55 protein-coding genes (1 of these 55 running past the window's edge) are annotated in these 55,562 nt (G+C 70.6%); 33 read left to right on the plus strand and 22 right to left on the minus strand.

Annotated features, from left to right (window positions below):
• Positions 1–420 precede the first annotated feature (420 nt).
• Genes ASD25_RS10335 through ASD25_RS10350 form a run of 4 tightly spaced genes read left to right on the plus strand, consistent with a single transcriptional unit; the run spans position 421 to position 3,654 of the window.
• Positions 421–1,443, plus strand: a complete 1,023-nt coding sequence (locus ASD25_RS10335) for a UbiA family prenyltransferase (RefSeq protein WP_055827701.1) — start codon at positions 421–423, stop codon at positions 1,441–1,443.
• Complete coding sequence (locus tag ASD25_RS10340) at positions 1,440–2,261, plus strand: RsiV family protein (protein WP_055827697.1); 822 nt, start codon at positions 1,440–1,442, stop codon at positions 2,259–2,261. The genes ASD25_RS10335 and ASD25_RS10340 overlap by 4 nt, the downstream gene beginning before the upstream one ends.
• Positions 2,262–2,284: 23 nt before the next feature.
• The gene (locus ASD25_RS10345) at positions 2,285–3,154 is read left to right on the plus strand and encodes a DUF3298 and DUF4163 domain-containing protein (protein ID WP_055829633.1); all 870 of its coding nucleotides are present in this window, start codon (positions 2,285–2,287) and stop codon (positions 3,152–3,154) included.
• A complete protein-coding gene (locus tag ASD25_RS10350; RefSeq protein WP_055827693.1) occupies positions 3,151–3,654 on the plus strand; it encodes a hypothetical protein in 504 nt (167 codons plus the stop codon). Before ASD25_RS10345 ends, ASD25_RS10350 begins: the two co-directional genes overlap by 4 nt.
• Here the strand turns inward: ASD25_RS10350 and ASD25_RS10355 are convergent.
• From ASD25_RS10355 to ASD25_RS10365, 3 genes are read right to left on the minus strand one after another with little or no spacing between them, the layout of a single operon-like run.
• A complete protein-coding gene (locus ASD25_RS10355) occupies positions 3,630–4,574 on the minus strand; it encodes an alpha/beta fold hydrolase (protein WP_235561695.1) in 945 nt (314 codons plus the stop codon). The genes ASD25_RS10350 and ASD25_RS10355 overlap by 25 nt on opposite strands.
• Positions 4,575–4,606: 32 nt before the next feature.
• Positions 4,607–4,804, minus strand: coding sequence for a helix-turn-helix transcriptional regulator (locus tag ASD25_RS10360; protein ID WP_055827690.1), 198 nt, complete (start codon positions 4,802–4,804; stop codon positions 4,607–4,609).
• Positions 4,804–5,208 carry a hypothetical protein gene (locus ASD25_RS10365; RefSeq protein ID WP_055827687.1) on the minus strand — a complete coding sequence of 135 codons (405 nt, stop codon included), beginning with the start codon at positions 5,206–5,208 and terminating at the stop codon, positions 4,804–4,806. Before ASD25_RS10365 ends, ASD25_RS10360 begins: the two co-directional genes overlap by 1 nt.
• Positions 5,209–5,344: 136 nt before the next feature.
• Between ASD25_RS10365 and ASD25_RS10370 the strand changes: the two genes are divergently transcribed.
• The 4 genes from ASD25_RS10370 (at position 5,345) to ASD25_RS10385 (ending at position 8,340) form a co-directional block, all read left to right on the plus strand.
• Positions 5,345–6,286, plus strand: a complete 942-nt coding sequence (locus tag ASD25_RS10370) for a fatty acid desaturase family protein (protein ID WP_055827685.1) — start codon at positions 5,345–5,347, stop codon at positions 6,284–6,286.
• A gap of 79 nt (positions 6,287–6,365) precedes the next feature.
• A complete protein-coding gene (locus tag ASD25_RS10375) occupies positions 6,366–6,971 on the plus strand; it encodes a methyltransferase (RefSeq protein WP_235561694.1) in 606 nt (201 codons plus the stop codon).
• 56 nt (positions 6,972–7,027) lie between these two features.
• Complete coding sequence (locus tag ASD25_RS10380) at positions 7,028–7,420, plus strand: hypothetical protein (protein ID WP_055827682.1); 393 nt, start codon at positions 7,028–7,030, stop codon at positions 7,418–7,420.
• A 71-nt stretch (positions 7,421–7,491) separates the two neighbouring features.
• Complete coding sequence (locus tag ASD25_RS10385; protein WP_056617234.1) at positions 7,492–8,340, plus strand: neutral zinc metallopeptidase; 849 nt, start codon at positions 7,492–7,494, stop codon at positions 8,338–8,340.
• Here ASD25_RS10385 and ASD25_RS10390 read toward each other — a convergent pair.
• Positions 8,337–9,284, minus strand: coding sequence for an aspartyl protease family protein (locus ASD25_RS10390; RefSeq protein WP_055827675.1), 948 nt, complete (start codon positions 9,282–9,284; stop codon positions 8,337–8,339). The genes ASD25_RS10385 and ASD25_RS10390 overlap by 4 nt on opposite strands.
• Positions 9,285–9,518: 234 nt before the next feature.
• Positions 9,519–10,340 (minus strand): LD-carboxypeptidase, encoded by an 822-nt coding sequence (locus tag ASD25_RS10395; protein WP_055827671.1) that lies wholly within the window; start codon positions 10,338–10,340, stop codon positions 9,519–9,521.
• 299 nt (positions 10,341–10,639) lie between these two features.
• Between ASD25_RS10395 and ASD25_RS10400 the strand changes: the two genes are divergently transcribed.
• The 8 genes from ASD25_RS10400 to ASD25_RS10435 all read left to right on the plus strand — a co-directional run bounded on the left by ASD25_RS10400 (position 10,640) and on the right by ASD25_RS10435 (position 20,257).
• A complete protein-coding gene (locus tag ASD25_RS10400; protein WP_055827669.1) occupies positions 10,640–12,049 on the plus strand; it encodes a Mur ligase family protein in 1,410 nt (469 codons plus the stop codon).
• Positions 12,050–12,139: 90 nt separating this feature from the next.
• Positions 12,140–13,753 (plus strand): response regulator, encoded by a 1,614-nt coding sequence (locus tag ASD25_RS10405; RefSeq protein ID WP_055827666.1) that lies wholly within the window; start codon positions 12,140–12,142, stop codon positions 13,751–13,753.
• Positions 13,754–13,787: 34 nt separating this feature from the next.
• Complete coding sequence (locus ASD25_RS10410) at positions 13,788–15,800, plus strand: TonB-dependent receptor (RefSeq protein WP_055827662.1); 2,013 nt, start codon at positions 13,788–13,790, stop codon at positions 15,798–15,800.
• Between the two features lie 53 nt (positions 15,801–15,853).
• Entirely contained in the window at positions 15,854–16,504 is a 651-nt protein-coding gene (locus ASD25_RS10415; RefSeq protein WP_055827659.1) for a PepSY-associated TM helix domain-containing protein, read from the plus strand.
• 8 nt (positions 16,505–16,512) lie between these two features.
• Positions 16,513–17,019: a DUF2271 domain-containing protein gene (locus ASD25_RS10420; RefSeq protein ID WP_055827656.1), complete on the plus strand. Its 507-nt coding sequence runs from the start codon at positions 16,513–16,515 to the stop codon at positions 17,017–17,019.
• 12 nt (positions 17,020–17,031) lie between these two features.
• Complete coding sequence (locus tag ASD25_RS10425) at positions 17,032–17,826, plus strand: DUF4198 domain-containing protein (protein WP_055827654.1); 795 nt, start codon at positions 17,032–17,034, stop codon at positions 17,824–17,826.
• 152 nt (positions 17,827–17,978) lie between these two features.
• Positions 17,979–18,893 (plus strand): FAD:protein FMN transferase, encoded by a 915-nt coding sequence (locus ASD25_RS10430; protein WP_235561693.1) that lies wholly within the window; start codon positions 17,979–17,981, stop codon positions 18,891–18,893.
• The gene (locus ASD25_RS10435) at positions 18,890–20,257 is read left to right on the plus strand and encodes a sulfite reductase subunit alpha (RefSeq protein ID WP_055827648.1); all 1,368 of its coding nucleotides are present in this window, start codon (positions 18,890–18,892) and stop codon (positions 20,255–20,257) included. Before ASD25_RS10430 ends, ASD25_RS10435 begins: the two co-directional genes overlap by 4 nt.
• A gap of 3 nt (positions 20,258–20,260) precedes the next feature.
• Here ASD25_RS10435 and ASD25_RS10440 read toward each other — a convergent pair whose 3' ends face one another.
• Both ASD25_RS10440 and ASD25_RS10445 read right to left on the minus strand, forming a co-directional pair.
• Complete coding sequence (locus ASD25_RS10440) at positions 20,261–20,938, minus strand: Fe2+-dependent dioxygenase (RefSeq protein WP_055827646.1); 678 nt, start codon at positions 20,936–20,938, stop codon at positions 20,261–20,263.
• A 7-nt stretch (positions 20,939–20,945) separates the two neighbouring features.
• Positions 20,946–23,255: a TonB-dependent siderophore receptor gene (locus tag ASD25_RS10445; RefSeq protein WP_055827641.1), complete on the minus strand. Its 2,310-nt coding sequence runs from the start codon at positions 23,253–23,255 to the stop codon at positions 20,946–20,948.
• A 339-nt stretch (positions 23,256–23,594) separates the two neighbouring features.
• Here ASD25_RS10445 and ASD25_RS10450 point away from each other — a divergent pair, with 339 nt between their 5' ends.
• Positions 23,595–25,871, plus strand: coding sequence for a bifunctional diguanylate cyclase/phosphodiesterase (locus tag ASD25_RS10450; RefSeq protein ID WP_055827638.1), 2,277 nt, complete (start codon positions 23,595–23,597; stop codon positions 25,869–25,871).
• On the opposite strand, the gene ASD25_RS10455 is transcribed toward ASD25_RS10450, so the two are convergent.
• Positions 25,868–27,091 (minus strand): NAD(P)/FAD-dependent oxidoreductase, encoded by a 1,224-nt coding sequence (locus tag ASD25_RS10455; RefSeq protein ID WP_055827634.1) that lies wholly within the window; start codon positions 27,089–27,091, stop codon positions 25,868–25,870. The genes ASD25_RS10450 and ASD25_RS10455 overlap by 4 nt on opposite strands.
• Positions 27,092–27,253: 162 nt before the next feature.
• On the opposite strand from ASD25_RS10455, the gene ASD25_RS30355 reads away from it, so the two are divergent.
• The 14 genes from ASD25_RS30355 (at position 27,254) to ASD25_RS10520 (ending at position 39,749) form a co-directional block, all read left to right on the plus strand.
• Complete coding sequence (locus ASD25_RS30355) at positions 27,254–27,439, plus strand: hypothetical protein (protein WP_156376894.1); 186 nt, start codon at positions 27,254–27,256, stop codon at positions 27,437–27,439.
• Positions 27,440–27,479: 40 nt separating this feature from the next.
• Entirely contained in the window at positions 27,480–27,794 is a 315-nt protein-coding gene (locus tag ASD25_RS10460; RefSeq protein WP_055827631.1) for a YerC/YecD family TrpR-related protein, read from the plus strand.
• Positions 27,795–27,804: 10 nt separating this feature from the next.
• Entirely contained in the window at positions 27,805–28,686 is an 882-nt protein-coding gene (hisG, locus tag ASD25_RS10465; protein WP_055827628.1) for an ATP phosphoribosyltransferase, read from the plus strand.
• Positions 28,686–29,993 (plus strand): histidinol dehydrogenase, encoded by a 1,308-nt coding sequence (gene hisD / locus ASD25_RS10470; RefSeq protein WP_055827625.1) that lies wholly within the window; start codon positions 28,686–28,688, stop codon positions 29,991–29,993. Before hisG ends, hisD begins: the two co-directional genes overlap by 1 nt.
• Positions 29,990–31,426, plus strand: a complete 1,437-nt coding sequence (gene hisB / locus ASD25_RS10475; protein ID WP_055827622.1) for an imidazoleglycerol-phosphate dehydratase HisB — start codon at positions 29,990–29,992, stop codon at positions 31,424–31,426. Before hisD ends, hisB begins: the two co-directional genes overlap by 4 nt.
• The gene (gene hisH, locus ASD25_RS10480; protein ID WP_055827610.1) at positions 31,423–32,025 is read left to right on the plus strand and encodes an imidazole glycerol phosphate synthase subunit HisH; all 603 of its coding nucleotides are present in this window, start codon (positions 31,423–31,425) and stop codon (positions 32,023–32,025) included. Before hisB ends, hisH begins: the two co-directional genes overlap by 4 nt.
• Complete coding sequence (hisA, locus tag ASD25_RS10485) at positions 32,022–32,753, plus strand: 1-(5-phosphoribosyl)-5-[(5-phosphoribosylamino)methylideneamino]imidazole-4-carboxamide isomerase (protein WP_055827606.1); 732 nt, start codon at positions 32,022–32,024, stop codon at positions 32,751–32,753. Before hisH ends, hisA begins: the two co-directional genes overlap by 4 nt.
• Positions 32,750–33,517 (plus strand): imidazole glycerol phosphate synthase subunit HisF, encoded by a 768-nt coding sequence (hisF, locus tag ASD25_RS10490; protein ID WP_055827602.1) that lies wholly within the window; start codon positions 32,750–32,752, stop codon positions 33,515–33,517. Before hisA ends, hisF begins: the two co-directional genes overlap by 4 nt.
• Complete coding sequence (hisIE, locus tag ASD25_RS10495) at positions 33,514–34,152, plus strand: bifunctional phosphoribosyl-AMP cyclohydrolase/phosphoribosyl-ATP diphosphatase HisIE (protein WP_055827601.1); 639 nt, start codon at positions 33,514–33,516, stop codon at positions 34,150–34,152. Before hisF ends, hisIE begins: the two co-directional genes overlap by 4 nt.
• 14 nt (positions 34,153–34,166) lie before the next feature.
• Positions 34,167–35,624: a glucose-6-phosphate dehydrogenase gene (gene zwf, locus ASD25_RS10500; RefSeq protein ID WP_055827596.1), complete on the plus strand. Its 1,458-nt coding sequence runs from the start codon at positions 34,167–34,169 to the stop codon at positions 35,622–35,624.
• Positions 35,625–35,771: 147 nt separating this feature from the next.
• Entirely contained in the window at positions 35,772–36,485 is a 714-nt protein-coding gene (gene pgl / locus ASD25_RS10505) for a 6-phosphogluconolactonase (protein ID WP_055827594.1), read from the plus strand.
• Positions 36,485–38,377: a phosphogluconate dehydratase gene (edd, locus tag ASD25_RS10510; protein WP_055827590.1), complete on the plus strand. Its 1,893-nt coding sequence runs from the start codon at positions 36,485–36,487 to the stop codon at positions 38,375–38,377. The genes pgl and edd overlap by 1 nt, the downstream gene beginning before the upstream one ends.
• Positions 38,378–38,426: 49 nt before the next feature.
• Complete coding sequence (gene glk, locus ASD25_RS10515) at positions 38,427–39,404, plus strand: glucokinase (protein WP_055827587.1); 978 nt, start codon at positions 38,427–38,429, stop codon at positions 39,402–39,404.
• 84 nt (positions 39,405–39,488) lie between these two features.
• Entirely contained in the window at positions 39,489–39,749 is a 261-nt protein-coding gene (locus tag ASD25_RS10520; RefSeq protein WP_055827584.1) for a hypothetical protein, read from the plus strand.
• 124 nt (positions 39,750–39,873) lie between these two features.
• Here ASD25_RS10520 and ASD25_RS30360 read toward each other — a convergent pair whose 3' ends face one another.
• From ASD25_RS30360 to ASD25_RS10550, 7 genes are all read right to left on the minus strand, one after another.
• Positions 39,874–40,740 carry a hypothetical protein gene (locus ASD25_RS30360; protein ID WP_156376893.1) on the minus strand — a complete coding sequence of 289 codons (867 nt, stop codon included), beginning with the start codon at positions 40,738–40,740 and terminating at the stop codon, positions 39,874–39,876.
• A gap of 125 nt (positions 40,741–40,865) precedes the next feature.
• Positions 40,866–41,669, minus strand: a complete 804-nt coding sequence (locus tag ASD25_RS10525; RefSeq protein WP_055827579.1) for a DUF1295 domain-containing protein — start codon at positions 41,667–41,669, stop codon at positions 40,866–40,868.
• Between the two features lie 38 nt (positions 41,670–41,707).
• Positions 41,708–42,091, minus strand: a complete 384-nt coding sequence (locus ASD25_RS10530) for a hypothetical protein (protein WP_055827571.1) — start codon at positions 42,089–42,091, stop codon at positions 41,708–41,710.
• A complete protein-coding gene (gene hmgA, locus ASD25_RS10535; protein ID WP_200943596.1) occupies positions 42,088–43,386 on the minus strand; it encodes a homogentisate 1,2-dioxygenase in 1,299 nt (432 codons plus the stop codon). The genes ASD25_RS10530 and hmgA overlap by 4 nt, the downstream gene beginning before the upstream one ends.
• Positions 43,387–43,468: 82 nt before the next feature.
• Positions 43,469–44,614: an acyl-CoA dehydrogenase family protein gene (locus ASD25_RS10540; RefSeq protein WP_235562703.1), complete on the minus strand. Its 1,146-nt coding sequence runs from the start codon at positions 44,612–44,614 to the stop codon at positions 43,469–43,471.
• A gap of 140 nt (positions 44,615–44,754) precedes the next feature.
• Positions 44,755–45,939, minus strand: coding sequence for an acyl-CoA dehydrogenase family protein (locus ASD25_RS10545; RefSeq protein ID WP_055827563.1), 1,185 nt, complete (start codon positions 45,937–45,939; stop codon positions 44,755–44,757).
• Between the two features lie 63 nt (positions 45,940–46,002).
• A complete protein-coding gene (locus tag ASD25_RS10550; RefSeq protein ID WP_055827560.1) occupies positions 46,003–46,260 on the minus strand; it encodes an Lrp/AsnC family transcriptional regulator in 258 nt (85 codons plus the stop codon).
• A 46-nt stretch (positions 46,261–46,306) separates the two neighbouring features.
• Between ASD25_RS10550 and ASD25_RS10555 the strand changes: the two genes are divergently transcribed.
• Positions 46,307–47,125: an alpha/beta hydrolase gene (locus tag ASD25_RS10555; RefSeq protein WP_055829628.1), complete on the plus strand. Its 819-nt coding sequence runs from the start codon at positions 46,307–46,309 to the stop codon at positions 47,123–47,125.
• A 16-nt stretch (positions 47,126–47,141) separates the two neighbouring features.
• Here the strand turns inward: ASD25_RS10555 and ASD25_RS10560 are convergent, their stop codons facing one another.
• On the minus strand, positions 47,142–47,693 hold the full coding sequence (locus tag ASD25_RS10560; RefSeq protein WP_200943597.1) for a hypothetical protein: 552 nt from the start codon (positions 47,691–47,693) through the stop codon (positions 47,142–47,144).
• Positions 47,690–48,058: a hypothetical protein gene (locus ASD25_RS30365; protein ID WP_156389276.1), complete on the minus strand. Its 369-nt coding sequence runs from the start codon at positions 48,056–48,058 to the stop codon at positions 47,690–47,692. Before ASD25_RS30365 ends, ASD25_RS10560 begins: the two co-directional genes overlap by 4 nt.
• Positions 48,059–48,476: 418 nt before the next feature.
• On the opposite strand from ASD25_RS30365, the gene ASD25_RS10565 reads away from it, so the two are divergent.
• On the plus strand, positions 48,477–49,148 hold the full coding sequence (locus ASD25_RS10565) for a bifunctional 4-hydroxy-2-oxoglutarate aldolase/2-dehydro-3-deoxy-phosphogluconate aldolase (protein WP_055827558.1): 672 nt from the start codon (positions 48,477–48,479) through the stop codon (positions 49,146–49,148).
• A gap of 47 nt (positions 49,149–49,195) precedes the next feature.
• Here ASD25_RS10565 and ASD25_RS10570 read toward each other — a convergent pair whose 3' ends face one another.
• From ASD25_RS10570 to ASD25_RS10590, 5 genes are all read right to left on the minus strand, one after another.
• Positions 49,196–52,042, minus strand: coding sequence for a pitrilysin family protein (locus ASD25_RS10570; protein ID WP_055827554.1), 2,847 nt, complete (start codon positions 52,040–52,042; stop codon positions 49,196–49,198).
• Positions 52,043–52,109: 67 nt separating this feature from the next.
• Positions 52,110–52,958, minus strand: a complete 849-nt coding sequence (locus ASD25_RS10575; protein ID WP_055827552.1) for a ribokinase — start codon at positions 52,956–52,958, stop codon at positions 52,110–52,112.
• Positions 52,955–53,887: a nucleoside hydrolase gene (locus ASD25_RS10580; RefSeq protein ID WP_082560071.1), complete on the minus strand. Its 933-nt coding sequence runs from the start codon at positions 53,885–53,887 to the stop codon at positions 52,955–52,957. The genes ASD25_RS10575 and ASD25_RS10580 overlap by 4 nt, the downstream gene beginning before the upstream one ends.
• Before the next feature lie 47 nt (positions 53,888–53,934).
• On the minus strand, positions 53,935–54,597 hold the full coding sequence (locus ASD25_RS10585; protein WP_055827549.1) for an aspartate/glutamate racemase family protein: 663 nt from the start codon (positions 54,595–54,597) through the stop codon (positions 53,935–53,937).
• A protein-coding gene (locus ASD25_RS10590; protein WP_055827546.1) for a D-cysteine desulfhydrase crosses the window boundary here: on the minus strand, positions 54,597–55,562 show its 3' portion. Its footprint extends 33 nt past the window's final position; the window shows 966 of its 999 coding nt (coding positions 34–999); its start codon lies off the right edge, out of view — the gene reads right to left on this strand; its stop codon occupies positions 54,597–54,599. The genes ASD25_RS10585 and ASD25_RS10590 overlap by 1 nt, the downstream gene beginning before the upstream one ends.

A 55,562-nucleotide genomic window follows, 5' to 3' on the forward strand; every position in this document is an offset into this window, starting at 1 on the left:
GGTCCCCGTAACGCGAAAGCAGGGGGCCACATATCGGTTCCGGGCTAGCCGCCCGCGCTCCGCGGGTCCCCGTAACGCGAAAGCAGGGGGCCACATATCGGTTCCGGGCTAGCCGCCCGCGCTCCGCGACCTCCCCGTCCCTTTCCGGCGGAAACGCCGGCGAGCGCTTCAGCCTGCCCGGTCTTTGAAAATGGCGATGGATTCCGTGCATCCCGGCGAAAGCCGGGACCCGGTTCTTTCGCGGCGCACGCTGCATGGGACTGGCGGACGAAGATCACCGGAGCCGCCGGATCACCCAAAGCACTGGGTCCCGGCTTTCGCCGGGATGAGCGGACTGGAAGCTGGCCCGCCGACATCCCCCACTTCGGGGGAGGACACCGAACCCTTCTCCCCCCTCCTCCGACAGGCTATCTCCAACCGATGATCTCCGCCCCGCTTCCCGACGCCGGTTCGAACTGGGTGGACCGCCACGCGCCGGAGCCCCTCAAACCGTGGCTCAAGCTCGGCCGCTTCGACCGCCCCGTCGGCATCTGGCTGCTGCTCATTCCCGGCTGGCAGGGCATCGCCCTTGGGCTGGCGTCGAACCCGGAGCTTTTCGCGACCCCGCGCATGGCGGTCGAACACGCCCTTGTCCTCGCCGTCCTGTTCGGTCTCGGCGCCTGCCTGATGCGCGCCGCCGGCTGCGCCTTCAACGACATCATCGATCGCAAGATCGACCGGCAGGTGGCCCGCACCGCATCCCGCCCCGTCGCCTCCGGCCAGATCAGCGCCAGCCACGCCGGCATCTTCGTCGTCGTCTGCAGCTTCATCAGCCTGCAGATCCTGCTGGCGATGAACTGGACCACCGTCATGCTCGGGATCGGGTCGCTGGCCCTGGTGGCCGCCTACCCCTTCATGAAGCGCATCACCTGGTGGCCCCAGGCCTGGCTCGGCCTGACCTTCAACTGGGGCGCCCTGATGGGCTTCGCCGCCTTCACCAGCGCCTTCCCCTGGTCCGGCATGCCCGCCTTCTGGCGCACCGGCGTCGCGGTGTTCCACGCCCACGCCGGCCTGCCTGGTCACCTGACCTGGGCCGCCCTCCTGCTCTACCTCGGCGGAGTCTTCTGGACCCTCGGCTACGACACCATCTACGCCCTGCAGGACATCGAGGACGACGCCATGGTCGGGGTGAAATCCTCGGCCCGCCGCCTCGGTGAGAAGGTGCCGCGCGGCGTCGCCGTCTTCTACGCCCTCGCCGTCGCCTGCGCCGCCGCCGCCGGCTGGATGGCCCACCTCGGCCCGCTGTTCTGGCTTGGCCTCGCCGGCTACGCCCTGCATCTCGCCCGGCAGGCCCGCCGGGTCCGCACCGACGACCCCGCCCTCGCCCTGCGCCTGTTCAAGTCCAACCGCGACGCCGGCCTGATCCTGCTGGCCGCCATCGGTCTCGGAGCCCTGACCCTGTGACCGCCCCGTCCGCTCTTCCCCGCATCCTGATGGCGGCGGTGTGGCTGCTGGCCACCGCCTGCGCCTCCGCACCCCAGACCGCGAGCCCCGAACCCCAGCCCGTCGCCTACAGGCTGCAGGACGGGCGAATGACCACCGCCCTCACCCTCGACCCGGCCCTGCGCGCCCATCCCGAACTCCGGGCCCGCCTTTACGACGACGGCATGACCGCCATCCGCGAGTTTGAGGCCGAGGTCCGCGACGCTCGCGTCGAGCAAGGCGGCGAGCTCGACGCCAACATGGACCTGACCCTGCGCTGGGACGCGCCGGTCGAGACCGCCCGGCTGGTCAGCTCGGACGGACTGTTCTGGTCCTTCACCGGCGGCGCCCACGGCAATCCGGGCTTCCACGCCATCCTTTGGGACCGCGCCGCCCTTCGCGAGGTCGCCCCCGCCGACCTGTTCCGCGCCGACGCCGATCTTTCGAAACTCGACCACGCCCTGTGCGATGCGATCAACGCCGCCAAGGCCGCGCGCGGCGGCGACCAGGCCTGGGACCCCGCGCCGTATCGCGGCGAACAGGGCGAAGACCTCTGGGCCTGCCCGGCGGCGCTGGAGACACCCTTCTCCCTCGCCCCCGGCGACACGGCGGGCAAGGCCGGGGGCCTGGTCTTCCTGATCGGCCCCTACATCGTCGGCCCCTATGCCGAAGGCGTCTACACCGCCGTGGTGCCGGCGGCCGCCTTCTCCGCCCTGCTCTCGCCCGAATGGGCCGATCAGTTCGGGGGCGCGCCGGCGCCGGAATTCCTTGACCGGCTTCGCGCCGAAACAGCACGATGACCGCGACGCATCAGGAGACGCCCATGCCCTCGATCGCCCCGCCTTGCCTTCGCGCCCTGCTCCTGACCGCCGTCGCCGCCGCGGCCCTGTCCGCCTGTAACCGCGACCGCGAACCGGCCGCGCCCGAGCCGGCCGCCCCCGGCGCCGCCGCCGTCGTGACTCCGGCCGACGCCGCCGCGCCCATGAGCTTCGAGAGCAAGACCCCCTGGGCCGACGTCCGCCTGACCCTGCCCGACGGCCTCAAGGCCCAGACCGACCTGCACGCCCGTCTCTACGCCGAGGAGGTGCGCCGCCTGCGCCAGTTCACCGAGGGCGCACAGGGCGAACTGACCGAGGCCGGGGCCGACACCGACCGGCCCAAATACGAAAAGACCATCGCCATCACCGTCGCCGCCGAGACCGCCAAACTGCTCAGCCTCAAGCGCGTCGATTTCGACTATTCCGGCGGCGCCCACCCCAACACCCTCACCGACGGCCTGCTGTGGGACAAGGCCTTGAAGCGCCGGGTCGGGATCGCCGACCTGTTCGGCAAGGGCGTGGACCTGACGATCCTGGACCAGGCCCTGTGCTCCGCGGTCAACGCCGCCAAACGCGCCCGCGTGCCCGACGGCGCCAGCGTCACCCTCGGCGGCAAGGACTTCTCCTGTCCCCGCGCCGTCGACACGCCTTTCATCCTGACGCCGGGCGACACGCCGGGCAAGGCGGCGGGCCTGACCTTCCTGATCGGGCCGTATCAGGTCGGACCCTACGCCGAGGGCGCCTATGAGATCGCCGTCCCGGCCGCGGTCTTCCGCTCCCTGCTGGCCGTCGCCTACAGCGGCGAGTTCGGGGGCCGGCTGGTGAAGGTCGGAGATGTCACGCCGGCGGCTGCGCCTGCGGCGGTGGCGCAGTGACCCGGACATTCGCAACCCTGTTCGCCGCCGGCGTGGTGCTGGCTTCTCCGGCTGCGGCCCAGGAGGGTAACACCGGCGATCCGGGCGACTCCACCATCCACGCGCCGGGAGATATCGGCGCCGTGGCCGTGACGCCCAGCCGTCTCGAGCGCTCGCGGATCGAGATGAACCGTGGCCGGCCTCCGCTCGGCGCTTCGGCGAGTCCGGGCCGGAGCGCCGCCCTCGGCCGCGCCGCCTCCCTCGTCGCCCGGGCGGGCCTCGTCTGCGACGTGATCGACGCCGCCGTGGTCGGCCGGAGCCGGACCGGCGAGGCGGTCATCGAGATCGACTGCGTCCAGGGCGGCGGCGTCATCGCCGTCGAGGGCGACCCGGTCCAGGTGACGGACTGTCTCGACCTCGCGCCGGACACCGGCCAGGGCGGGCGCGGCCGCCGGGTCATCGCCGGCTGCGCCCTGCCCGGCAACACGGGCCTGTCTCAGTCCGCCCGGGCCAGGAACTGATCGACGATCCCGGCCAGCCGCTCCGGCTGGTCGGCCATGATGAAGTGGCGGCTGTCGTCGATCCGGATCAGCCGCGCGCCCGGCAGGGCCGCGTACTCGCGCGTCCACAGGGCGTCGGCCATCGCCGGCGGCGTCCCGCCGTTCGGATCGGCCGCATAGACGGCGGTCACGGGGATGCTCATGCCCGCCAGGCCGGGCCGGGCGTCGGTCAGCATCACGTCGCGGAACGCCGCCGCCGTTCCGCGACGGTCCGAGGCGACCGACCAGGCGACGATGGCCGCCTGCACCTCGGGCGAGCGGGTCGAGGCCGAAGCGATCTGGGCCTGTCCGGCGGCGAAGGCGGCGTCGTCCATGGCCGCCATGGCCGCGGCGGCCTGCTCGGCCATCGGACGCACGCTCTCCGCCGTCGTCGTCGGCCCGTACAGCACGCTGAAGAACGGCAGGCTGTCGACGCTCAGCAACCGGCCGACGGACCCCGGCCGGTCCTGCGCCAGCTTCAGACCGACCAACGCGCCCATCGAGTGGCCGATCACCGCCGGACGGTCCAGCCCGGTCTCGGCGATATAGCGGCCCAGCGCCTCGACCGCCGGGGCCACGAAGGGCCCGTCGCCATGGCTCCAGGGCTCGCCGGCGAATCCGGCCAGCTGCACCAGATGCACCCGGTGCGTCGCCGCCAGCCGCTCCGCCAGCGGCCGCCACACTTCGCGGGACGACAGCAGGCCGGGGATCAGAATGACGTCGGGGCCGGACCCGATCACCTCGACCGACAGCCGGTCGGAGGCGAACCCGGCCTGGACGGCGGCGGGGACCGGCTCCGCCCGGACGTCGAAGGCGACCGCTCCGGCCCCCAGGGCGACGGCGGAGGCGATGGCGAAGGCGCGCAGCCGGCGGCCGCCGCCGTGGCGGGACATGAACATCATGGCGATCTTCCTGTAAGGTTCGTCTGACTTTGTCAGGCGTGGGGGTTGTCGAAAATCTCTTCCACGGGCCGGGCGAACAGCACGGCGATACGATAGGCCAGGTCCAGCGAGGGGTCGTGCTTCTCGGTCTCCAGGGCATTGACCGCCTGGCGCGACACGCCCAGCGCCTGCCCCAGCCGCTCCTGGGTCCAGCCGCGCTCGACGCGCAGGAGTTTGAGGCGGTTCTTCATCAGTTCGAGGACTTCACGAACGGCGCGATCAGGCCGAGGGCGCCCCAGAACAGCGGATAGATCAGCCAGCCTTCGGCATGGGGCGCATCAGCGAAGGATTCGGCGAATCCCCAGCCGGTGAAAAGGGCCATGGCCACCCCTGCGGCGAGGATGAACTGCTTGGCCATCACCGCCCGCACGAACTCGTCCGAGTCCCGCATCACCGCCAGGGTGGTCCAGATCTGCCCGACGACGGGGGCCGTGACCGCCGCCGCCAGCAGCCAGGCCGCAGGCCTCCCCTGGATGTCGTCGAAGGCGCCGAAGATCACCGCCATCATGATGGCCGCGTAGCCGCCCATGAAGGCCACCGTCCGGAGCACGTATTTTCGCTGCGCCGCTGTCGTCGGCCGGCCGATGATGAGCATGGGTTTCTCCCTGTTTGTAAGGCGAACCTTACAGAATCATTTTGTCATGTCAACCTGACTTTAAGTCAGGAGCGCCTGACGAGGTCGAAGACCGTCGGCATTCGCGTCGCGGCCCGTGAGGCGCTATAGTGCCGCCATGCCCGCCGCGCCCCGCATCCGGCCCTCAGACCTGTTCACGCCCGAGGCCTGGGCTCCCTTCCAGTCGCGCTCGCGCTGGCCCGGCCCGCTGCTCGTGCTGCACTGCTGGGCCGTCATCGCCGCCGCCGTGGCGGCGGGTGTCCTCTGGCCCATCCTGATCCCGCTCAGCGTCGCCGTCATCGGCACGCGGCAGCTGGGTCTGGCCATACTGATGCACGAGGCGGCGCACGGCGGCCTGTCACCGGATCGCCGGCTGAACGATTTTCTCGGCCACTGGCTGTGCGCGGTTCCGGTCGGCGCGTCGCTGACCGCTTACCGTCCCTACCACCTGGCCCACCACAAATACGCCCAGCAGGGCGAGGACCCCGATCTCGTCCTGTCCGCGCCCTTCCCGGTCACCCGCGCCTCCCTGCGCCGCAAGATCGTCCGTGACCTGACCGGCCAGACCTTCTTCAAGCAGCGCGTGCTCTTCCTGTTCAGGTCGTTCGCCAGTCACCGCGACGAGGACATCGCCGAGGGCGCGGTTGTCACCGGCCGCTCGGTCGTCCCCTTCCTGCTGCTCAACGCCGCCCTGCTGTTGGGCCTGACGCTGGCCGGCGTCTGGTGGGCCTGGTTCGTCCTGTGGCTGCTGCCGATGGCGACCTGGTTCCCCATGGTCACCCGCCTGCGCAACATCGCCGAGCACGCCTGCGTCGAGGGATCGGCGGTCGATCCGTTCCGGGCCGCCCGCACCACGCGCGCTTCCTGGTGGGAGCGCGCCTTCATCGCCCCCTACTGGGTCAATTTCCACGCCGAGCACCACCTGTTCATGCATGTCCCCTGCTGGAAATTGCCCGCTCTGCACCGCGCGGTGCACGCACGGCCGCAGGGCGAGGGGATGGAGCTGGCCGGGGGCTACCTGGAGGTGCTCAGGACGGCCAGCGCCAGGAACGCCGCATGACCGGTCGAACGCAGGCTTCGTCCTGACCCGCATCGCCGATCCGGCCGCCTTCATCGCCGCCAATACACGCCTGCAGTCCGTGCCGCACGCGCCGGAAATCTCGCTTTGGCTGGCGGACGAGGTCACGCCCATCTGGCGCCTGACCGAGGAGGAACTGGGCGAACTGGGCCTGCCCCCGCCATTCTGGGCCTTCGCCTGGGCCGGCGGTCAGGGGCTGGCGCGCTGGCTGCTGGATCATCCGGCCGAGGTCGTCGGCAAGCGGGTGCTGGATTTCGCCGCCGGCTCAGGCCTGGTCGGCGTCGCGGCGATGAAGGCGGGCGCGGCCTCGACCCTGTGCGCCGACATCGATCCGTTCTGCGGCGCGGCGGTCGCGCGGAACGCCGCCGCCAACGGCGTGAGCCTGGACTTCAGCGCGGTCGACCTGCTGGATGCCCCGGCGCCCGCCGTCGAGGTCATCTGCGCCGGCGACGTCTTCTACGAACAACCGATGTCCGGGCGGGTTCTGGCGTGGCTGCAAGCCGCCGCGAACCGCGGAACGCGCGTCCTCGTCGGCGATCCCCTGCGCACCTATTTCCCGAAGGAGGGCTTCGATCTGCTGGCCGAATACGCCGTGCCCACCACCCGGGAGCTCGAGGACGCCTGCGTCAAACGCACCCGCGTCTGGGCCCTCTCCGCCACGGCTTGAGCGAACCGCTCAAGGCCACGCTTGGCCAGGCGCGCGTCCGGCGCCATCATCCTTGCATGATCGCCCTTCGCGCCCTCGCCGCCGTCCTGCTGCTCGTGGCCGCCCCGGTCCACGCCCAGGTTCCGCAGACGTGGCAGCCGCGCCCGGGTGCGCCCGCCTTCGACCAGAACCGCTATCAGGCCGATCAGCACCGGCTTGAAATGGAGCGGCTGCGCCTACAGGCCGACCAGCGCGAAGCCTTCGCCCGCCAGCAGGAAACGGAATCCCGCCTCGCCCGCCTGCGTCTCGAGGCCGCGCGCCAGCCCGAACCCCTCCAGCCCTCTTCGCCCCGGGCCCTGCGCGCCCCGGAGGCGGAACGGGCGCTGCGCCGCTCGGCGGAACAGCGCCGGCGCGCCCTGGTGAGCGGGGTCGGCCAGATCGACGCCTGGCTGGACGGCCCGGTCAACTAGCGTCACGGCCGCTGCATCCCTTCCCCTCCGTCCGCGTTCCGGCCAGGGTTGGATCAGGACGGGAGAACGATATGCGGTGGCAGGGCGGACGGCGCGGCGGAAATATCGAGGATCGGCGCGGCATGGGCGGCGGCGCCATCGCGGGCGGGGGCGTCGGCGCCCTGGTTCTCGCGGCCATTGGCTATTTCGTCTTCGGCATCGACCCGTCCACCACGACGCAACTGGCCAGCCAGTTCGGCGGCGTTGGCGCGTCCGAGCAGGGCAAGCAGGGCAGCCCGACCGACCAGGCCGGAGCCTTCGTCGACGTGATCGGCTCCAATGTCGACGACGTCTGGAAGACGAAACTCCAGGGCTACCAGCCGCCGACCGTCACCCTTTACGACCAGGGTACTTCGACCGGCTGCGGCTTCGGCCAGTCGGCCATGGGGCCCTTCTACTGCCCCAACGATCGCAAGGTGTATCTGGACCTCTCGTTCTGGCAGCAGCTGGAGACCCAGTTGGGCGCCTCCAGCGCCGACTTCGCCCGGGCCTATGTGATCGCCCATGAATATGGCCACCACGTCCAGACCCTGACCGGCGCCTCGCAGCAGGTGCAGCAGGCCCAGCAACGCGCCTCGGGACAGGCGGAGGCCAACCGCTATTCGGTGGCGCTGGAGCTTCAGGCCGACTGCTACGCCGGGGTCTGGGCCGCCAACGCCGCCAGCGTGTCGAACGGCGAGGTSGCGSTGGACGCCCGGGATCTGGAAGCCGGCATGCAGACCGCCTCGGCCATCGGCGACGACACCCTGCAGCGCCGCCAGGGCGGGCGGGTCCAGCCCGACGGCTTCACCCACGGCTCGTCGGCCCAGCGGGTCGAGTGGCTGCGCCGCGGCTATGAATCGGGCGATCCTGCCGCCTGCGACACCTTCGCGTCGCTCTAGCCCACCGTCAGGTCCAGCGGCCGGGACACATGCAGCGTCCCGGCCCCCAGATCCATCGCCACCCGACGGCCGGCGAAGGCCTCCATACCGACCAGCCCGCCCGGGAAGTTGGGCAGGGGCGGCTGGTCGAACACGCCGACCGGCACGCGGCGGTACAGATGATCGGCGAAGGTCACCGTCCGCGCCTCGACGATGGCCGTGCGGGTTGCGCCGCCCAGCACCAGGTTCACCCCGCTGCTCTGGGGGCGTCCGTCCAACAGGCCCGCCGCGGTCGCTGTCTCGCGGTTCAATCCGAGCAGGGACGAGGCGCCGGTATCAACCACAGCCTCGACCAGCGCGCCCTCGATCGTGACCTGGGCGGTCAGGGCCCGGCCGGCGCGCCGCACCGGAACCTCGGCCAGGTCGGGCGGGCGCAGGAAGGCGTCGCGCGAGACCAGCCGCGTGTGCCGCCGCCCCGGATCCAGCGCCAGCACGGCCTCGCCCAGCAGATCCTGGCCGAGGATCAACGGCGTCCTCAGGCCCTGAACGGACGCCAGCGGCCCCAGATCGAGGATCGCGGCTCTCAGCCCGCCGACCTTCAGGCCCGCGAGTTCGATATCCAGCGCCGTGCCTCGCCCCACCTGGGCTCCGCCGCCCACGCCATAGGCGACCAGCGGCATGTCGAACAGCGACCGGCCCGAGTCTGGCAGTGCGGCGAACAGGGCGCGGTCGATGACAGAATACTGGGCCCCGCTGTCAATCAGGGCGACGACCTGCCGTCCACCCAGCCGCACCGCGACGGTCGGCGCCGGACCCGGCCGCGCATAGGGCATCCACGGCGTCGCCCCGCCGCTCGCAAAGGCAAGCGTCGGCCTGGGCCACAACAGATGGTCGCGGGCCCACCACGCGCCGCCGAGGACGGACGCCAGACCGGCCGTGCGGATCAGGAGGGAGCGGCGGTTCATACCCGTTGAAGATGGCGTGCGGTCCGCCCGGACGCCAGCGGCGCCGTTGTCGCGGCGGTGGGAGACGGCCCGGCCCACGCCCCCCGACGCAGACCGGACCGCCACCGCGCGCCCATCCCCCAAGGACGCGGTGCTGGCGGGGTCCGAAAGGACGCGCCCGCTCGCTGACCGCATCTGGCCTTCGGATTTCACCGGTGTCGATACGGTTCCCCGCCCGCGCGAAACGAAGGCCGGCTACCTGTGGCCGAAGGGAACCACCTTGTTCTCGCGGTCGTGACCGATGTCGGCGGGGCCCAGATACGGAATTCCCGACCGTTGGCACCAGTAGCGGACGATCTCCTCGGGGGTCAGGCCGAAGTCCGGATCGTTGGCGACGATGTCCGAAATCCGCCCCAGCCGGATGCCCGCCACGCGCCGGATCGAGGCCTGGCTGGTCAGGTGGAACATCATCCGGTCGACCCGGTAGAGGGGTTCGGATACGTCCTCCAGCATCAGGACATGGCCGGTCAGGTCGGGTTCCAGCGCGGTGCCGACCAGGGCGTCCAATATGCTGAGATTGAAGGCCGCGGCCGGGCGCGGGTCGTCCGCCAGCGAGGGCTCCCACGACGCCGGATCGCCCGACTTCAGCCAGTTGATCGCCCGCCATGCCGTGGCGTCGTTGCGCACCGCGTCGGAGGCCATCGGCCCGTGCGCCAGATGCGGGAAGCCGGCCTTGTACAGCAGGGCCAGAATGCTGCCGGCGTCGGAATAGCCCAGATACCGCTTCTTGCGCGCGACCGGCTCCAGCCGCGGCAGCACCGCCTCGGCGATGCGGCACGAGCCGTAGCCGCCGCGCGCGAACCACACCGCGTCCAGCCGCGGATCATTGGCGTATTCGACGAAGGCCGCCGCCCGGCTGGCGTCGTCGCCGCCGAAATGGCCATGTTTGCCGAAGCTGGCGGGGTGGAACGCCACCTTGACCGAGCCGTCGGGGATGTTGGCGGCGAACCATGCCTCCACGGCGTCGGCGCGGGCGCGGTTGAAGCGCGAACTGGCGTTGACGATGCCGATCTTCATGGACGTGTCTGGCCTCWGGCGTCGCCCGTGCTAGTCAGGCCGCCGGACATTCCCCGGTTTCGCCCTCATGAATCAAGACGACTATTTCTTCTGCGGCATCGGCGGGTCCGGAATGCTGCCCCTCGCCCTGATCGTGCAGGCGCGCGGCGGACGGCTCGAGGGCTCGGACCGGTCGCGGGACCAGGGCCGCACACCCGAGAAATTCGCCTGGCTGGAAGCGCATGGAGTGACCCTGCACCCGCAGGACGGCTCTTCGCCCGTGCTAGTCAGGCCGCCGGACATTCCCCGGTTTCGCCCTCATGAATCAAGACGACTATTTCTTCTGCGGCATCGGCGGGTCCGGAATGCTGCCCCTGGCCCTGATCGTCCAGGCGCAAGGCAGGCGAATCGAGGGCTCCGACCGGTCCCGCGACCAGGGCCGAACGCCCGAGAAATTCGCCTGGCTGGAAGCGCATGGCGTCGCGCTGCATCCGCAGGACGGCTCCGGCGTCACCCGCGCCGAGCAGATCGTAGTCGCCACCGGCGCGATCGAGGAGTCGGTGCCCGACATCGGCGCGGCCCGGCGCGCCGGCGCCCGCATCGTCACCCGGCCCGAACTGCTGTCGCAGTTGTTCAACGCCGCCCCGGCCTCGATCGGCGTCGCCGGGACCAGCGGCAAGTCGACCATCACCGGCATGATCGCCTGGATCCTGCACAGCGCCGGCCGGGCGCCCACGGTCATGAACGGCGCGGTGATGAAGAATTTCGCCGACGCCGACCATCCCTTCGCCAGCGCCCTGATCGGCGGCCCCGACCTGTTCGTGTCCGAGGTCGACGAGTCCGACGGCTCCATCGCCCGTTATGACCCCACGGTCGCCGTGGTCTCCAACATCTCGCTGGACCACAAGTCGATGGAGGAGCTGCGCGAGCTGTTCGGCGGCTTCACCGGCCGGGCGGCCAAGGCCGTGCTGAACCTCGACAATGTCGAGACCCAGGCCCTGGCCCAGCGGCTCCCGTCGGACAAGGTCATCACCTTCGCCCTGGGTGAAGAACCCGCGACTCTCAACGCCCACGACCTCGAACCGCTGCCGACGGGCATGCGCTTTGGCGTCACGGAATCGGGCGGGGAAATGCGCCTGCTTGAACTGCAAGTGCCCGGCGCACACAACGCCGCCAACGCACTTGCCGCCATCGGCGCTGTCCGCGCCATCGGCGTGCCGCTGACCGAGGCGATCGCCGCGCTCGAATCCTTCACCGGCATCCGCCGCCGCATGGAAGTGGTCGGGACCGCGAACGGCGTCACCGTCATCGACGACTTCGCCCACAACCCGGACAAGATCGCCGCCACGCTCAAGACCCTTCACGCCTTCGACGGCCGCCTGCTGATCCTGTTCCAGCCGCACGGCTTCGGCCCGCTGCGGCTGATGAAGAACGAGTTCATCGATGGTTTCGCCGGTCTGCTGCGCGCCGAGGACGTCCTGCTGATGCCCGAGCCCGTCTATTTCGGCGGAACCACCGACCGCAGCGTGGGCTCCGAGGACATCGCCTCGGGCGTCCGCGCCGCAGGCCGCGAGGCCCAGGCCCTGCCGACCCGCGAGGCCTGCGGCGACCGGTTGGTGGAACTGGCTCGCCCCGGCGACCGCATCATCATCATGGGCGCCCGGGACGACACTCTGTCGACCTTCGCCGCAGCCCTCCTCGACCGCCTGGGTCATCAGGTTACTGATTGATTTTCAAGACAATCTCGCAAAACATTCACATACGGCAAAGCTCGCGTTAAGGGCTGCCCCCTAATCCATCCGGCCAGGCAGGAGTTGCATATGGCCCGGATCGGAGACTTCGCGAGCGCCCCGGACCCCATAGGTCCGGACACGCCCGGCGCCGCCGTTTTCGACCGTTTCCAGCGCGAGCCCGACACCCTCGTCATCGCCGTCGTCGACGCCGACCGGCGCCCGGTCGGGCTGATCGAGCGCAACACCTTCACCCTGCGGATGGCCGCGGAGTTTGGCCGCGCCCTCTACGCCAAACGGCCGGCGGCGACCTTCATGGATGCGGCGCCACGCGTGCTGGACGCCGACGCGGACGCCGACATCCTGTTCCACAGCATGGACGCCGCCAATCTGGGCGCCCTGCTGAACGGCTTCGTCGTCACCTCGGGCGGGCGCTATGTCGGCGTCGGCGCAGGCGTGCACGTGCTGCAGGCCGGCAGCGCCATTCACCGCCGCCGCGCCGAGGAGATGGGCGCCCTGATCCGCGACCTGGCCCGGGCCGAGGCCGAGGCCCGCGCCTCCAGCCGGGCCAAGTCCGAATTCCTCGCGGTGATGAGCCACGAAATCCGCACGCCGCTGAACGGTGTGCTGGGGGTCGCCGCCCTGATGGAGCGCGAACTGACCCAGAAGGCGATGAAGCCTTATGTCCGCACCATCCTGGACTCGGGCCGGAACCTGCTGCGGTTGCTCACCGACGCGCTCGACATGTCACGCGCCGAGGCCGGGCAGATGGGGCTGGAGCCCGCCCCCGTCCATCTGGATACGCTCGCCGCCGACCTGGTGGCTCTCTGGAGCCCCCGCGCCCAGGAGAAGGCCCTCGACCTGACCGTTGTGCACCAGTCCGACGGCGCCGACTGGGTCGTGGCCGACGAGATGCGGCTCAAGCAGTTGCTCAACAACCTGATCGGCAATGCACTGAAATTCACCCCCTCCGGCGGGGTGAGCGTCGTGATCTCCAGCCGCTGGCAGGACGGCGCCGTCGCCGTCACGGGCAGGGTCGACGACAGCGGTCCGGGCATAGCCGAAGACGTCGCCGAGGCCGTTTTCCAGCCGTTCAACACCGGCCGTCCGGGCCGCGAGGGCGCCGGCGCCGGCCTGGGTCTGGCGATCTGCCGTCAGATCGTCGAGAGAATGGACGGAGACATCGGCGTCGAGCGTTCCCCCAGGGGCGGGGCCCGGTTCCAGTTCACCCTCTGCCTGCCCGGCGCCGGGCCCGAAGTGCTCGCGGCCTCGGCCAGGGCGGCCGAACCTACGCCGCACGAGACCCTGCATGTCCTGATCGTCGACGACAATGCGACCAACCGCTTCGTCGCGGGGCGGGTCCTGACGCTGTTCGGCTGCACCTCCGACACCGCCGAAAACGGGCTCGAGGCGGTGCGCAAGGTCCAGGCCAAGCCGTACGACCTGGTGCTGATGGACATCAAGATGCCGGTGATGGACGGGCTCGAGGCGACCCGGGCGATTCGGGCCTTGCAGGGCTCCGTCAGCCGTATTCCGATCCTGGCCCTGACCGCCAACGCCGATCCCAGGGACGAGATCGAATATCTCGCCGCCGGCATGGACGGCGTGTCGCAAAAGCCGATCCAGCCCGACGCCCTTCTCAACGCCATCCGTCTGGTGTTCAGCGATGTCGCGGCTCGGGCCCTGGTGTCGGAAGCCGCTTGAACCCGGTCGAGCCGTCTGGCCTAGGTGAAGGTCGATGCAGATTCCCCCGCCGTCCCCGCTTCCCGATATCGTCGTCACCGGCGCCCGCCTGCCTCGGGCGGCCGGAGAGGCGGCCTTTTCGGTCATCCGCCTCGACGCCGATGACCTGCGGCGCCAGCGGAGGCTGGACGAGGCCCTGGCCGCCGTGCCGGCGGTTTCCCTGTTCCGCCGCAACTCCAGCCTGGCGGCGAATCCGACGACCCAGGGGATCAGCCTGCGCGCCATCGCCCCTTCGGGCGCGGGCCGCACCCTGGTCACGCTCGACGGCGCGCCGCTGAACGATCCGTTCGGCGGCTGGGTGATCTGGTCCCAGGTCCCCACCGAAAGCCTGTCGGGCCTCGACATCGTCCGGGGCTCGGGCGCGGGTCCCTACGGCGCCGGCGCCCTGACGGGCGTGATCGCCCTGCGCGAGCGGGATGCGGGCGCGGTGCTGGACGCCTCGGTCGCGGAGCGGGGCGGCGCCCGCGTCGCCGGCTCCGGCGCGACGGCGCTGGGCCCGGTGCGAATCGTCGCCTCGGGCCTGTACGAGACCAGCGACGGCTACGTCCCCGTGCGCGGTTCCGCGGCCGGCGCGGCCGATACGCCGCTGGACCTTGAGGTCCGCAGCGCCGCCCTGCGCGCCGACCTGCCTCTCGCGGAGGCCGTGGTCTCCCTTCGCGCCGCCGCCTTCGAGGAGGACCGCGGCTCCGGTCTTGGTGGCGCCCGCGCCACCGCCAGCGGGAACAGCCTGTCGGCCACCGCCGCCCTGCGGCCCCGCGCCGACCGCCCCGGCTGGCGGCTTCAGGCCTGGCGGCGCGAAAGCGATCTGGCCAACACCTCCGTCGCCGTCTCCGCCGATCGCACATCGACCACGCCCGCCAACGACCAGTATGAGACGCCCGCCGCCGGGTGGGGCGTCAACGCCGCCCTGCGCCGCATCGCCGTCAGCGGCGTGGCCCGGGTCGAATGGGAGCTGGGCGCCGACGCCCGGTTCAACGAGGGCGAGACGCGGGAGCGCTTCCGCTACATGGCCGGCGCCTTCACCCGCGACCGGGTCGCGGGCGGCGAGACCTCGGTCGCCGGCGTCTATGCCGAGGGCTCGTGGGACAGCGGCCCGTGGCTGGCCGCCGGCGGTCTGCGCTATGACGGCTGGCGCAACGAGAACGGCCGGCGCCTCGAGCGCGACCTCGCCACCGGCCTGCCGACGCTGGACGAAGGCGATCCCGACCGTTCCGGCGAGGTGGTCAGCGCCCGTCTCGCCGTGCGCAGGGACATGGGAGGCGGACAGTCTGTCCGTCTCGCGGGCTACACAGGCTTCCGTCCCGCCACCCTGAACGAGCTGCACCGCCCCTTCCGGGTCGGCAACGACCTGACCGAGGCCAACGCCGCGCTGGCGCCCGAACGGCTAACCGGCGTCGAAACGGGCTGGGCCTGGGCCGGCGAGCGCGTCTCCCTCACCGCCACCGCCTTCTGGACGCGGATCGAGGACGCCATCGTCAACGTCACCATCGGCGCCGGCCCCGGGACCTTCCCCCGCGCCGGCTTCGTGCCGGCGGGCGGGGTCCTGCGCCAGCGCCGGAACGCGGGAACGATCGAGGCGACCGGCGTCGAACTGGACGGCCGCTTCGAGCTGAGCGACGCCCTGTCCCTGCACGCCGCCCTGTCCGCCACCGACGCCCGCCTCGACGGCGGCGCCCCGGCGCCTCAACTGACCGGCCTGCGTCCGGCCCAGGCCCCGATCTGGAGCGCCGTCGCCGCCCTCGACTGGCGGCCCGTCGAACAGCTGACCCTCGCCGCCGACCTGCGCTGGGAAAGCCGCCGGTTCGAGGATGACCTGAACAGCCGCGTCCTCGACGCCGCCGTCACGGTGAACATGCGCGCCGAATGGGGGGTTTCACCGTCGGCCACCCTCTGGCTCGCCGCCGACAACCTGTTGGACGCCGACGTCGAGACCGGCGAAACCGGAACCGGCGTCAGCAGCTTCGGGCCGCCGCGCACCCTCTCCGTCGGCGTCAGACTGTCGCGCTGAACCGTTCGGCCGGAGCCATTGCAAATCGTTCGCAACTTCGGCACAAGCCACGGGTGACCGAACCCGCCGCCCCTGCCAAGCCAAAGCCGGCCCTGAACGCCAGGCGCTCGTTCTGGCTGAAACAACTGCACCAGTGGCACTGGATCTCGGCGGCTCTCAGCCTGATCGGCCTGCTGCTGTTCGCGATCACGGGCGTCACCCTGAATCACGCGGCCCAGATTCCCGCGACGCCGGCCACGGTCGAGCAGACGGGCCAGCTGCCCGCCCCCCTGCTGGCCCGCCTGTCCGCCCTGCCAGAGGACACCACCGACCCCGTGCCCGAGGCCGTCGCGCGCTGGGCCTCGGAGACCTTCAAGGTCCAGATCGCCGACCGTCCCACCGAAACCACGGCCGACGAGGTCTATGTCGCCCTGCCCGAGCCCGGCGGAGACGGCTGGCTGACCATCGACCGCGCCACCGGCGAAGCCCTGCGCGAACGCACCACGCGCGGCGCGATCGCGTGGCTGAACGATCTGCACAAGGGGCGGAACACGGGCGTGGTCTGGTACTGGTTCATCGATGTCTTCGCCGCCGCCTGCATCGTCTTCGCCATCACCGGTTTCGGCCTGACCTTCCTGCACGCCCGCCAGCGCCCTTCGACCTGGCCGCTGGTCGGCCTCGGTCTGCTGATCCCCGCCGTCATCGCCCTTCTGTTCATTCACTGAGTTCTCCGATGCGCCAGCTTCCCCTGATCCTGACCACCGCCGCGGCGGCCGCCGTCGCCGGCCCCGCCCTGGCGGGCGACATCACCGTATCGGTCGAGATTCCGCGCCTGTCCGTGGCCGCCTATCACCGCCCCTATGTCTCGGTCTGGATCGAGCGCCCCGACAACACGGCCGTGCGCACGCTGGCCGTCTGGTACGAGGTCTCCAACGTCGCCGAGGGCAGGGACTGGCTCAAGGACATGCGCACCTGGTGGCGCCGCGGCGGCCGCTCCCTGACCCTGCCCATGGATGGCGTTTCCAGCGCCACCAAGGCGCCCGGTCGTCACGCCGTCAGCGTGCCGGGCGCCCGCCTGCGCGACATGCCCGCCGGCGACTACGTGATGGTCGTCGAGGCCGCCCGCGAACTGGGGGGACGCGAAGCCGTCCGCGTGCCCTTCCGCTGGGGCGCCGCCAACACCGCCCGCGCCTCGGGCACCACAGAACTGGGCGCCGTCAGCGTCACCGTCACCCGCTAAGGAACCTGCACCATGAAGAAGCGCATCGCCCTCCTCGCCGCTCTCGCCGCCTTCGCCCTGCCGATGTCCGCCCAGGCCCACCGCGCCTGGCTGGCCCCGACCTCCACCGTCCTGTCGGGCGCCGAGGCCTGGGTCGGCTTTGACGCCGGCATGTCGAACGGCGTCTTCATCGCCGACCACGCCGCGATGAACATGGCCGGCCTGGTCATCACCGCCCCTGACGGCTCGACCGCATCTCCCGTCAACGCCATGACCGGCAAATACCGTTCGACCTTCGACCTGCACCTGACCCAGGCCGGGACTTACCGGATCGCCAATGTCTCGGGCGGCGTCATGGTCACCTACAAGCAGGGCGGCGAGGCGAAGCGCTGGCGCGGCGCCGAGGCTGACATGGCCGCCGCCATTCCGGCCGACGCGACCGAGGTGGTCGCGACCCGTTCGAACAGCCGCACCGAAACCTTCGTCACCTTGGGCGAGCCCTCGGCCATCACCCCGACCGGTGAAGGCGTCGAACTGGTCCCCGTCACCCACCCCAATGACCTCGTCGCAGGCGAGCCGGCCACCTTCAAGCTGGTCCGGGACGGCCGGCCGGCCGCCGACCTGGACGTGACCATCGCCCGCGGCGGAACCCGCTATCGCAACAGTCCCGAAGAGATGACGGTCCGCACCGGGGCCGATGGATCCTTCACCGTCACCTGGCCCGAAGCGGGGATGTACTGGATGAACGCCTCGATCCGCACGCCCGCCTCGGGTTCGCAGATGGCCTACAACGCCGCTTACAACGGCGTCGTGGAAGTCCTGCCCTGACCGGAGCTCCTCCGCGCCCGCACGGCGCGCCGCCGCCGATCACCCTCGGCGAGCCGGCGGCGCAGCCGGAGAACCGCGTCCTGATTCCGACCCATGGCCGGACGCCGGCGCTGCCGACCTCCGACCGGATCTGGGACTTCGCGGGCGAGACCATGGGCACGACCTGGGCGGTGCGGCTGGTCCCGCCCGCGGGTCTGGACCGCGCCGGCTTCCAGACCGCGATCGAGGAGGAGCTGGCGGCGATCATCGCCCTGTTCAGCCACTGGGACGCGACGTCTGAACTGGCCCGGTTCAATGCCGCGCCGCCCGGATTCTGGGCCGTGTCCGAACCCTTCTGGGACCTTCTGAACCGCGCGCTGGACCTGGCGGACGACACCAACGGCTCGGTCGATCCAACCCTGGGGGCCCTGGTCGACCTGTGGGGCTTCGGCCCTCAGGGCCCGCGCCCGGACGTTCCGTCAGACGATGAGATTACGGCGGCCCTGTCCGTCAGCGGCTGGGGCGCCCTGCGTCTCAACCGCGAGGCCCGCGCCGTCCAGCAGCCGGGCGGCCTCAAACTGGACCTGTCCGGCATCGCCAAGGGCCACGCCGTCGACCGCGTCTCCGAACGCCTGACCGCCCTGGGCGCCGTCCAGCATCTGGTGGAGATCGGCGGCGAGCTGCGCGGCGCCGGCGTCAAGCCGGGCGGCCATCCGTGGTGGGTCGAGCTGCAGCAGGCGCCGGGAACGCCGGCCCCGCGCACCGCCGCCGCCCTGTTCGACATGGCGGTCGCCACCTCGGGCGACTGGGTCCGCCGGTTCGAAAGCGGCGGCCGGATCTACAGCCACACCATCGACGGCGGCACGGGCCGACCGGTCGACAACGGCGTCGCCTCGGTGACTGTCCTGGCCGAGACCGCCCTGTACGCCGACGCCATGGCCACGGCCCTGACCGTCATGGGGCGTTATGACGGCCCGGCCTACGCGGACGCGCTGAACATCGCCGCCGCCTTCGTGGTGCGGACGGAAACCGGGCTGATCGAGATCGTCTCGCCGGCCTTCGCCGCCATGGCCGCCGAGGGCGCGTGACCGGCGATCCGGTTCGCTGGCTGTGGACGGCCGTCGCTGTCGGCCTCTGGCTGCTGGTCGTCGCCGCCGTCGCCTGGAGCCGCGCCCGCACCCGCCGGGCCGCCGCCGCCCGTACGCACGCGCTCGCCTCGGGCGGCGACGCCGTCACCGTCGCCTTCGCCAGCCAGACCGGCCTCGCCGAGGAATTGGCGTGGATGACGGCCCGCAGCCTGTCTGAGGCCGGGACAAGCGCCCGCGTCACGCCTCTGGGCGAGATGAACGCCGCCGCGCTCAGGGCCGCGACCCGGTTGCTGATCGTCGCCTCCACCACCGGCGAGGGCGACGCCCCGGACGGCGTGTCGCGCTTCGTGCGCCAGACCATGGATGCTCCCGTCGACCTGTCCGGCCTCGCTTACGGCCTCCTGGCGCTCGGCGACCGCACCTATGCCGACTTCTGCGGCTTCGGCCGCGCCCTGGACGGCTGGCTGCAGCGGTCCGGGGCCGAACCCCTGTTCGACCGCGTCGAGGTCGACGACGGCGACGCGGGCGCCGTTCGGCACTGGCAACATCAGTTGGGCCTGCTGACCGGAGCCACGATCCACCCCGACTGGACGCCGCCCGCCTACGACCGCTGGACCCTGGTCGAGCGCCGCCACCTCAATCCCGGCAGCCCGGGCGGCGAAGCCTGGTTGCTGGCTTTCGCCCCCGACGGGCACACGCCGGCCTGGGTCGCGGGCGACATCGCCGAAATCGGCCTGCCCGCCCGCGCCGACGGAACCGACCCCGGCAGCCGTGAATACTCCGTCGCCTCCCTGCCGGACGACGGCCGGGCGGAATTCATCGTCCGGCGGATGATCCGCCCCGACGGCTCCCCGGGCCTCGCCTCGGGATGGCTGACGCATGATCTCGCGGTGGGCGATGCCGTCGACATGCGCATCCGCCCCAACCGGAGCTTCCACGGCCCCGCGCCGGGGACTCCCCTGATCCTGATCGGCAACGGCACGGGTCTGGCGGGTCTGCGCGCCCACTGGAAGGCCCGCGGGGGTCAGCCGCACGGCGGCGTCTGGCTGCTCTTCGGCGAGCGCACCCGCGCCCATGACGCCTTCCTAGACGAGGAGCTTCAGGCGGCCGTCATGGCCGGCGACCTGACCCGCCTCGACCGCGCCTTTTCGCGCGACGCCGGGGATGGCCGCTATGTCCAGGCGCTGATCGCCGAGCATGGCGACACGCTCAGGGACTGGGTGGACCGCGGCGCGGCCATCCATGTCTGCGGCAGCCTCGAAGGCATGTCGAAAGGGGTGCAGACCGCGCTCGCGGACGTCCTCGGCGCCGGGCGGCTAACCGAACTGACCGAAGCCGGGCGTTACCGCCGCGACGTCTACTGAGGCTCAGGCCTCGGCCCAGCGTCGCAGCAGGTTGTGATAGACGGCCGTCAGTTCCAGCACCGCCGGGTCCTGCGGCCCCCTGTCAGTGCTGACCCGCTGGATGGCCACATCCAGCCGGAACAGGGTCTCGCGGTCCGCATCGTCGCGCACCAGACTCTGGATCCAGAAGAAGCTGGAAACACGCGCGCCTCGCGTCACCGGCGTGACCTCATGCAGGCTCTTCGACGGATACAGCACCAGATCGCCCGCCGGCAGTTTGACGCTCTGCGGGCCATACATCTCCTCGATCACCAGTTCGCCGCCGTCGTAGTCGTCCGGCTCCGACAGGAACAGGGTCGCCGACAGGTCGCTGCGGATGCGGATCGCGCCCCGCTGGCGGATGGCGTTGTCGACATGCAGGCCGAACCGCTCTCCGCCCTCATAGCGGTTGAACAGCGGCGGGAAGACCGTGTGCGGCAAGGCGGCCGAGACGAACATCGGATTGGCGTTCAGCGCCTGCTGGATCACCGCCCCGACCTCGCGCGCCTCGGCGCTGTCCTCGGGCAGTTGCCGGTTGACCTTGGCCCCCGCCGACTGGTGGCCCGAGGTGACGTTGCCGTCTACCCACGGCCCGGCGTCGAGGCGCGACCGCAGGGTCGCGACCTCGTCCCTGGTGAAGACGCCGGGGATGTGGAGCAGCATGGTTCGTTCAGTACCTCAGATTCAGCGTCAGGATAGCCTGCCGCGCCGGCGCCACGTCGGCGTGGTGCACGCCGTTGGTGCGCAGGATGTACGCTTCATCGGTCGCGTTCTGGACGTTGAGCTGCAGCGAGGCTGCGTCGGTCAGGTCGTATGAAGCGAACAGGTCGAACCGGGCGTAGGCCGGCGCATGGATGCGATTGGCGCCGCCGCCGGCCCCGCCCTGGTTGCCGCCGAAGCTGTCCGACACATAGTAGGCGCCGCCGCCCAGGCTGAGCGCAGGAGTCACCCGCCAGGTCGTGAACAGGCTGAAGGCATGCTCCGGGGTATTGGCCAGCGGGTCGCCGACATTGACGTTGTTGTAGGCGCCGGAGACCAGTTCGCTGTCCATCCAGGTGTAGCCGCCGAACACCTGCCACTGGCGGGTGATATTGCCCGAGACGCCGAGCTCGATCCCCTTCACCTCGGCCTCGCCCGCCTGTTCGAACACACCGGGCGACACCTGGATCTGGGCGTTTTCGCGCTTCAGCATGAAGGCCGCCGCCGACACCGCCAGACGGTCGTTGAACAGATTGGCCTTGGCGCCGACTTCGAAATTGGTCGTTTCTTCCGGCTCCAGAACGGTGCTCAGCAGGTTGCCCGTTCCCGTGCCGCCCGAGGCGTTCTGGTCGCCGGCCGAGATCGTCGGCGGCGTCGAGGCGGTGGCCCAGGACACATAGACGCTGGAGTTCGCGCTCGGCTTGAACACCAGCCCGACCTGGTAGTTGACGAAGTCCCACGCCCGTTCCGGCAGGACCACGATCCCCGGCGTCGCCGCATTCTGCGCGTTCAGGGTCCAGACGCCGTTCGCCTGGGTCCCGGTCAGATTGGCGCCGTTGACGGTGTACTGGTCCCAGCGCACGCCAAGGTTCAGGATCAGAGTCGAGGTCAGGCTGACGCTGTCCAGCGCATAGACGCCGACGGTGTCGGTCGTGTTCCGGCTGATCGGGCCGCGGTTGATCACGCCGGCCCAGGCGTCGTCCGTGTTCGGCGCATACACCCGCGTGCAGTCGCCGGCGCCCAGATTGGCCAGGTTGGCGGCCGACATCACAAAACCGGTCGGGCAGGCCGAACCCGCGGTGGTGAAGGTCGAATACGACGCGTTTCGGTTTCTCTCGGTGGCCAGTTCCAGCCCCAGGTCGAACTCATGACCGACGCCGCCGGTCCGGAATGACCCGCGCAGGTCGGTGACATTGGCCACCGTGGTCACCGGATTCCAGCGCGACTTGGTCGCGCGCTTCATCCAGTACTCGCCGTTGATCCGCTGGGCCGGACCGCCGTCGCCGGGGTTGGTGACGATGTAGTCGTTCAGCGTCTCGGAGTAGCGGCTGACGTTCCGGAGGGTCAGATTGTCGTTGAACGCGTGCTCGAAATCGAAGGTGAAGGTGTCGACCGTATTGGTCAGATAGTCCCGGTCGTCGAGCCCGTAGAAGCTGCTGTAGGGCACATCCAGAATGCCGCTGTCGGTCGTCCGCACGCCGATCTTTGTGAACAGCGGGATGCCGTAGTCGGGCATCTGGTGCGCGGTCAGGTGATAGTAGCTGAACGTCCCGGTCGTGGCCGTTCCCAGACCCGCCGCCACCGACAGTCCGAGGCCCCATTTGTCATAGTCGACCGTATCGCGGCCCGGCACGTCGCCCTGCGACCCCATCAGGTTGATCCGCAGGCCGGCCGTTTCGCCGAGGCTCCAGTTCTGGTCGATGGTCGCCCGCACATAGCCGTCCGTCCCGACGCCGAGTCCCAGACGGGTGAAGTCGGTCAGCCGCGGGGCCTTGGAGCCCAGGTTGATGCTGCCGCCGCCCGAGCCGCGCCCCGCATAGACCGAGTCCGGCCCCTTGATGACCTCGACCTGTTCGAGGTTGAACACCTCCCGCTGCTGGCCGCCGCTGTCGCGGATGCCGTCGACGAAGACGTTGTTGCCCGACGACTGGCCGCGGATGAAGGGCCGGTCCGCCAGCGGCTGGCCCCCTTCGCCCGCGCCGAAGGTGATGCCCGGCGAGGTGCGCAGGATGTCCTGCAGCGAGGTGGCCGCGGTCTGTTCGATGATCTGTTGCGGAATGATGGTGATGGAGCGCGGGGTGTCGACCAGGGGGGCCACGAATTCAGAGCCTGTCGGCTCACGCTTCACCGGTTGGCCGTCGACCGTGATGGTCTCCAGGGTCGTCGCCTCCTGGGGTTCCCCTTCGGGGTCCGGGCCGGCCAGCGCGGGACCCGCCATCAGCATCCCGGCGGCGCTGGAGGCGAACAGAAGGGCGCGAAGGGCGTCGGCGCGGGAGGTCATGGGGCGTTCCGGAAGGCTTAAATGCGATCCGCTCGCATTATCAGCTTCACTGACCCGCGCAATGAGAATTGCGAATAAGTCGCAATATTGTTGATTCTCCCGGAGGCTCGAACGTCTTCCTGACCGGTTCGCAATCTTCGGGTGCTCGCCCTCGGTCGTTCACCTCGCCCGGCGGTGATTTACCTCGGTTTCATCTTGATTTCCTACAAGCGTGAGGATGCGTGTCCCGCTCGCCCTTTCAGTTGCGTCCGTATACGCCCGTCCGACGGCCGCCGGAGGCCCCGCCGCGAGACCGCGCCGCATGATGTCCGGCGATGTCCGGGCAGCGGCGCCCGCGCCATGACGCTGTCCGGAGCGACCCACGGCCGTCTGACCTTCCGCAATCTGCGGACCCGTCTGACCGTGCTCTACATGGGTTTGTTCGGTCTCGCCCTGAGCCTCAGCGCTGTCGCGGTGGTCACCGCCGTGACCAGCAGCGCGCGTCATACGGCACGTGAGGAAATGGCCGCCGCCGGCGCGGTCTATGGCCGGCTGTGGGACAATCGCTCGGACCTGCTCCGTCAAGCCGCGGACGGGCTGGCCGGGGACGACGGCTTCCGCCAAGCCGTCGCCGCCGCCGACACGCGGGCGGTGCGTCAGGCCCTGGAAGACCTGCGGGCCCGCCAGGGCGTCGACGGGGTCCTGGTCCTGGGGGCCGACGGCCATGTCGTCACAGCCGGAATTCATCCCGACGCCGCCGCTCTCGACGCCCTGTTCAGGGGCCTGGAGTCGGGGACGATCGAGACAGGCGTCCTGACCATCGGCGGCGCGCCGTTCCAGGTCGTCGCCGCGCCCGTCGATACGGCGGCGCCGAACGGCTGGATCGTGTCCGCGGAGCGGCTGGATGCGGCTCAGATGCGCAATCTCGAACGCCTCTCCGCCATCGCGCTCTCGGCCGCCGTCGTCGTGACGCCGGCGCGGTCCGCTCCGGAGGGACAGCCGGCGAGGGTCCAGACCGGCGAAGGGCCTTCCCTGCAACTGGCCCACCCCCTGCCCGGCTTCGATCCCGGGGCGAGGGCGGCCCTCCTGCTGACCTATCCCCTGCATCGGGTCATGGAGCCCTATGAATCGCTGTTCCTCTGGCTGTTGTGCATCGGCAGCGCCGGCCTGGCCCTGCTCATGGGCGGCGCCTGGGCCCTGTCGCGCGGACTGACCCGGCCGATCACGGCGCTGGACGAGGCCGTCCATCGCCTGCAGCAGGGCGAATACGTCGAGGCGCCGGTCACCTCCGACGACGAAATCGGCCGTCTGGCCGCCAGCTTCAACGCCATGATCGGCGATCTGAAGGACCGGGAGGCCCGGCTGACCCACATGGCCCTGCATGATCAGGAGACGGGTCTTCCCAACCGCCTGTCCCTCGAACGTCAGGCCGGCGCCCATGCCGACGCCTGGGTGATCCTGTTCGGGGTCGACCGGTTCGAGGTCGTCCGCAACGCCATTGGCTACGACTCAATGGCGCGGCTTCTGGCCGCCCTCGGCGCGCGGCTTTCGGCCCTGGCCGACGGAGCGCCCATGGCCCGCGTCGGCGCCGGCGCGCTGGGCCTGATTGTCGTCGCGACGGGCAAGGTGCAGGCGCTGGAGATGGCCGAGCGTCTGGCAGGCGCGGCCCAGGCTCCGATCAACGTCAATGGCGCGCCGGTCGATATCGCCCTGACCGCCGGCGTCGCCGGGCACGGCGCGGCCGGTTCCGACCTGATCTCGCCCGTCGATCGCGCCGCCATCGCCCTGGACCAGGCCCGCGCGGCCCGGCGCACGGCCGCGGCCTTCGACGAGGCCGCCTATGGCGATCCGGGCGGCAACCTGTCGCTGATCTCCGAACTGATGACCGCGCTCAGCGACGGCGAGGTCGCCCTCGCCTATCAGCCGAAATACGATTTCCGCGCCGAGGACGTCACCGGCGTCGAGGCCCTGATGCGCTGGACCCACCCGCGCCGCGGCGTCGTCTCGCCCGACCTGTTCATCGGCATGGCCGAGGAGACGGGCCACATCCGCCCCCTCACCGAATGGGCCATCCGCCGCGCCATCGAGGACCAGAAGATCCTGGCCGCGTCCGGCCATGTCCTGACCGTCTCGGTCAACATCTCGGGCCGCCTGCTCTCGGACGAGAATTTCGCGGACTTCGCCGTCAACGAGGTGGCGGCCTCGGGCGCCGACCTCTGTTTCGAGATCACCGAGACGGCGGTCATGGACAACCCCGAAATGGCCCTGCGCATCGTCGACCGGTTCGCCGACGCGGGCATCTCGGTCTCGCTGGACGACTATGGCTCGGGCCTGTCGTCCCTGACCTATCTGAAGCGCATCCGCGCCGACGAACTGAAGATCGACAAGAGCTTCATCCTCGGACTCGACGAGTCGGCGCGCGACGGCCTGCTGGTCAAGTCGACCATCGACCTGGCGCACGGCCTCGGCCTGAAGGTGACCGCCGAGGGGGTCGAGACGCCGACCGCCCTGGCCCTGTTGCGCGGCATGGGCTGCGACATGGCCCAGGGCTATCTTATCGGCCGCCCCGTGCCGATGGGCGCCCTTCTGGACCGCTTGGCGGCCTCGGCCGAGGGGGCCCGGGCCGCCGTCCGCTAGTCCGCCGCCACCGACTTCATCGACACCGAGGGATCGGCCAGCTTCGCCGCGTCGACGGGCGTCGCCTTGCCGATCATCATCCGCCCGGCCATGAATTCGGCCGGCGCATTGACGGCCTCGACGCACAGGATCCGGTCGCCCGCGAGGTGGAAGACGGCGAACGACGCCCCCGCTCCGGTCACGCCCGGATCGCCGCGGACGATCTGTCGATCGGCCCCGTCGGGCAGGCCTGCGATCTGAAGCTTGAGGTCGTACTGGTCCGACCAGAACCACGGAACCTCCGGCGTCGGCCCTGGCCGGCCGACGATGGCCGAGGCCGCCTGTTTGGCCTGCTCCAGGGCGTTCGGCACGCTCTCCAGACGATGCCGCCGGCCGCCGTGCACCGGAACGGGCCGGAAGGTCATGTCGCCGACGGCCCAGATGGCCGGGTCCGACGTTCGCGCCTGCTCATCCACCACGACGCCGTTGTCGCAGGCCAGACCCGCCGCGCGGGCCAGCGCGTCGCGGGCCAGGGCGCCGACCCCGACCAGCACCGCATCGGCCTCGATCAGCCGCCCGTCCGCCAGTCGAACGCCCCCGTCCTCGAAGGCCGTGACCTCCGCCCCGGTCAGGATCCCGACGCCCTCCGCGCGATGGCGGGCGGTGAAGAAGGCCGACAGGGTCGCCGACGCCACCCGCGCCAGCACCCGGTCCAGCAGTTCGATCACCACGGCCTCGGCTCCCAGCGCCCGCGCCGAGGCCGCGGCCTCGAGCCCGACATAGCCGCCGCCGACGATGGCCAGCCGCCGTCCGGGTCCCAGCGCCGCCTTCAGCCGTTCCGCATCGGCGAGGGTCCGCAGCTCCAGCAGGTCAGGCCGGTCCGCGCCCGGAATCGCCAGCCGCCGCGCCGTCGATCCGGTGGCCAGGATCAGGGCGTCATACGGTTCGACGGTCCCGTCGGCGAAACTGACGGTCCGCGCCGCCGGATCGATCGCCGTCGCGGTCACGCCGGTCCGCAGCTCGATCCCGTGTTCCGCATAGAAGACTTCGGGCCTCAGCAGCAGCGCCTCGAGATCGGCCTCGCCCTTCAGCCACGCCTTGGACAGCGGCGGCCGCTGATACGGCGCCGCCGGCTCCTCGCCCGCCAGGACGATGGGACCCTCGTGACCATACTGACGCAGCAGCGCCGCCGCCGTCCCGCCCGCGTGTCCCGCGCCGATGATGAGCACCCTGTTCGCCATTCAGGTCCTGTAGCCGGTTTTCCGGGCGGGCCGCAGCCGCCTCGCTGACCGGGTTAGGGGAAACCCGCGCGCCGGAAAACCCCGACTCTCCGGGAAACCAACAGGCGGGTCCGCTGTTATGATCGGTACCCGACAGATCGGGCAGTATTCAGTTCAGTTCCGATGAAGATCCCTCCCGAGTCCCCCTCATTTTCCAGCGAAGAGATGGAGGCCGCGGCCGAAGCCCTGAAATGGCAGGCCGCCTCCGCCCGCGCGGCCGGCGCCAAGCACCGGGCCCGCCTTGTCGATCAGCTCACGTCCCAGGCGCTCGACACCGCCTCGGACGACGACGTCCAGACGCCCGCCTGAGCCGCTTGACTGTTCCACTGTTACAGCTTAGTGGAACGCAATGAACGACAAACCCTCCAGCCAGGCGCTCGACGCGGCCGCCGACGATCGCATCGCCCTTTATGACGCCCTGCTGTCCCTGCGTTCGCGGGAAGAGCTGGACGCGTTTCTGGCCGATCTCTGCACCCCGTCGGAACTGCGCGCCTTCGCCGAGCGCTGGGCCGTCGCGCGCCTGCTCGACGCCGGCGGCAAATCCTATCGCGAGATCGCCGCAGAGGCCCAGGCCAGCCCCACCACCGTCGTCCGGGTCGCCCGGTTCCTGAAAGAGATGCCGCACCAGGGCTATCGCCTCGTCCTCGACCGCATCAAAGCCTGAGTAGAAAACCATGAGCACCGTCCAGGGCCGGCTTCGCATCGCCGTCCAGAAATCCGGCCGCCTGTCCGACCGCAGTCTCGACCTCGTCCGCGACGCGGGCCTGCGCGTGGTCAAGGGCAACAACGACCTTCTGTACCGGGTCGAGAACTATCCCATCGACCTGCTGCGCGTCCGTGACGACGACATCCCGACCTTTGTCGCGGACGGCGTCTGCGATCTCGGCATCGTCGGAGAGAATGTGCTGGAGGAGGTCCGCAACGGCGGCCCGGTCGCCGAGGTCCTGATGCCGCTCGGCTTCGGCCGCTGCACCCTGAAGATCGCCACGCCCCCGACCCTGGCCTACGACGGCCCGGCGTCGCTGGACGGCCTGCGCATCGCCACCTCCTATCCGAAGATCCTGCGCCGCTGGCTCGACGCCCGGGGGGTCCAGGCCGACATCGTCACCATGCGCGGCGCCGTCGAGGTCGCCCCGCGGCTGAAACTGGCCTCGGCTATCTGCGATCTCGTCTCCACCGGCGCGACGCTCGAGGCCAACGGCCTCTCGGCAAAGGAAACGGTGCTGGACAGCCAGGCGGTCCTGATCAAATCGCCGGTCGCCCCCGAACCCGGCCTGCAGCACCTGCTGGACAGCATCGTCGAGCGCATGGCCGGCGTGGTCTCCTCCCAGGGCGCCAAATACGTGATGCTGAACGCGCCCCGCTCGGCCCTCGACGAGATCACCGCCATCCTGCCGGGGGCGGGCGCTCCCACCGTCATGCCCCTTTCCGGCCGCGACGACGCCGTGGCCGTGCATGCGGTCTGTCAGGAGGCCGTCTTCTGGGAAACCCTGGAACGGCTGAAGGCCGCCGGGGCCTCGGCCATCCTCGTCCTCCCCATCGAGAAGATGATGTGATGAAGCGTTTCGACTGGAATGCGCTCGACGCCGCCGGCCGCGCCGCCGCCCTGGCCCGCCCGCAGCAACGCGCCGAGGCTCGCGTCGTCGACACGGTGCGCGAGATCCTCGAGGATGTCGCCGCGCGCGGCGGTCAGGCCGTCACCGACTGGAGCGTCAGGCTGGACGGCGCCCCGCCCCGCCGCATCGCCCTGACGTCCGACGTCGTCGCAGCCGCGCGCGACCGGCTGCGCCCCGCCGACACCCGTTCCATCCGCATCGCCGCCGAGAACGTCCGCATCTTCCACGAGGCCACGCGCCCGGAGGACTCGAACTGGGTCGAGATCACCCCCGGCGTCCGCTCGCGTCTGGTCTGGCGGCCGCTGCAATCGGCCGGCCTCTATGTGCCCGGCGGTTCGGCTCCCCTGTTCTCGTCCCTGCTGATGATGGCCATCCCCGCCGTCGTCGCCGGTGTCGGCCGCCGCGTTGTGGTGACCCCGCCGTCGAAGTCCGGCGAGCCGCACCCGGCCATGATCTACGCCGCCGCCGAGGCCGGTCTGGATTCGCTCTGGCTGATCGGCGGGGCCCAGGCCATCGCCGCCCTGACCTTCGGCGCCGAACTGGAAGACGGAACCATCGAACCCTGCGACAAGCTGTTCGGCCCCGGCAACGCCTGGGTGGCCGAGGCCAAGAAACAGGCGGCCTCCCGCCCCGGCGGCCCCGCCGTCGACATGCCCGCCGGCCCCTCCGAACTGCTGGTCATCGCCGACCGCCGCGCCGATCCGGTCCTCGCCGCCGCCGACCTGCTCAGCCAGGCCGAGCACGACGCCGACGCCCAGGTGGTTCTGGTCTGCGACAGCGAGCGGATGATCGACGAAATCCTCGCCGAGGTGGAAGAACAGCTGCCGTCCCTGCCGCGCGCCGACATCGCCCGCGCCTCCCTCGCCGAGGGCCGGGCCATCCGCGTCGCCGACCTCGACACGGCCTGCGCCGTCGCCAACGCCTACGCCCCCGAACACCTCGCCCTCCAGACCGAGGACGCCGACCACCGCGTGGCGCAGATCACCGCCGCCGGCGCCGTCTTCCTCGGCGCCTGGGCGGCCGAGACCCTGGGCGACTACGCCGCCGGTCCCAGCCACGTCCTGCCCACCGACGGCGCCGCTCGCACCCTCGGCGGCCTGACGACCGCCAGCTTCATGACCTCCATGTCGGTACAGAGCGTCACCGAGGCCGGGGCCGCCGAGCTGGCTCCGATCGCCGCCCGGCTGGCCCGGCTGGAGGGTCTCGAGGCCCACGCCCGCGCCGCCGATCTGAGGACCGGCGAATGAACAACCTCCCCGCTCCCTTCGCCCCTCTGGTCGCCGGCGGCGACGGCCTCGACCGCTATCCGGCCGAACCCCGCGCCCTCGCCGCGCGCATGGCCGAGGTCTATGGCGTCCCCGCCGACAGCGTCCTGCCCGTGCGCGGCCTGACCCACGGCCTCGAACTGGTCTTCCGCCTCGCCGCCCGCGACGATCAGGCGGTCGAAGCCCCCGACGCCGAGCCGTACCGCACCCTCTCCGGCCTGTACGCCGCGCCGCCCGCGAGCGCGCCCGTAGCCGCCGTCATCGTGCGCGCCCTCGGCTCGCCCGAGGCCGTGGCCGAAATGGCTGAACGCGTCGCCCCCGCCCTGCTGGTGGTCGACGAAGGTCTGGCGGAGTTCGCGGACGCCGCCTCCGCCGCGACCGTCGTCGCCGACCACGCCAACCTGATCGTCCTGCGCAGCCTGTCGCTGGCCTACGGTCTCGCCGGCGCCCGCGTCGGCGCCGCCCTGGCCCAGCCCGAAACTCTCGCCCGCCTCGCGTCTGTGCTGGAACCCTGGGCCGTGCCCGAGGTCTCGGTGCGCCTCGCCCTTCAGGCCCTCGACCCGTCGCGGATGATGGAGAGCGGCGAACGCCTCGCCGCCGTCCGCCGCGAGCGCGAGCGGCTGGTCAAGACGCTGGGCCGCGAGATGGCCGTCGAGCCCGGCTTCGGTCCCGTCATCATGGCGCGGCCCGCCGACCCTGACGCCGTCGTCGCCGCCCTCGCCCGGCTGGGCGTCGCCGCCGACAGGGCCGGCGAGCGCGTCCGCCTGCCGGTTTCCGCCAGGGTCGAGATCAACGACCGGCTTCTGACCGCCCTGGGTCTCGGCGCCGTCTCCGGTCGCCCGCACCGCACCGGCCAGGCCGTGCGCGACACGAAGGAGACCCGCATCGTCTGCGCCGTCGATCTCGACGCGACGGCCCCCATCTCCATCGCGACCGGCGTCGGCTTCTTCGATCACATGCTGGAACAGGTGGCGACCCACGGCGGCTTCTCCCTGCGCCTCGCCTGCGAGGGTGATCTGCACACCGATCCCCACCACACCATCGAGGACTCCGCCATCGCCCTGGGGCAGGCGTTGAAACAGGCGCTGGGCGATCGCCGGGGCATCGCCCGCTACGGATTCACCGTGCCGATGGACGAGGCCAACGCCTCGGTCTCCATCGACCTGTCGGGGCGGCCCTATCCGGTGTTCGAAGGGACGTTCTCGACGCCCTTCATCGGCGACTACCGCACCGACCTGACCGCCCACGTCTTCCGCTCGCTCGCCGAGGCCATGGGGGCGGCGGTCCACGTCTCGGTCACCGGCGTCGACGACCACCACAAGACCGAGGCCGTCTACAAGGCCTTCGGCCGCGCCCTGCGCCAGGCCATCCGCATCGAGGGCGACGCCGTGCCCTCGACCAAGGGCGTGCTGTGAGCGAAGTCGCCATTCTCGCCTATGGCGCGGGCAACGTCGCCTCGGTGCAGTTCGCGCTGGAGCGTCTGGGCGCGACCGTGCGCCTGACCGCGGACCCCGCCGCCGTCGCGGACGCCGAACGGCTCATCCTGCCCGGCGTCGGCGCCGCCGGCTACGCCATGTCCCGGCTCCGAGACCTGTCGCTGATCGAGCCGATACGGGCGTTTCCCCGGCCTCTGCTGGGCGTCTGCCTCGGTCAGCAACTGCTCTTCGAAACAAGCGACGAAGGCGGTTCGGTGGATCTGCTCGGCCTCATCCCGGGTCAGGTCCGGCCCCTGACCCCCGGCCGTGGTCTACCTGTCCCACATATGGGATGGTCGCGACTGTCCCGGCTCAGGGACGACCCGCTTCTGGACGGCGTCGAGGACGGCGCCTGGGCCTATTTCGTGCACGGTTTCGTTTGCCCGGACGGGCCGGCGACTCTCGCCCGCGCCGACTACGGCGGCCCGGTTCCGGCGGTGGTCCGCGCCGGGAACCGCTGGGGCTGCCAGTTCCACCCCGAGCGCTCGGCGGCGGCCGGAGCCCGCATCCTGAACAATTTCCTGGAGCTTCCCGCGTGATCGTCTACCCCGCCATCGACCTGCGTGAAGGCGTCTGCGTCCGGCTGATGCACGGGCGGTTTGACGCCGTAACCCGCTATGACGACGCCCCGGCGGCGCGCCTCGCCGGCTTCGCCGCCTCGGGCGCGCGGTGGGCGCACATCGTCGACCTCGACGGCGCCGAGGCCGGCCGCGCCATGCAGCACGCCCTGATCGGCGAGCTGGCCGGCGCGGTCGATATCCGCATCCAGTCGGGCGGCGGCGTCCGCTCCGCCGACGATGTCCAGGCCCTGCTGGACGCGGGGGTCGCCCGGGTGGTGGTCGGGTCGCTGGCGGTGTCGCAGCCCTGGACCGTCGCCGACTGGCTGACCCGGTTCGGCCCGGACCGCATCACCCTGGCCATCGATGTGAAGGCGGACGGCGACCGCTGGGCGCCCGCGCTCAAGGGCTGGACCGAGGCTGCGGAGGTGGACCTGTGGGCCGCCCTGGACCGCTACCCTCCCGGTCTGTCGCGTCACCTTCTGGTCACCGACGTCGGCCGCGACGGCGCCCTGACCGGTCCCAATATCGATCTGCTGGGCGAGATCGCCCGCCGCCGGCCGGACCTGAAGGTCCAGGCCTCGGGCGGGGTGTCGCAACTCTCCGACCTGGCCGCCGCCCGCAACGCCGGCTGCGACGGCGTCATCGTCGGCCGCGCCCTCTACGAAGGGCGCTTCACGGTCTCCGAGGCCGTGGCGGCGACGGCATGACAGCTCGCCGCATCATTCCCTGTCTCGACGTCAAGGACGGGCGCGTGGTCAAGGGCGTCCGCTTCCACGGCCACACGGACATGGGCGACGCCGCCGAACTCGCCGCCCGCTACCGCGACCAGGGAGCCGACGAACTGGTCTTCTACGACATCACCGCCAGCCCCGAGGGCCGCACCCTCGACTACGGCTGGGTCCGCGACATCGCCCGCCTGCTGGACATCCCCTTCAGCGTCGCCGGCGGCATCCGCTCGGTCGATCAGGCCGCCCGCTGCCTCGACCACGGCGCCGACAAGGTCTCGATCAACTCCCCCGCCCTCGAACGCCCGGAGCTGATCGGCGAGATGGCCCAACGGCTGGGCGGCCAGTGCGTCGTCGTCGGCGTGGATTCGAAGCGCGCCGGCGACGACTGGTTCGTACATCAGTACACCGGCGACCCCGAGGCCAGCCGCGGCGCCGGTCGCCGCACCCTGGACTGGATCGTCGAGGCCCAGACCCTCGGCGCCGGCGAGATCGTCCTCAACTGCATGGACGAGGACGGCGTCCGCCGCGGCTACGACATCCCCCAGCTGGCCGCCGCTCGCGCCTGTCTGACCGTTCCGCTGGTCGCATCCGGCGGCGCCGGCGCCCCGGTCCATTTCCTCGACGTGTTCGAACAGGCCGACGTCTCCGGCGCCCTCGCCGCCAGCGTCTTCCACACCGGGACCCTGGCCATTCCCGACCTCAAGGCGTTCCTCTCGGACGCCGGGCAGGAGATAAGACTGTGATCGACCCTGCGACCCTCGATTTCGACAAGTCCGGCGGCCTGATCCCCGTCGTCGTCCAGGACGCCGCCACCCTGCAGGTGCTGACGCTCGCCTGGATGGACCGCGCCGCCCTCGAGGAAACCCTCGCCTCCGGCGAAGCGACCTTCTTCTCCCGCTCGCGCGGCGGCCGCTGGCGCAAGGGCGAGACCTCGGGCGACCGGCTGCACGTCGTGTCGATCACGCCCGACTGCGACGCGGACTCCCTGGTCCTCAAGGTCCGCCCCGTGGGCAACGCCTGCCACCTGAACCGCATCAGCTGCTTCGGCGACGAGGACGCGCCCGGTCTCGGCCGCATCGCCCGGCTCGAGGCGACCATCGCCGCCCGCGCCGCGGCCGACCCCGCCGAAAGCTGGACCGCCCGCCTGCTGTCCGAAGGTCCCAGGCGCGCCGCGCAGAAGGTCGGCGAGGAGGGCGTCGAGACCGCCCTGGCCGGCGCCGCCGGGCCGGATTCGGAACTCGCATCCGAGGCCGCGGATTTGGTCTATCACCTGCTGGTGCTTCTTCGCGCCCGTAACATGGTGTTTCAGGACGTCCTCGACGTCTTGGCTCAACGGGCGGAAGCGGCCAGACAAAAGCCCGGTCCAGCCGGGACCTGAACGAAGGAGAGCGCATGGCGGCCCTGGTGCTGTTCGGCGGCGGCGGCGACCTCGCCATGCGGATGCTGCTGCCCTCGCTCTATTTCCTCGAGCACGACGGGCTGCTGCCCGACGGCCTGAAGATCATCGGCGCGGCCCGTTCGGACGAAAGCCGTGACGAATACGTCGCCAGGGTCCGGGCCGCGGTCGAGGGCAAGGCCCAGGCCGACGACGCCTGGTCGGACGCGGCCTGGACGCGCATGGAGGCCCGCCTCGACTATCTGGCCGTCGACGCCACCAGCGCGGAAAGCCTGAAGCCGCTCAAGGACAAGGTCGGCGACGGCGCCTGCACCAGCTTCCTCGCCGTCTCGCCCTCGCTCTACGCCCGCATCGTCACCGCCATGCGCGCCGCCGGCCTGGCCGAATCCGACGACCGGGTGGTTCTGGAAAAGCCGGTGGGCCACGACCTCGAGAGTTTCCGCGAGATCGACGACGCGGTGGCCGACGCCTTCTCGGAACAGCAGGTGTTCCGCATCGACCACTATCTCGGCAAGGAGACGGTCCAGAACCTCATCGCCCTGCGCTTCGGCAACACCATCTTCGAGCCGCTGTGGAACAACCTCTCGATCGACCATGTCCAGATCACGGTCGGCGAGACCGTCGGCGTCGGCGACCGCTGGCCCTATTACGACGAGTACGGAGCATTGCGCGACATGCTCCAGAACCACATGCTCCAGCTGCTCTGCCTCGTGGCCATGGAGCCGCCTTCCGACCTCGACCCGGACTCGGTGCGCAACGAGAAGGTCAAGGTTCTGCGCTCGCTGCGCCGGATCAGTCCCGAGGAGGCCGAGCGCGTCACCGTGCGCGGCCAGTACGTCGCCGGAACCGTCGAGGGCAACCCGGTCAAGGGCTATGACGAGGAACGCGGCGCGGCCTCCGACACCGAGACCTTCGTCGCCATCCGCGCCGACATCGACAACTGGCGCTGGGCCGGCGTCCCCTTCTTCATGCGCACCGGCAAGCGCCTGCCCGAGAAGCGCACCGAGATCGTCATCCAGTTCAAGCCGCTGCCGCATTCGATCTTCGACAACGACCGCGGCCAGGTGCAGGCCAACCGCCTCGTCATCGCCCTGCAGCCCGAGGAAGACATCTCCCTGTCGGTGATGAACAAGAAGCCCGGACTGGATCAGCGCATGCAGCTGCAGCCGATCCAGATGTCCCTGTCCTGGGGGCAGAACGACAAGGACGCCAGGCCGCCGCGCCGCCGCATCGCCTATGAGCGGCTGCTCCTCGACGCCCTGAACGGCGACTCCACCCTGTTCGTCCGCCGCGACGAGGCCGAGCAGGCCTGGAAATGGGTCGACGAGGTCTCCGAGGCCTGGCAGGGCGCGGCCTTCAAGCCGAAGGACTATGCGGCTGGAACCTGGGGCCCTCAGGAGGCGGAGTATCTCCTCTCCCGCACGGGCCGCCAGTGGAACACGGGCGATGCGTGACGTTTTCCTTTTTTGTCCGTCATGCTCGGGCCTGGCCCGAGGATCAGAGGCGACGGCGAGAGCGTTGTCTGCCGGTCAGGCGCGGAGCGACGGATCATCCGATCCTCGGCTCAAGCCCGCGGATGACGGCTTTAGAAGCGACGCGCGATGACGGCTCCCACGATCCAGACCTTCCCTGACGGTTCGAGCTGGGCCGCCGCCTGCGCCGCACGCCTGACCGACACCCTCGCCGCCGCCCTCGCCGAAACCGGCAAGGCGGTGTTCGCCGGCGCGGGCGGTTCGACTCCCGCGCCGATCTATCGCCGCATGGCGCAGGCGAATCTCGACTGGTCCCGCGTCGCCGTCACCCTGGTCGACGAGCGCTACGTCCCCGAGACCTCGCCCGAGTCCAACGCCGCCCTGATCAAACAGGCCCTGCTGACCGGCCTGGCCGAGGCCGCCCGGTTCGTGCCGCTGTACCATTCCGAGGTCACCGTCGACCGCGCCGCAGCCTTCGCCGCCCACGCCCTCGCCGCCGAGGGGGGACGTCTCGACGCGGTCCTTCTCGGCATGGGGGAGGATGGCCATATCTGCTCCATGTTCCCGAACAGCCCGACCCTGAAGACCCTGCTCTCCCCCACCCTGCCGCCGACCGTTCTGGGCGTGCCCCCGGGGCGCGACGGCGCGGCGCCCAGCCTCGAGCGGCTGTCGATCAACCTGCCCTATCTCATGGGCGCCCGCTGCGTCGTGCTGGCCCTGACCGGCGCCGCCAAGCGCGCCGTGTTCCAGCGCGAGGCCGCCGGCGACCCCCGCGTCCAGCCCATCGCCGCGCTTGTCGCGGCAAACGTCCCGCTCGACGTTCTGTGGACGGAGAAAGCGTGATGCCGAAACTGCACCCCGTCGTGGCCGAGGTCACCGCCCGCATCGTGGAGCGTTCGAGGTCGACCCGCGCCGACTACCTGCGCCGCATGGACGCAGCCCGCGACTCCGGCGCCGGCCGCGCCAAGCTTTCCTGCGCCAACTGGGCCCACGCCTTCGCCGGCGCCCCGGTCAGGGACAAGCTCACCGCCATGTCGGGGACCCAGCCCAACGTCGGCGTCATCACGGCGTACAACGACATGCTGTCGGCGCATCAGCCGTTCGAGCGCTTCCCGCAGATCATCCGCGACGCCGTGCGCGCGGTGAACGCCACCGCCCAGGTCGCCGGCGCCACGCCCGCCATGTGCGACGGCGTCACCCAGGGGCGGCCGGGCATGGAGCTGTCGCTGTTCAGCCGTGACGTCATCGCCATGTCGACCGGCGTCGGCCTGACCCACGACGCCTTCGACGCCGTCGTCGCCCTGGGCGTATGCGACAAGATCGTGCCCGGCCTGTTCATGGGGTCGCTGGCCTTCGGCCACCTGCCGGTGGTCTTCGCCCCGGCCGGCCCCATGCCCTCGGGCATCGCCAATGCCGAAAAGGCCCGCGTCCGCGCCCTCTACGCCCAGAACAAGGTGAGCCGGTCCGAGCTGCTGGAAAGCGAGATCGGCAGCTACCATTCACCGGGCACCTGCACCTTCTACGGCACCGCCAACTCCAACCAGATGATGATGGAGCTGGGCGGCCTGCACCTGCCCTCGACCGCCTTCGTCCACCCCGAGACCGGCCTGCGCGACGCCCTGACGGCGGCGGCGGCGAAACGGGCCGTCGAGCTGGCCCGCAGCGGCCAGGGCCGGATGGCCGACGTCATCTCCGAGAAGTCGATCGTCAACATGATCGTCGCCCTGCTGGCCACCGGCGGCTCGACCAACCACGCCATCCACCTGGTCGCCATGGCCCGGTCGGCCGGGGTGCTGATCGACTGGACCGACATGGACCAGCTCAGTTCGGTCACCCCGCTTCTGGCCCGGGTCTATCCCAACGGCTCCGCCGACGTGAACGCCTTCCAGGCCGCCGGGGGCGTCGCCTTCGTGACGCGCGAACTGGCTGAAGCCGGCCACATCCACTCCGACGTCACGACCGTCATGGGCGAGGGCATCCATCCCTATTTCCGGGAGCCGGTCATGATCGACGGCGAGCTGGTGTGGAAGGACGGCATCACGGAAAGTCTGGACACGGACATTCTTCGCCCCGCCTCCAACCCGTTCGACACCGAGGGCGGCCTGCGGCTCGTCCAGGGCGACCTCGGCCGGGCCGTGATCAAGGTCTCGGCGGTCAAGCCCGAAAACCGCATCGTCGAGGCCCCCGCCGCCGTGTTCGAGACCCAGGAGGACGCGCTCCAGGCCTTCAAGGACGGGAAGCTGGATCGCGACGTCGTGGTGGTCCTGCGCTTCCAGGGCCCGAAGGCCAACGGCATGCCCGAACTGCACAGCCTGTCGCCCGCCCTGTCCGTGCTTCAGGACAAGGGCTTCAAGGTCGCCTTCGTCACCGACGGCCGCATGTCCGGCGCCTCGGGCAAGACGCCCGCCGCCATCCACGTCTCGCCCGAAGCCCTCGCCGGCGGACCGCTGGCCCATGTCCGGGACGGCGACATCATCCGCCTCGACGCCGACGCGGGCGTGCTGACCACCATCGGCGCGCCCGACCTGACCGCCCGACCGCCCGTCCCCCGCTCGACGGTTCACGCCGAGGGTTCGGGCTGGGGCTATGGCCGCGAACTCTTCGCCGCCTTCCGCCACGTCGTCTCGACCGCGGAAGAGGGCGCCTCGGTCTGTTTCGCCCCGCCCGTCGGCGCCCCGGCCCAGATCGACACGCCGCCCGACAACAACCTCGTCGACCGCGCGGTCGACGCATGACCCGCCCTCAAACAGAGAGCCGCCGCGCGGCGAACGATAGGGACCAAGGATGACCATCGCCTGGGACAAGACCCTGCTCGTCGGCGACGTCGGCGGCACCAACGCCCGCTTCGCCCTCGCCCATATGGTCGAGGGAAGGCCGGTGCTCGAACACCACCAAAGCTTCCCCGCCGAGACCTATCCCACCTTCCTCAAGGGGGTGGCCGCCTTCATCGAGGGCTGCGAGATCAAGCCGACCGGCGGCGTCATCGCCGTGGCCGGGCCGGTCACCGACGGCGAGATCGACCTGACCAACTCGCCATGGCGCGTGTCCGAGTCCGAGCTCCAGACGCTGGGCCTGAATCCTGTCCGGCTGATCAACGACTTCGAGGCCCTCGCCTGGGGCGCGCCGGTGGTGCCCGACGACATGCTGGCCTCGCTGGGCGGCCCCGCCGAGGGAGAGCCCCACGCCGCCATCGCCGTGCTCGGCCCCGGCACCGGCTTCGGCGTGTCCGCCCTGGTGCGCGACGGTCGGGGCGGCGAGATGGCCATGCCGTCCGAGGGCGGACACGCCTGTTTCGCGCCGGGCGACGCGGTCGAGGACGAGATCCTGCGCATCCTGCGCCGCCGCTACGACCGCGTCTCGATCGAGCGGCTGATCTGCGGTCCCGGCCTGCTGAACATGCACCGGGCCCTGGCCGAGATCGACGGGCGCGAGAGCCATATCGACGACCCCGCCCAGATCACCACCGAGGCGCTGGAGAACGCCGACAGTCCGTGCGGCGCCACCCTCGCCCGCTTCTGCGCCATCCTCGGGGCCGTGGCCGGCGACATCGCCCTTACCACGGGGGCGCGCGGCGGCGTCTACATCGCCGGCGGCATCGCCCCGCGCATCCTGCCCTTCCTCAAGGCCAGCCCCTTCCGCGAGCGGTTCGAGCGCAAGGGCCGGTTCCAGGACTATATGGCGGCCATCCCGACGAAGGTGATCCTGCACAAGCACGCCGCCCTGCTGGGGGCCGCCCGCGTGGCCTTCGCCGAAGAAAATTGACGTTCCAACACTTTTTTCTCACGGGACCGTGAACCGAAGCGTCGCGGCTGAGTTATCCGGTTTCCACTCTGGAAGGATATCCTCATGCGTAAACTGATCATCGCCTCCGCCGCCATCTTCGCCCTGGCCGGCGTCGCCGCCTGCGAAAGCCAGGCCGACAAGACCGCCGAAGTCCAGGCCGACGCCCTGGAAGAACAAGCTGCTGCGGCTCCGACCGAAGCCGCTGAAACGGCCCTGAACGAAAAAGCCGACATGATCGAGCAACAGGCCGGCAACGCTGACGGCGGCGCCACCACCGCCAACACGCCGAACACCTCGCCGTCGACGGCGAACCCGGGCCAGTAAGACCCGGACAGCCGGGGCCTTCATGACCCCCGGTTTTTTCTTCGGAAAGTCAGCCCCCGTCGCGCAAGCGGCGGGGGTTTTTCGTTTGGGAGAGGGCGGTGAGACAAGCTCCAGGCGGAGCGCGCTACATCAGGCGTTCGTAGGTCACCACAATCAGGGGCTGGCCCTCCGCGTTCGGATAATAGACCCGGCCCTCATTCGCGGTCGCGCCGACCTGTTCGAGTTTCATCTCGCTCAAGAAGCGAAGTCGCCGCTCGGCCTCCGTCGTGGAACCCGCAAGCGTGTGGTCAAAACGACAGTCGGACAATCCCCCTTCACGGACCACGCAGCTGAGATCGGCAGGCGCGGGCGGCGGGGGCGCGGGAGGTGCTGTGTCGCGACCTCGCGCTCCACCGCTAACACTGCGGCTACGCCTTTGTCGCCGCGGCCCGCGCGCAATCTCCTCGGCATTGTCAACCTGCCACTGGCTCTTCAGATCGTCGCCGGCCCGGGGAAGCAGGTCTCGTTCGTCGCTCGCCGCGTATCCACATGCGGTCAGCACCCGATCGAGATTCCCGTTCTGGGTCGGCAGGTCGAAGATTGCATGAACCGGAGCGGCGCTCCCGGCCCGCGACCTCAGCTCAAATACGCCCCCTCCCCGCAGGAAACGAGCGTCGCGCCCGCTCACCGAAGCGGTGAAGGCCGTTGTTCCGGGCTCCGCGAACCATGTCTGGGTATCTTGCCGCCCATCAGCTCGCGACGCCGCCAGGATGCGGGTTCGTTCCGTTGACGCCGGCAGACCCACAAGGACCACCCGCAAGCCGGCCGGCGCGCACTGGACCACGACTGCTTGGCCGTCCTCATAGCGCACGGTGGCCGCCGACAGGTTTCGTGCGGCATCGGCGGCGAACTCCCAGTCGTCGTCCTGCGGCATAACCGGGTTCGTCGCGAGACCGGTCGGCGCCAGCATCGACAAGGCCGACCACAGTCCGGCCCAGATCAATCCATTCATTCGAGGTCCCCGCTCCCAGTGAACGAGAACACACATCTTGGCCGGAGCGGTCAAGCAAGCGACAGTTCAGGCGCCCCGCTTTTCGACAGACCGTGGCCAGGCCAGGGGCTGGTGCGGAATGGCGGTCAAACCTTCTTCGGCGGCCACGGAATGAAGGCGCTGGTGCGCCGCACATAATCCTCGTAGCCGGGCTTCGACTTCGCCGTCGCCTTCTCGGTGATGCCGATGCCGGACCAGCGCGTCAGGGTGAAGGTCAGGAAGATCGGGCCGGCGATCGCCCAGACCCCCGGCCCCGTCTCGGCCGCGATCAGATACAGTCCCCACCAGACGCAGGCGTCGCCGAAATAGTTGGGATGCCGGGTCCAGCGCCACAGGCCCGTGTCCAGCACCTTGCCCCTGTTCGTCGGGTCCTTCTTGAACGCCGCCAGCTGGGCGTCGCCGATGCTCTCGAAGCCGATGCCGATGACCGCCAGCACCGCCCCCGTCCAGCCGATCCAGCCGACCGTCGGCGCATAGGCCACCTGCCCCAGCTGCACCGGCAGCGATGTCAGCCAGGCCAGCACCGCCTGCGGCAGGAAGACGAACAACAGGGCCGTCTTGCCGAAGGCCCAGCCCCTGGTCTTCTCCTGGGTCTCGACCAGTTCGACATAGCGTGCGTCCGCGCCGTTGCGCCGCCACCGACTCAAAAGGTGCCAGCCCAGCCGGATCGCCCACACCCCGACCAGCCAGACCAGCAGCCATTTGCGCGTCGGATCGCCATCGGTGCGCGGAAAGGTGGCCAGCGCCAGCATCAGCATGCCGAGCGGCCAGACGCCGTCGATGAAGCTGACGTCCTTCAGCCGCAGGGCGACCCGCCACAGCCCCAGCATCACCGCGACGATCAGGGCCAGGTTCAGGCCCAGCAGGGCGGCGATCTCGATCAGGCTCATGGCTCAGGAACGGCGCCGCGAGAGGTTCGGATGCACGGTCAGTCGACGCACAGGGTGGCCTCGGCCTTGCCGTCCTCGACGCGGGTGAAACAGCCGAAGCGGTTGCTGTCGGCCTGACAGATACCCGCCACCGCCGCGCCTTCCGCCGGACGCGCCGCGACGTCCGCGACGCGGCACTCGCCCGCGCACTGGTCGCTGTCGGTGCAGCGTTTGCCGGCGTCGGCGTAACGCACCACGCACTGCATCGTCTGCATCCGGCCGACCGGCTGCATCCGCCCGCCGCGCGCCAGACAGTCCGCCGCCGCCGCGCTCTCCGGGACGGCCACCGGCGCCGGCTCGTTGCCGAAGCCGAGGTCGCCCTTCTCCGGAACCGGCTGGCAGGCGGCCAGCAGAACGGCCGCGATCATGGCAAGGCGCTTCATTCCACTTGTCCCTTCTGGAACCCGGTCCAGACGTCGTCGTAGTCCAGCTGCATCGTCGGGCTGGTTTGCGCCCATTCCGTGGTCCGGATCGGCAGCCGTGTCTCGAACATGAAGGCCAGGGTGTCGGCGATCTTCACCGGCTTCAGATCCGCGGCCACCGCCTTGTCATAGGACGCCTGATCCGGCCCGTGCCCGCTCATGCAATTGTGCAGCGAGGCCCCGCCGGGGGCGAAGCCGCCCTCCTTGGCGTCGTATTCGCCGGTCACCAGCCCCATGAACTCGCTCATGACGTTGCGGTGGAACCACGGCGGACGGAAGGTGTCCTCGGCCACCATCCAGCGCGGCGGGAAGATGACGAAGTCGCAATTGGCCGTTCCCGGCGTATCGCTGGGCGAGGTCAGGACCGTGAAGATCGACGGATCCGGATGGTCGAAACTGACGGTGCCGATCGTATTGAACCGTGCGGTGTCGTATTTGTAGGGCGCCAGGTTGCCGTGCCAGGCGACGACATCCATCGGGCTGTGGTCGAAGGTCGTGACGTACAGCCGGCCGCCGAACTTCTGTATGCACTCGGTCGGGCGATCGACATCCTCGAAGGCCGCGACGGGCGTCAGGAAATCGCGCGGATTGGCCAGGCCGTTCGAACCGATCGGCCCCAGGTCCGGCAGGCGGAAGGCGGCGCCGTAATTCTCGCAGACATAGCCCCGGATCGCTCCCGAACACTCCACCCGGAACCGCACCCCGCGGGGAATGACCACGACCTCGCCGGGCCTCGCGTCGATCCGCCCCATCTCGGTGACGAAGGCCTGGTCGCCCAGTTGCGGCACGATCAAAAGCTCGCCGTCGGCGCAGTAGAAGACCCGGTCCGTCATCGACCGGTTGGCGGCGTACAGGTGGATGCCGATCCCCGACAGCGCCTCGGGATCGCCGGTCCCGCCATAGGTCGTCAGCCCCTCGACCCAGTCGGTCGGCTCTGTCGGCATCGGCAGCGGGTCCCAACGCATCCGGTTGGGCGACGGCGGCGCCTCATGGAACGGCCCCGACCGCACACGCGCCTGCGGAAACGGCTGATAGGCCGGATGCTGGGCGCTGGGCCGCAGCCGGTACAGCCACGACCGCCGGTTCTCGCTGCGCGGCGCGGTGAAGGCCGTCCCCGACAGCTGTTCGGCGTACAGCCCCATCGGCGCCCGTTGCGGTGAATTCCGCCCTTCGGGCAGGGCGCCGGCCACGGCCTCCGTGGCGAAATGATTGCCGAAGCCGGTCAGGTATCGAGGCGCGTTGGTTCGCGTCGTCATGGCGAGTGTCTCCCTGTCCATCGATCTAGGACAGGCCGGACCGATTGGCCACTCCGGCGTGATCCGGAGGCGCGGGCGCCGACTAGAACCCCTGGCTTCGCGCCATCCGCTCCTGATGGAATCCGGCGTCGCCGAGCAGTTCGTTGAGCACACGCACCCGTTTCATGAACAGGCCGACGTCGAATTCGTCGGTCATGCCGACGCCGCCGTGCATCTGCACCGCTTCCTGCACCGCCAGTTCGGCCACCCGCCCGGCCTTGGCCTTGGCCACGGACACCACCAGTCCCGCGTCCTCGCGCCCGACGTCCAGCGCGTTGAGCGCCCCCGCCGTCGCCGCCCGGGCGATCTCGATCTCCGAAAACAGATGCGCCGCCCGATGCTGCAGGGCCTGGAATTCGCCGATCAGCTTGCCGAACTGTTTGCGCGTCCGCAGATAGGCCATCGTCGTCTGGAAGGCTTGGTCCCCCGCCCCGTTCAGCGACGCCGCCGCGCACGCCCGGCCCAGATTCAGCGCGCCCTCCAGCAGGGCCTCGCCGCCGTCGACCGCGCCGATCACGGCGTCCGCATCGACCTCGACATCGGTCAGGGTCACCCGCGCCGCATTGTGCGCATCGACCATGACGGTGCGCTCGATCTCCACGCCCGCCGTCGTCGGATCGACCAGGAACAGCGTCAGCCCCGCATCCGTCCGCGCCGCCACGATCACGGCGTCGGCCACATGGCCGTCGAGCACGAAGCCCTTGGCCCCGTTCAGCCTGAATCCGTTGCCCGACCGCTGGGCCGTCGTCGCGATCCGCGCCGGCGCATGCTTGGGGCCTTCGTCCACGGCCAGCGACACGATCGCCTCGCCCGCCGCGATCCGGGGCAGCCACGCCGCCTGCTGCTCCGCCGATCCGCCCTTGAGCACCGTCGCCGACAGCACGCCGGTCCCCAGGAAGGGCGACGGCGTCAGCGTCCGCCCCAGGGCCTCGGCCAGCACCCCGGCCTCGACCGCGCCCAGCCCCGAACCGCCGTGGTCCTCCGAAATGAGAACCCCTGCGAACCCCATCTCCCCGAACGCCCGCCACAGGTCGCGCGACACGCCGTCCGCGTCCCTGCTGTCACGCAGCTTGCGCAGATGGGCGATCGGCGCGTGCTCGTTGAGGAAGCCGTCGGCCGCCGCCTTCAGCATCGCCTGCTCTTCGGTCAGGATCAGGGGCATTTTCGGCCGCGTCTTTCTCGTCGTCATCCTCGGGCTTGACCCGAGGATCAGATGTTCCGTCGCTCGTTCATGAGGGATGGTCCGACGGTCCCGTCCGCCCCTCAGCCACTCGTCGCCCCGACGTCTGGCCCTCGGGTCAAGCCCGGGGGTGACGGCGGCATGGGGCGCTACGCCCCCGGCAGTTGCAGCAGGTGTTTGGCGATGATGTTGAGCTGGATCTCGCTCGTCCCGCCCTCGATGGAATTGGCCTTGGTGCGCAGCCAGTCGCGCGCCGCCGCCCCGTGGCGCGAGCGCTCGCCCTCCCATTCCAGCGCGTCCGACCCGCCCGCCGCCATCAGCAGCTCATGCCGTCGCTTGTTCAGCTCGGACCCATAGTATTTCAGCATCGAGGCGATCGCCGGGTGCGCCTGCCCCGCCTTCACCTGATCGCCCGTCCGCTCCATGGCCAGACGGAAGGCGGCGGCGTCCACTTCCAGCTCGGCGATCCGCGCCCGGAGCATAGGCGCGTCCAGCCGCCCGTCGTCGTCCAGGCCGATCGATCCGGTCGCCACCTGACCGAGCGGCCGCCCGCCGCCGACCTCGCCCATGGCCCCGATCATGGTCCGCTCATGCGCCAGCAGGTGCTTGGCCACGTCCCAGCCGCGGTTCAGCGTGCCGACGAGGTTCGCCTTCTCCACCCGCACGTCGTCGAAGAAGGTCTCGCAGAACGGGCTCTTGCCGCTGATCAGGGTGATCGGCCGCGTGCTTACGCCCTTCGTCGCCATGTCGAACAGGACGAAGGAGATGCCCAGATGCTTGGGCGCCTCCGCATCGGTCCGCACCAGGCAGAAGATCCAGTCCGCCTTGTCGGCGTAGGAGGTCCAGACCTTCTGGCCGTTGACGATCCAGTGGTCTCCCCGGTCCTCCGCCCGGGTCTGGATCGCCGCCAGATCGGACCCGGCCCCCGGCTCGGAATAGCCCTGGCACCAGCGGATTTCGCCGCGCACGATCTCGGGCAGGAAACGCTGCTTCTGTTCCTCGGTCCCGAAGGCCAGCAGCGCCGGCCCCAGCATCCAGACCCCGAAACTGGCCAGCGGCGCCTGGGCGTCGATGCGGCGCATCTCCGACGCCAGAACCTTGGCCTGTTCCCGGCTCAGCCCGCCGCCCCCGTATTCGGCCGGCCATTCCGGCGCGGTCCAGCCGCGCGCGCCCATCCGCTCCAGCCAGGTCCTGTGCGCCGGCGTCGGGAAGACGGCGTTGCGCCCGCCCCAGACCCGGTCGTCGTCGCTCTCCACCGGCCCGCGGCACTCCGCGGGACAGTTGGCCTCGAGCCAGGCGCGGGTCTCCGCGCGGAACGCATCAAGATCGGTCATGCTGAACCCTTGTCATCCCGGCGAAAGCCGGAACATTAGCAGCGATTCACGAGTGACGTAGCGTCAGCCCCCGCCCGGCAGGAAGGGCGAGAAGGTGATGACCGTGAAGGTGTCGCGGATATTGGCCCGCGTCTGCACCGACTTGGTCACGAAGGTGCCGATGTCCATCTCCTTCGGCAGCTGGAATTTGGCCAGCAGGTCATACTGGCCCGACGTCGAATAGACCTCCGAGACGAATTCGACATTGTCCACCATGTCGGCGGCCACGTCGTTGGCGTGACCCAGCTCGCATTTGATGAAGACGAAGATGGCGGTCATCATGGCGGCGGTCCTCCGGTGCGTGGAGGTTCATCTAGCGGATGGTTGCGTGACGGGTAAGAGCGAAGCGGTCATCGACCTCGAGGCCGAATACAACAACCGCGCCCGCGTGCCCGACCATCCCGCCGTCATGGCCATGTGGCGCGAAACCGCCGAAGCGGCCCGCACCGCCCATCCGCCCGTCGAGATCGCCTACGGCAAGGGCGAACGCGAGGTCATGGACCTGTTCGAGGCCGACCCGGACGCCCCGGTCGCCGTCTTTCTGCACGGCGGCTACTGGCAGGCGCTGGACAAGGGCTGGTTCAGCGGCCTCGCCCCCGCCTTCCTCGCCCACGGCGTCAGCCTCGCCGTCCCCTCCTATGACCTGGCCCCTGCCGTCCGCCTCGGCCGCATCCTCGGTCAGGCGCGCGAGGCGGTGGCGATTATCCGCGCCCGCACGGGGACCCGCCCCGTGGTGTTCGGCCACTCCGCCGGCGGGCATATGGCGGCCTGCATGCTGTCCGAGGGCCGCGCCTCGGCCGCCGTCGCCATCAGCGGCGTCTTCGACCTGCGCCGGCTCGTCCCCACCTCCCTGAACAAGGCGCTCGATCTGGATGAGCGCGAGGCCGCCGCCCTGTCGCCCCTCTTCTGGCCCGTGCCCAACGGTTCGACGCCCGGGGGCACGATCCTGGACTGCGTCGTGGGCGGGGAAGAGAGCCCGGAGTTCCTGCGCCAGTCGCGGCTGATGGCCGACCACTGGGCCGCCAACGGCGTCGAGACCCGCTACGAGGCCCTGCCCGGCCTGAACCATTTCACCGTGCTGGACCCGCTGTTCGACGCGGACAGCCCGCTGGTGAAGCGGATCGTCGGCCTGGCGAAGGCCGCCTGATCCGCTTCCTGTCGGCTTAACGGCGCGTCGCGTCGCCCGCGACCTGCCCCACCGTGCCGACGGTGTTATCGACCACACCGCCCGGCTGCAGGGTCGTATTGGCCACGCCGCCGACCGTGTTGACCGTATTGTCCACCGTGGTGAGCAGCCGCTCGAGGATTTCCGGATTCCGGTCGATGGTCGTCAGGGTTCGGTCGATGATGGCCTGGACATTGTCCAGCCGCACCTTCAGCAGCACCTGGGCGCTGACGCCCTTGATGCTTATCTTGACGTTGTCGACCGAGACGTCGGCGCCGGCGCTCAGGTGCAGCAGATTGGCCAGCCGCGCTTCCAGAGCGATCTTGGCCTGGAGGTTTTCCACCTCGATCGTGATCTCCTCGACCGACAGGTTCGGGATATCCAGCAGCACATCCGGCTCGGCCGAGGGGCTGGAGGGCGGCGTCGCGCTCTGCGCGGACAGGGGCTGAACCGGCTGGACCTGCATGCCTCCGGCCGGGGACTGGGCCGCGGCGTGGCCTGCGGCGGCCAGAAGAATTACGGCTGCGCCGCTCGCCAGTAGATGCTTCATCGAGGGTCTCCTTGGGGTGGGTCAGGCGCGTCGCTCGGACGCACATCGGCTTGGGGGGACGCCGGGGCGGCGTCGGGGACGGCGATCGTCGCGGCCGCTGTCAGGTTCCACTGGACGTTCCGGAATGTCCTTTGACCGGGAATCGGTCGCGGCAGGCCGGTCGACAGGTTTTCCTCGATCACGGATCCCGACGGCTCGGCCCAGGCCCGGACTCTCACCGTCCCGACCTGCCGCCATCGAATCTGGTCGGCATGGGCCGATATCGACAGGCTTATATCCGGCTCAGCGGCAGACGGCGGCGGGATTGCGACCGGCGACGCCTGCCCTGCGGCGGCGAGAAAAAATGACGAGAATGCGGCGATCATGGGATGGAAAAGTCGTCAGCGGGATTCCGGTTCCGGCATCCTGGCCGGGGCTGCGGAGCCCAGGGCTCTATCGGCCTGCGCTCCTCGATTCATCGCTTGACCGAAGCGAAGAATGGTCGTGTCTGCGCGCGGTCGGCCGCCTCTCCTCGCGGTCGGTTGCGTACTCGGGGATTCATGTTTCGCCTTCTTCGAAAGTTCCTCCGCCGCCTTCGCTGCCGACGCCATCGCTGGCGTCCGGACCGCCGCGTCTCGGGGCGTGAGTTCTGCGACCTCTGCGGCGCCAGGCGACGGGTGAACTGAGCGTCCGGACCGGGTTTCGAAACACAAAGTTCCCCGCTCCCCGCGCCGGCGCTTTCCCGCGATGCGGCGGGTGGGATAAGCATGGCGCATCGCCGGACCGATCGGCGGGGGAAGAACCATGCGCCACGACCGCCTCTCCGTCCTGACCGCCCTCGAGTCCCAGGGCGTGGCCCCGGTCTTCTATCATCCGGATCCGCAGGTCTGCCTGAACGTGATCCGCGCCTGCGCCCGCGGCGGGGCGCCCGTGATCGAATTCACCAACCGCGGCGACTTCGCCTGCGACCTGTTCGGCGACATCGCCCGCGAACTGCAGAAGACCGACCCGGACATCATCCTCGGCATCGGCTCGGTGGTCGATGCGGGCACGGCGAGCCTCTACCTCAACCGCGGCGCCCGTTTCGTGGTCAGCCCCTGCCTGGTCCCGGATGTCGCCCGCGTCTGCAACCGGCGCATGACGGCCTATTTCCCGGGCTGCGGCTCAGTCACCGAGATCGGCCAGGCGCATGAACTGGGCTGCGAGATCGTCAAGCTGTTCCCGGGCGCCAGCGTCGGCGGCCCGGACTTCGTCAAGGCGGTGCTGGGCCCCATGCCCTGGACGAAGATCATGCCGACGGGCGGCGTCGACCCCGACGAGGCCAGCATCGCCAGATGGTTCGGCAGCGGCATCGTCGCCGCCGGCATGGGTTCGAAACTGATCACCGACGCGGCGGTCAAGGCCGGCGACTGGGCCGGCGTCGAGGCGAATGTGCGCAGGACGGTGGACGCGATCGCGAGCTTCCGGGGACGCTGAACCGTCTCCTCCCTGTCGCGCAGCGATGGGGAGGAGACGGAGCTCCCCTACAGCCCCAGCGTCGCGCTGTTCAGATCCAGCTCCGCCGCCGGGATCACCACCACGTCGGGATGGGCCGCCCGCAGGGCGTCGATGAACATCGCCGACTGGCCCACGACCACGACATAGGCCTGATCCGACCCGACCCCTTGCGCCGCCGCCATCACGCCCTCGGGCGTGGTGGCGTTGATCCTGGCGGGATAGGTCTCGACCTCGGTCAGCGGCAGGCCATAGGTGACCAGGTCCGCCAGCACCCCGCCCAGACCGCCCGTGGTCTCGACCGCGCGCGAGAAGCCGCCGGTGATGAAGGCCTCGCGGTCGGTCACGGCCTGGTCGGTCACCGCCTCGGTCTTCAGCCGGTCGAACTCGGCCAGCACCAGGGCGACGACCTCGGCGGCGCTTTCGTTCTTGGTCTGGGTCGCGGCGGACAGCAGGCCGCCGTCCACCCGCGCGCCCAGGGTCGAGCTGGCGCCGTAGGACAGGCCGCGTTTGGCCCGCACCTCCTGGAACAGGTGACCGTTCTGGCCGCCGCCGATGACGCTGTTGACCACCGCCAGCGGATAGAAGGCTTCGTCCGACCGGCGCGGTCCACGCACGGCCGCCGCGACCGCCGCCTGTCCGGCGCCGGGCAGGTCGACCACGACGATGCGCGGCGCCGGTCGTCCACCCGCCCGGTTCGGGACGGTCGGAACCGGGTCCGACGGCCGTTCCCAGCCGCCCAGGGTGCGCTCGGCGAAGGCGAAGGCCTGCTCCGGCTCCATGCCGCCCGTGATGATCAGGGCCGCGTTGTCGGGCCGCCACCAGCGGTCATGGAAGTCGACGACCTGGTCGCGCGTCAGGGTCGCGACCGAGGTCGGCGTCCCCGCGGCCGGCGCTCCATAGGCCGCGCCCCCGAAGGCCAGCCGGTTCAGCACCTGCGACGCCAGGTTTCCAGGATCGCGCAGGGCGACGGTCAGGCCCGTGACCGTCTGGGTCCGGCTGCGCTCCAGCTCCGCCGCGGCGAAGGTCGGCCGCATCACCACGTCGGCGAACACCGATCCCGCCTGGTCCGCGGACGCAATGGGAGCGGACAGGGACACCGAGCTGGAATCCGCGCCCGCGCCGCTGTTCAGGTCGGCGCCCAGCGCCTCCAGCGCCCGCGCGATCTCGGGGGCCGACCGTTCGCCCGCGCCCCGCGTCGCCAGATTGGCGGTCATCGAGGCCAGACCCGGCTGGCCGGCGGGATCCCCGGCCGCGCCTCCCGCCATCCTCAGCTGGACGTTCATGATCGGCAGGTTGGTCGACTTGGCCGCGATGACGCGCAGGCCGTTGGACAGGGTCCGCTCCACCACGCGCGGCGTGGCCATGGCCCGGACCGGCCCCGGCGCCGGCGGGGCCATCCGCTGGCCCTCGGGCAGCAGTTCATTGGCCGGCAGGATGGCCGGCGGCACGGTCAGATAGGTCGGCACGGGCGCCGGATTGCGCCAGCTGTCCTCGGGCGCGCCGGCGGGCCGGGCGCTCTCGTCCTGATAGCGCACCGCCACCCGGGCCTGGTCGTCGAGATACGTCCGCGCCACCCGCTGCACGTCCGCCGCGGTCACGGCCTGCACCGCGGCCAGCCGTGCGTCGGGCGCCCCGGGATCATTCTCCGAAACGATGGCCTGACCGAGGATGAAGGCCCGGCCCGAGGCCGTCTCGCGCTGGCGCAGCTCGGCGGCGATGATCTCTGTCTTGGCCTCGGCCAGTTCGGCCGCGGTCACCGGCTCGTCGCGCACCCGCGCCAGTTCGATGTCCAGCGCCGCCTCGAGGTCGGTCATCGACTTGCCGCGCGCCACCGTGCTGGTCACGCCGATCGAGCCGTCCTCCTCCATGCTGTTGGCGCCGAAATTGGCGGTCGAGGCCAGCTGCTTGCCGTAGACGAGGGCCTGATACAGGCGCGAGCTGTCACCGCGCGACATGATGGCCTGCAGCACGTCCAGGGCGGCGGCGTCGGGGTGGTTCGCCGCAATGCCGGGATAGAGGACGCCCACCGCCGGCATCGGCACATTGGGGGCATAGGCCTCGACCCTGCGCGGCGCGGTGCGCGGCGTTTCGACGGGCCGCTGGAACACCGGCACGGGACGTTCCGGGTTCGGAATGCCGGCGAAATACTGGTCGACCCAGCGGTCCAGCTGCGCCGGATCGAAATTGCCCGACACGATCATCGTCGCCGTGGCGGGGCGGTAGTAGGCCTCGTGGAAGGCCCGGGCGTCGTCGATGACGGCTGAATCCAGTTCCTCGATCGAGCCGATCACGCTGCGGCGGTAGATGCTTTCGTCGAAGCTGTTGTCGCCGATCACGAACCGCTGGAAGCGGCCATAGGGCGGGGCCAGCACCCGCTGGCGCAGCTCTTCCTTGACGATCGAACGCTCTGCCTGGAACACGGCGTCATCGACCACCGGCCGCGCCATCCGCTCGGCGTGGGTCCACAGCATCGTCTCCAGGTACTGCGGCGGCACGGTCTCGTAATAGTTGGTGAAATCCTGCCCCGTGGAGGCGTTGCGCGAGCCGCCCGCGTTTTCGACCAGGGTCGAGATCTGGCCATAGGGCAGGTTGACCGTCTTGCGGCTCAGGATGTGTTCGAACAGGTGGGCGAAGCCGCTGCGGCCCTGCGGATCGTCCTTGCCGCCGACGTCGTACCAGAGGGTCACCGTCACCGTGCCGGCCGTGGCGTCCGGCATGGCGTAGACGTCGAGCCCGTTGGCCAGCTCGCGGTGGGTGTATTCCAGCGGCGGCACGCTGATCGGCGCGGGCGCTGTCTGGGCGAAACCCGGTCCGGCGGCGAGCGTAGAAAGCGTCAGGAGCGAAGCCCCCAGAAGGGCGGCGGTGCGTGTCATGTCGGCGATCCCCGGAGCGGCGTCTGAACGGATGCGGGACCCTATCAGCCGATCTCGCGGGCCATAGTTACGTCGCGGTAATGATCGCCTCGACCTCGGCCCGCGTCGGCAGCGAGGGCTGCGCCCCGGCCCGCGTCGCCGCCACCGCCCCCGCCGCGCAGGCGAACCGCAACGCCGGCTCGGCCGCCATCCCCTCCAGCAGGGCCACGCAGATCGCCCCGACGAAGGCGTCGCCCGCCCCGGTCGCGTCCAGCGGCCGGATCCTGGGCGGCGTCGCCCGGGCGACCTCGGCCCCGCGCTGGTACATGACCGCGCCCCGCGCCCCGAGCGTCACCACCACCCGACCGCCGCCGTGATGCAGCAGGTCGCCGTAGAATTCGGCCTCGGTCTCATTGACCACCAGCAGGTCGGCGCGGCGCAGCAGCTGGTCCGACACCGGCGCCGCCGGGGCCAGGTTGACGCAGACGAACTCGGTCGCCCGCCCCACCGCCGCCTCGACCGTCTCGACCGGCAGCTCCAGCTGCAGGATCAGCGGGGTTTCGATCCGCGCCGGCAGCTGTTCGGGCATGACGCTGTGATTGGCCCCCGCCGCGACCACGATCTGGTTCTCGCCCTGGGGATCGACGGCGATCAGGGCCACGCCCGTCGGCGCCGCGGCGTCCGTGATCACCCCGGCGACATCGACGTCCTCGGCCAGCAGCAGGCCCATGGCCTCCTCGGCCATGCCGTCGCGCCCCACCCGGCCGATCAGACAGACCTCGGCGCCGAGCCGCTGCGCCGCCAGCGCCTGGTTGGCGCCCTTGCCGCCCGGATGCCGCGCCAGGGTCGCCCCGGTCACGGTCTCGCCCGCGCGCGGCAGACGCGGCGCCGAGGCGACGAAATCCAGATTGATCGAACCGATGACGGTCAGCCTCACCTCACCGCCTCCGCGATCAGGTCGAAGACCCCGTCCGCGTCCGCCGCCGCCGCCCAGCGGTGCGGCAGCGGTCCCGCCACCGCCTCGCGGAACTCGACCGCCGTATGGCCGCGCGTCAGGTCGCTGTGCGTCTCCACCGCGATCCGGCAGGCCTTCAGCTCGAACAGCCCGGGCCGCAGCAGCCAGGCCACCGGACACGGATCATGCACCGGCGGCGCGTCCCAGCCGACGATCCTGCGCTCGACCCTCTGCGAGAACCGCATCATCGCCGCCGCCGCATCCGCCATGGGAGTCCCGACCGCCTCCAGCGCCGCGATCCGCGCGTCGGTCGCCCGCACCTGATGCGTCGCGTCCAGCCCGAACATCACCAGGTCGCAGCCGGTCGCCAGCACCTCGGCCGCCGCCTCGGGATCGGCCCAGATGTTGAACTCGGCCGAGGCGGTGATGTTGCCGCCCTCGGATCTCGCCCCGCCCATGACCGCCACCGTCCCCAACCGGTCCGCCAGCCCGGGCGCCTTGCGCAGGGCCAGGGCCAGATTGGTCATCGGCCCCAGCACCGCCATCGCGACCGACTTCTCCGGCCGGCCCATGACCAGGTCGATGATGGCGTCCGCCGCATGGCCATCCGCGCACGGAGCATCCGGCTCGAACGGCGTCAGGTCGCCCAGCCCCTCGGCGCCGTGGAACTCGCCCGCCCCGGCCGGCTCGCGCCGCAACGGCCGCTCCGCCCCCATGAAGACGGGCACGTCCTCGCGCCGGGCGATCTGGCGCAGGATGCGGGCGTTTCGCGCCGTCTTCTCCACCGGCACATTGCCGCCCACGGCGGTGACGGCCAGCAGCTCCAGCTCGCCCGACCCGAAGGCGAGCATCAGCGCCACGGCGTCGTCCACGCCGGGATCGCAATCGATGATGAGGGACAGGGTTTTCACCGGATCAGGTTTGAAGCGGGTCGCCCCGATAGGCAACTCTCAGCCGGTCACTTGCACCGGTTCACGCACGCCTGCGCCAGCACCTCGGCCGAATCCACCAGCGGCACGGACACGTCCTCGCTCCCCAGCAGCAGCGGCACCTCGGTGCATCCCGCGATCACCGCCTCGGCCCCGGCCGCGACCAGGGTCGCCGCCAGACGCCGCATCTCGGCGCGCGGCGCCTCGCCCAGGTCGCCGCGCTTGACCGCATAGACGCAGGCCATGAAGGCCTCGCGCGCGGGGCCGCTCAGGCGCACGATCTTCACGCCCTTGCCCTGCAGGGCGCGCGCGTACAGGGCCTCGCCGCCGGGCGTGGCCAGGACGCCGATCTTCTTCGCCCCGCCCGCCGCCGCGGCCTCGGTCGTTTCGGCGATCATGTCGACGAAGGGCAGGCCGACCTTCTTGATCCCCGCCGCCTGGGCGTGGGCGGTGTTGCACGGCATGCACAGGACCTGGGCCCCGGCGTCGCGCAGCCGCATCGCCATCTGCCCCAGGGTCGCCTCGGCGGCGTCGGACTGGCGGTTGCGGTCCGGCACCTGCGGGTTGATGTCGGCGATGATGCGGATGTGATCCTGATCGCCCTGCGCCGGCGTCAGCGCCTGCACCCGCGCCAGAAACGCCACCGTCGCCGCCGGCCCCATGCCGCCCAGCACTCCAAGAACCTTGCCCATCAGAGCGAACCCTCAATCTCGGCCTGGTACCCGAACAGGCCTTGCGCCCCTCCGGTGTGCAGGAAAACCACCGTCTCGTTCTCGAACCGGCCCGCCTTCGCCAGGGCGATCAGCCCCTTCATCGCCTTGCCGGTATAGACCGGATCCAGCACGATCGCGTCGGTCCGGGCCGCCAGTTTCAGCGCCTCGATCACGGCGCCGTCGATGAGGCCGTATCCCTCGCCCACATAGTCGCAGTCGGCGACCACCATCCGGTCCTCGACCGCGTCCGGCCGTCCCAGCAGGGCCGCCGTCTCGCGCGCCAGCTTGAGCACATTCTCTTCCTGCCTGGCCTTCGGCGCCCGCACCCCGATGCCCAGCACCGGAATGTCGGCCCCCATGACCGCCAGCCCGGCCACCAGGCCGGCGTGGGTCCCGGCGCTGCCCGTCGCCGTCACGATCCGGTCGATCTGCATATCCAGCTCGTCCGCCTGGACCACGATCTCGCGGGCGCAGTCGACATAGCCCAGGGCTCCGACCGGGTTCGAGCCGCCGCCGGGGATGATGTAGGGCTTGCCGCCCCGGGCCCGGACCTCGGCCGCCGTCTTCTCCAGTTCGGCCGGCATGTCGCTGCCGCCGGCCACGGTGCGGATGCCCGCCCCGAACAGCCGGTCCATCAGCACATTGCCGTTGCGGGTGTAGTCGATGGCTTTCGACCCCGTCCGCTCTTCCAGGATGACCTCGCAGGCGAAGCCGTGCGCCGCCGCCGCCGCCGCCGTCTGGCGCACATGGTTCGACTGCACCGCGCCCTGGGTGACCAGGGTGTCGGCCCCCTGCTCCATCGCGTCGCCCAGCAGGAATTCCAGCTTGCGGGTCTTGTTGCCGCCCCCGGCGAGGCCGGTGCAGTCGTCGCGCTTGATCCAGATCTCGACGCCCAGCGCCTCGCTCAGCCGCGGCAGCGGCTCCAGCGGGGTCGGCAGATGGGC

The sequence above is a fragment of the Brevundimonas sp. Root1423 genome (assembly GCF_001426805.1).

What these genes read in the sequence shown, in the direction of transcription:
- ASD25_RS10520 (WP_055827584.1), top strand. Translation starts at nt 39,489, where the DNA reads ATGCGTAAACTGATCATCGCCTCCGCCGCCATCTTCGCCCTGGCCGGC.
- ASD25_RS10345 (WP_055829633.1), top strand. Translation starts at nt 2,285, where the DNA reads ATGCCCTCGATCGCCCCGCCTTGCCTTCGCGCCCTGCTCCTGACCGCC.
- ASD25_RS10420 (WP_055827656.1), top strand. Translation starts at nt 16,513, where the DNA reads ATGCGCCAGCTTCCCCTGATCCTGACCACCGCCGCGGCGGCCGCCGTC.
- ASD25_RS30355 (WP_156376894.1), top strand. Translation starts at nt 27,254, where the DNA reads ATGAAGATCCCTCCCGAGTCCCCCTCATTTTCCAGCGAAGAGATGGAG.
- ASD25_RS10440 (WP_055827646.1), bottom strand. Translation starts at nt 20,938, where the DNA reads ATGCTGCTCCACATCCCCGGCGTCTTCACCAGGGACGAGGTCGCGACC.
- ASD25_RS10355 (WP_235561695.1), bottom strand. Translation starts at nt 4,574, where the DNA reads ATGATGTTCATGTCCCGCCACGGCGGCGGCCGCCGGCTGCGCGCCTTC.
- hisB (WP_055827622.1), top strand. Translation starts at nt 29,990, where the DNA reads ATGAACAACCTCCCCGCTCCCTTCGCCCCTCTGGTCGCCGGCGGCGAC.
- ASD25_RS10370 (WP_055827685.1), top strand. Translation starts at nt 5,345, where the DNA reads ATGCCCGCCGCGCCCCGCATCCGGCCCTCAGACCTGTTCACGCCCGAG.
- ASD25_RS10565 (WP_055827558.1), top strand. Translation starts at nt 48,477, where the DNA reads ATGCGCCACGACCGCCTCTCCGTCCTGACCGCCCTCGAGTCCCAGGGC.
- pgl (WP_055827594.1), top strand. Translation starts at nt 35,772, where the DNA reads ATGACGGCTCCCACGATCCAGACCTTCCCTGACGGTTCGAGCTGGGCC.
- ASD25_RS10550 (WP_055827560.1), bottom strand. Translation starts at nt 46,260, where the DNA reads ATGATGACCGCCATCTTCGTCTTCATCAAATGCGAGCTGGGTCACGCC.
- ASD25_RS10410 (WP_055827662.1), top strand. Translation starts at nt 13,788, where the DNA reads ATGCAGATTCCCCCGCCGTCCCCGCTTCCCGATATCGTCGTCACCGGC.
- ASD25_RS10525 (WP_055827579.1), bottom strand. Translation starts at nt 41,669, where the DNA reads ATGAGCCTGATCGAGATCGCCGCCCTGCTGGGCCTGAACCTGGCCCTG.
- ASD25_RS10585 (WP_055827549.1), bottom strand. Translation starts at nt 54,597, where the DNA reads ATGGGCAAGGTTCTTGGAGTGCTGGGCGGCATGGGGCCGGCGGCGACG.
- ASD25_RS10570 (WP_055827554.1), bottom strand. Translation starts at nt 52,042, where the DNA reads ATGACACGCACCGCCGCCCTTCTGGGGGCTTCGCTCCTGACGCTTTCT.
- ASD25_RS10450 (WP_055827638.1), top strand. Translation starts at nt 23,595, where the DNA reads ATGACGCTGTCCGGAGCGACCCACGGCCGTCTGACCTTCCGCAATCTG.
- hisG (WP_055827628.1), top strand. Translation starts at nt 27,805, where the DNA reads ATGAGCACCGTCCAGGGCCGGCTTCGCATCGCCGTCCAGAAATCCGGC.
- ASD25_RS10560 (WP_200943597.1), bottom strand. Translation starts at nt 47,693, where the DNA reads ATGAAGCATCTACTGGCGAGCGGCGCAGCCGTAATTCTTCTGGCCGCC.
- ASD25_RS10400 (WP_055827669.1), top strand. Translation starts at nt 10,640, where the DNA reads ATGAATCAAGACGACTATTTCTTCTGCGGCATCGGCGGGTCCGGAATG.
- ASD25_RS10405 (WP_055827666.1), top strand. Translation starts at nt 12,140, where the DNA reads ATGGCCCGGATCGGAGACTTCGCGAGCGCCCCGGACCCCATAGGTCCG.
- ASD25_RS10365 (WP_055827687.1), bottom strand. Translation starts at nt 5,208, where the DNA reads ATGCTCATCATCGGCCGGCCGACGACAGCGGCGCAGCGAAAATACGTG.
- ASD25_RS10530 (WP_055827571.1), bottom strand. Translation starts at nt 42,091, where the DNA reads ATGAAGCGCCTTGCCATGATCGCGGCCGTTCTGCTGGCCGCCTGCCAG.
- ASD25_RS10390 (WP_055827675.1), bottom strand. Translation starts at nt 9,284, where the DNA reads ATGAACCGCCGCTCCCTCCTGATCCGCACGGCCGGTCTGGCGTCCGTC.
- ASD25_RS10540 (WP_235562703.1), bottom strand. Translation starts at nt 44,614, where the DNA reads ATGACGACGAGAAAGACGCGGCCGAAAATGCCCCTGATCCTGACCGAA.
- edd (WP_055827590.1), top strand. Translation starts at nt 36,485, where the DNA reads ATGCCGAAACTGCACCCCGTCGTGGCCGAGGTCACCGCCCGCATCGTG.
- zwf (WP_055827596.1), top strand. Translation starts at nt 34,167, where the DNA reads ATGGCGGCCCTGGTGCTGTTCGGCGGCGGCGGCGACCTCGCCATGCGG.
- ASD25_RS10460 (WP_055827631.1), top strand. Translation starts at nt 27,480, where the DNA reads ATGAACGACAAACCCTCCAGCCAGGCGCTCGACGCGGCCGCCGACGAT.
- ASD25_RS30365 (WP_156389276.1), bottom strand. Translation starts at nt 48,058, where the DNA reads ATGATCGCCGCATTCTCGTCATTTTTTCTCGCCGCCGCAGGGCAGGCG.
- ASD25_RS10430 (WP_235561693.1), top strand. Translation starts at nt 17,979, where the DNA reads ATGGGCACGACCTGGGCGGTGCGGCTGGTCCCGCCCGCGGGTCTGGAC.
- ASD25_RS10445 (WP_055827641.1), bottom strand. Translation starts at nt 23,255, where the DNA reads ATGACCTCCCGCGCCGACGCCCTTCGCGCCCTTCTGTTCGCCTCCAGC.
- ASD25_RS10425 (WP_055827654.1), top strand. Translation starts at nt 17,032, where the DNA reads ATGAAGAAGCGCATCGCCCTCCTCGCCGCTCTCGCCGCCTTCGCCCTG.
- hisF (WP_055827602.1), top strand. Translation starts at nt 32,750, where the DNA reads ATGACAGCTCGCCGCATCATTCCCTGTCTCGACGTCAAGGACGGGCGC.
- hmgA (WP_200943596.1), bottom strand. Translation starts at nt 43,386, where the DNA reads ATGACGACGCGAACCAACGCGCCTCGATACCTGACCGGCTTCGGCAAT.
- ASD25_RS10395 (WP_055827671.1), bottom strand. Translation starts at nt 10,340, where the DNA reads ATGAAGATCGGCATCGTCAACGCCAGTTCGCGCTTCAACCGCGCCCGC.
- ASD25_RS10545 (WP_055827563.1), bottom strand. Translation starts at nt 45,939, where the DNA reads ATGACCGATCTTGATGCGTTCCGCGCGGAGACCCGCGCCTGGCTCGAG.
- glk (WP_055827587.1), top strand. Translation starts at nt 38,427, where the DNA reads ATGACCATCGCCTGGGACAAGACCCTGCTCGTCGGCGACGTCGGCGGC.
- hisD (WP_055827625.1), top strand. Translation starts at nt 28,686, where the DNA reads ATGAAGCGTTTCGACTGGAATGCGCTCGACGCCGCCGGCCGCGCCGCC.
- ASD25_RS10335 (WP_055827701.1), top strand. Translation starts at nt 421, where the DNA reads ATGATCTCCGCCCCGCTTCCCGACGCCGGTTCGAACTGGGTGGACCGC.
- ASD25_RS10380 (WP_055827682.1), top strand. Translation starts at nt 7,028, where the DNA reads ATGATCGCCCTTCGCGCCCTCGCCGCCGTCCTGCTGCTCGTGGCCGCC.
- ASD25_RS10360 (WP_055827690.1), bottom strand. Translation starts at nt 4,804, where the DNA reads ATGAAGAACCGCCTCAAACTCCTGCGCGTCGAGCGCGGCTGGACCCAG.
- ASD25_RS10455 (WP_055827634.1), bottom strand. Translation starts at nt 27,091, where the DNA reads ATGGCGAACAGGGTGCTCATCATCGGCGCGGGACACGCGGGCGGGACG.
- ASD25_RS30360 (WP_156376893.1), bottom strand. Translation starts at nt 40,740, where the DNA reads ATGAATGGATTGATCTGGGCCGGACTGTGGTCGGCCTTGTCGATGCTG.